Annotated in this window: 54 protein-coding genes, 1 tRNA gene and 1 riboswitch (1 of these 56 running past the window's edge); of the genes, 25 read left to right on the top strand and 30 right to left on the bottom strand. The window is 68.1% G+C overall.

The window, feature by feature from the left end; translation table 11 throughout:
* Positions 1-286 carry the 3' portion of an indolepyruvate ferredoxin oxidoreductase family protein gene (locus CFB43_RS01355; RefSeq protein WP_089493926.1) on the top strand. 3,305 nt of this gene lie to the left of the window's left edge, so 286 of the gene's 3,591 nt are visible here — the last part of the coding sequence; the start codon falls outside the window, past its left edge; it ends in the stop codon at positions 284-286.
* 148 nt (positions 287-434) lie between these two features.
* On the opposite strand, the gene CFB43_RS01350 is transcribed toward CFB43_RS01355, so the two are convergent.
* Positions 435-2,705: an NADP-dependent malic enzyme gene (locus CFB43_RS01350; RefSeq protein WP_089493925.1), complete on the bottom strand. Its 2,271-nt coding sequence runs from the start codon at positions 2,703-2,705 to the stop codon at positions 435-437.
* 460 nt (positions 2,706-3,165) lie between these two features.
* Here CFB43_RS01350 and CFB43_RS01345 point away from each other — a divergent pair, with 460 nt between their 5' ends.
* From CFB43_RS01345 to CFB43_RS01315, 7 genes are all read left to right on the top strand, one after another.
* A complete protein-coding gene (locus CFB43_RS01345; protein ID WP_011350651.1) occupies positions 3,166-3,852 on the top strand; it encodes an orotate phosphoribosyltransferase in 687 nt (228 codons plus the stop codon).
* Positions 3,853-4,107: 255 nt separating this feature from the next.
* Positions 4,108-4,701 (top strand): YbhB/YbcL family Raf kinase inhibitor-like protein, encoded by a 594-nt coding sequence (locus CFB43_RS01340; RefSeq protein WP_089493924.1) that lies wholly within the window; start codon positions 4,108-4,110, stop codon positions 4,699-4,701.
* 216 nt (positions 4,702-4,917) lie between these two features.
* Positions 4,918-5,490, top strand: a complete 573-nt coding sequence (locus CFB43_RS01335; RefSeq protein ID WP_039366855.1) for a flavodoxin family protein — start codon at positions 4,918-4,920, stop codon at positions 5,488-5,490.
* Positions 5,491-5,644: 154 nt separating this feature from the next.
* The gene (gene argC / locus CFB43_RS01330) at positions 5,645-6,595 is read left to right on the top strand and encodes an N-acetyl-gamma-glutamyl-phosphate reductase (RefSeq protein WP_089493923.1); all 951 of its coding nucleotides are present in this window, start codon (positions 5,645-5,647) and stop codon (positions 6,593-6,595) included.
* Positions 6,596-7,030: 435 nt separating this feature from the next.
* Positions 7,031-8,437 carry a DUF2957 domain-containing protein gene (locus CFB43_RS01325; protein WP_089493922.1) on the top strand — a complete coding sequence of 469 codons (1,407 nt, stop codon included), beginning with the start codon at positions 7,031-7,033 and terminating at the stop codon, positions 8,435-8,437.
* Positions 8,438-8,587: 150 nt separating this feature from the next.
* Complete coding sequence (locus tag CFB43_RS01320) at positions 8,588-9,838, top strand: DUF2957 domain-containing protein (RefSeq protein WP_089455422.1); 1,251 nt, start codon at positions 8,588-8,590, stop codon at positions 9,836-9,838.
* An 18-nt stretch (positions 9,839-9,856) separates the two neighbouring features.
* Complete coding sequence (locus CFB43_RS01315; RefSeq protein ID WP_089439010.1) at positions 9,857-10,690, top strand: OmpW/AlkL family protein; 834 nt, start codon at positions 9,857-9,859, stop codon at positions 10,688-10,690.
* A 184-nt stretch (positions 10,691-10,874) separates the two neighbouring features.
* On the opposite strand, the gene CFB43_RS01310 is transcribed toward CFB43_RS01315, so the two are convergent.
* Positions 10,875-11,804, bottom strand: a complete 930-nt coding sequence (locus tag CFB43_RS01310) for a LysR family transcriptional regulator (RefSeq protein ID WP_089493921.1) — start codon at positions 11,802-11,804, stop codon at positions 10,875-10,877.
* A gap of 97 nt (positions 11,805-11,901) precedes the next feature.
* On the opposite strand from CFB43_RS01310, the gene CFB43_RS01305 reads away from it, so the two are divergent.
* Entirely contained in the window at positions 11,902-13,197 is a 1,296-nt protein-coding gene (locus CFB43_RS01305; RefSeq protein ID WP_089493920.1) for an MFS transporter, read from the top strand.
* A gap of 87 nt (positions 13,198-13,284) precedes the next feature.
* Here the strand turns inward: CFB43_RS01305 and CFB43_RS01300 are convergent, their stop codons facing one another.
* Together CFB43_RS01300 and CFB43_RS01295 are read right to left on the bottom strand one after the other, a co-directional pair.
* The gene (locus CFB43_RS01300; RefSeq protein ID WP_089493919.1) at positions 13,285-13,926 is read right to left on the bottom strand and encodes a LysE family translocator; all 642 of its coding nucleotides are present in this window, start codon (positions 13,924-13,926) and stop codon (positions 13,285-13,287) included.
* A gap of 76 nt (positions 13,927-14,002) precedes the next feature.
* A complete protein-coding gene (locus tag CFB43_RS01295) occupies positions 14,003-14,959 on the bottom strand; it encodes an NAD(P)-dependent oxidoreductase (RefSeq protein WP_226208068.1) in 957 nt (318 codons plus the stop codon).
* A 9-nt stretch (positions 14,960-14,968) separates the two neighbouring features.
* Between CFB43_RS01295 and CFB43_RS01290 the strand changes: the two genes are divergently transcribed.
* Entirely contained in the window at positions 14,969-15,733 is a 765-nt protein-coding gene (locus CFB43_RS01290) for a Mut7-C RNAse domain-containing protein (protein ID WP_089493918.1), read from the top strand.
* An 82-nt stretch (positions 15,734-15,815) separates the two neighbouring features.
* Here CFB43_RS01290 and CFB43_RS01285 read toward each other — a convergent pair whose 3' ends face one another.
* Positions 15,816-16,049, bottom strand: coding sequence for a hypothetical protein (locus tag CFB43_RS01285; protein WP_089424267.1), 234 nt, complete (start codon positions 16,047-16,049; stop codon positions 15,816-15,818).
* 359 nt (positions 16,050-16,408) lie between these two features.
* On the opposite strand from CFB43_RS01285, the gene CFB43_RS01280 reads away from it, so the two are divergent.
* The 4 genes from CFB43_RS01280 to CFB43_RS01265 are packed head-to-tail and all read left to right on the top strand — an operon-like array spanning position 16,409 to position 20,671.
* Complete coding sequence (locus CFB43_RS01280) at positions 16,409-17,614, top strand: efflux RND transporter periplasmic adaptor subunit (RefSeq protein WP_089493917.1); 1,206 nt, start codon at positions 16,409-16,411, stop codon at positions 17,612-17,614.
* A gap of 7 nt (positions 17,615-17,621) precedes the next feature.
* On the top strand, positions 17,622-18,320 hold the full coding sequence (locus CFB43_RS01275; protein ID WP_089471978.1) for an ABC transporter ATP-binding protein: 699 nt from the start codon (positions 17,622-17,624) through the stop codon (positions 18,318-18,320).
* Between the two features lie 21 nt (positions 18,321-18,341).
* The gene (locus tag CFB43_RS01270; RefSeq protein ID WP_089493916.1) at positions 18,342-19,496 is read left to right on the top strand and encodes an ABC transporter permease; all 1,155 of its coding nucleotides are present in this window, start codon (positions 18,342-18,344) and stop codon (positions 19,494-19,496) included.
* Between the two features lie 8 nt (positions 19,497-19,504).
* Positions 19,505-20,671: an ABC transporter permease gene (locus tag CFB43_RS01265; RefSeq protein ID WP_089493915.1), complete on the top strand. Its 1,167-nt coding sequence runs from the start codon at positions 19,505-19,507 to the stop codon at positions 20,669-20,671.
* Positions 20,672-20,690: 19 nt separating this feature from the next.
* Here CFB43_RS01265 and CFB43_RS01260 read toward each other — a convergent pair whose 3' ends face one another.
* Both CFB43_RS01260 and CFB43_RS01255 read right to left on the bottom strand, forming a co-directional pair.
* Positions 20,691-22,022 carry a carotenoid oxygenase family protein gene (locus CFB43_RS01260; protein WP_089493914.1) on the bottom strand — a complete coding sequence of 444 codons (1,332 nt, stop codon included), beginning with the start codon at positions 22,020-22,022 and terminating at the stop codon, positions 20,691-20,693.
* 17 nt (positions 22,023-22,039) lie between these two features.
* A complete protein-coding gene (locus CFB43_RS01255) occupies positions 22,040-22,666 on the bottom strand; it encodes a DUF2239 family protein (protein ID WP_089493944.1) in 627 nt (208 codons plus the stop codon).
* A gap of 310 nt (positions 22,667-22,976) precedes the next feature.
* Between CFB43_RS01255 and CFB43_RS01250 the strand changes: the two genes are divergently transcribed.
* The 3 genes from CFB43_RS01250 to CFB43_RS01240 all read left to right on the top strand — a co-directional run bounded on the left by CFB43_RS01250 (position 22,977) and on the right by CFB43_RS01240 (position 26,216).
* Positions 22,977-24,317: an MFS transporter gene (locus CFB43_RS01250; RefSeq protein ID WP_089493913.1), complete on the top strand. Its 1,341-nt coding sequence runs from the start codon at positions 22,977-22,979 to the stop codon at positions 24,315-24,317.
* 62 nt (positions 24,318-24,379) lie between these two features.
* Complete coding sequence (locus tag CFB43_RS01245) at positions 24,380-25,777, top strand: enolase C-terminal domain-like protein (protein WP_089493912.1); 1,398 nt, start codon at positions 24,380-24,382, stop codon at positions 25,775-25,777.
* Between the two features lie 127 nt (positions 25,778-25,904).
* Positions 25,905-26,216 carry a hypothetical protein gene (locus tag CFB43_RS01240; protein WP_089493911.1) on the top strand — a complete coding sequence of 104 codons (312 nt, stop codon included), beginning with the start codon at positions 25,905-25,907 and terminating at the stop codon, positions 26,214-26,216.
* A gap of 116 nt (positions 26,217-26,332) precedes the next feature.
* Here CFB43_RS01240 and CFB43_RS01235 read toward each other — a convergent pair.
* The 5 genes from CFB43_RS01235 to CFB43_RS01215 form a co-directional block, all read right to left on the bottom strand.
* Positions 26,333-26,408, bottom strand: a tRNA-Ala gene (locus CFB43_RS01235).
* Between the two features lie 66 nt (positions 26,409-26,474).
* The gene (locus CFB43_RS01230; protein ID WP_089493910.1) at positions 26,475-26,837 is read right to left on the bottom strand and encodes a c-type cytochrome; all 363 of its coding nucleotides are present in this window, start codon (positions 26,835-26,837) and stop codon (positions 26,475-26,477) included.
* On the bottom strand, positions 26,834-27,631 hold the full coding sequence (locus tag CFB43_RS01225) for a BON domain-containing protein (protein ID WP_089493909.1): 798 nt from the start codon (positions 27,629-27,631) through the stop codon (positions 26,834-26,836). The genes CFB43_RS01230 and CFB43_RS01225 overlap by 4 nt, the downstream gene beginning before the upstream one ends.
* Before the next feature lie 17 nt (positions 27,632-27,648).
* Complete coding sequence (locus tag CFB43_RS01220; protein WP_069246887.1) at positions 27,649-28,233, bottom strand: SIS domain-containing protein; 585 nt, start codon at positions 28,231-28,233, stop codon at positions 27,649-27,651.
* A 126-nt stretch (positions 28,234-28,359) separates the two neighbouring features.
* Entirely contained in the window at positions 28,360-28,788 is a 429-nt protein-coding gene (locus CFB43_RS01215) for a YraN family protein (RefSeq protein WP_179254782.1), read from the bottom strand.
* 46 nt (positions 28,789-28,834) lie between these two features.
* On the opposite strand from CFB43_RS01215, the gene rsmI reads away from it, so the two are divergent.
* Positions 28,835-29,716, top strand: a complete 882-nt coding sequence (gene rsmI, locus CFB43_RS01210) for a 16S rRNA (cytidine(1402)-2'-O)-methyltransferase (protein WP_089493907.1) — start codon at positions 28,835-28,837, stop codon at positions 29,714-29,716.
* Between the two features lie 108 nt (positions 29,717-29,824).
* Here rsmI and CFB43_RS01205 read toward each other — a convergent pair whose 3' ends face one another.
* Complete coding sequence (locus CFB43_RS01205) at positions 29,825-30,433, bottom strand: septal ring lytic transglycosylase RlpA family protein (RefSeq protein WP_089493943.1); 609 nt, start codon at positions 30,431-30,433, stop codon at positions 29,825-29,827.
* Between the two features lie 657 nt (positions 30,434-31,090).
* On the opposite strand from CFB43_RS01205, the gene CFB43_RS01200 reads away from it, so the two are divergent.
* The 3 genes from CFB43_RS01200 to CFB43_RS01190 all read left to right on the top strand — a co-directional run bounded on the left by CFB43_RS01200 (position 31,091) and on the right by CFB43_RS01190 (position 32,941).
* A complete protein-coding gene (locus CFB43_RS01200) occupies positions 31,091-31,735 on the top strand; it encodes an MBL fold metallo-hydrolase (protein WP_043185095.1) in 645 nt (214 codons plus the stop codon).
* A complete protein-coding gene (locus tag CFB43_RS01195; protein ID WP_089471951.1) occupies positions 31,732-32,391 on the top strand; it encodes an exonuclease in 660 nt (219 codons plus the stop codon). The genes CFB43_RS01200 and CFB43_RS01195 overlap by 4 nt, the downstream gene beginning before the upstream one ends.
* Positions 32,392-32,470: 79 nt before the next feature.
* Complete coding sequence (locus CFB43_RS01190) at positions 32,471-32,941, top strand: Lrp/AsnC family transcriptional regulator (protein WP_011882933.1); 471 nt, start codon at positions 32,471-32,473, stop codon at positions 32,939-32,941.
* Between the two features lie 48 nt (positions 32,942-32,989).
* Here the strand turns inward: CFB43_RS01190 and CFB43_RS01185 are convergent, their stop codons facing one another.
* From CFB43_RS01185 to CFB43_RS01175, 3 genes are all read right to left on the bottom strand, one after another.
* Positions 32,990-34,147 carry a cation diffusion facilitator family transporter gene (locus tag CFB43_RS01185; protein WP_089493906.1) on the bottom strand — a complete coding sequence of 386 codons (1,158 nt, stop codon included), beginning with the start codon at positions 34,145-34,147 and terminating at the stop codon, positions 32,990-32,992.
* A gap of 241 nt (positions 34,148-34,388) precedes the next feature.
* Positions 34,389-34,682, bottom strand: a complete 294-nt coding sequence (locus CFB43_RS01180) for an H-NS histone family protein (protein ID WP_006491875.1) — start codon at positions 34,680-34,682, stop codon at positions 34,389-34,391.
* Positions 34,683-35,047: 365 nt separating this feature from the next.
* The gene (locus CFB43_RS01175; RefSeq protein WP_089493905.1) at positions 35,048-35,707 is read right to left on the bottom strand and encodes a HugZ family pyridoxamine 5'-phosphate oxidase; all 660 of its coding nucleotides are present in this window, start codon (positions 35,705-35,707) and stop codon (positions 35,048-35,050) included.
* Between the two features lie 249 nt (positions 35,708-35,956).
* Between CFB43_RS01175 and CFB43_RS01170 the strand changes: the two genes are divergently transcribed.
* Positions 35,957-37,174: an MFS transporter gene (locus CFB43_RS01170; RefSeq protein WP_179243600.1), complete on the top strand. Its 1,218-nt coding sequence runs from the start codon at positions 35,957-35,959 to the stop codon at positions 37,172-37,174.
* 88 nt (positions 37,175-37,262) lie between these two features.
* Here CFB43_RS01170 and CFB43_RS01165 read toward each other — a convergent pair whose 3' ends face one another.
* Together CFB43_RS01165 and CFB43_RS01160 are read right to left on the bottom strand one after the other, a co-directional pair.
* Complete coding sequence (locus tag CFB43_RS01165) at positions 37,263-38,405, bottom strand: branched-chain amino acid ABC transporter substrate-binding protein (RefSeq protein WP_039346789.1); 1,143 nt, start codon at positions 38,403-38,405, stop codon at positions 37,263-37,265.
* 416 nt (positions 38,406-38,821) lie between these two features.
* Positions 38,822-39,901 (bottom strand): NAD(P)H-dependent flavin oxidoreductase, encoded by a 1,080-nt coding sequence (locus CFB43_RS01160; protein WP_089493904.1) that lies wholly within the window; start codon positions 39,899-39,901, stop codon positions 38,822-38,824.
* A 223-nt stretch (positions 39,902-40,124) separates the two neighbouring features.
* On the opposite strand from CFB43_RS01160, the gene CFB43_RS01155 reads away from it, so the two are divergent.
* Positions 40,125-40,817, top strand: coding sequence for a dienelactone hydrolase family protein (locus CFB43_RS01155; protein ID WP_089493903.1), 693 nt, complete (start codon positions 40,125-40,127; stop codon positions 40,815-40,817).
* An 81-nt stretch (positions 40,818-40,898) separates the two neighbouring features.
* The gene (locus CFB43_RS01150; protein WP_089493942.1) at positions 40,899-42,377 is read left to right on the top strand and encodes an amidase; all 1,479 of its coding nucleotides are present in this window, start codon (positions 40,899-40,901) and stop codon (positions 42,375-42,377) included.
* Positions 42,378-42,464: 87 nt separating this feature from the next.
* On the opposite strand, the gene metF is transcribed toward CFB43_RS01150, so the two are convergent.
* The 9 genes from metF to CFB43_RS01105 all read right to left on the bottom strand — a co-directional run bounded on the left by metF (position 42,465) and on the right by CFB43_RS01105 (position 52,928).
* The gene (gene metF / locus CFB43_RS01145) at positions 42,465-43,295 is read right to left on the bottom strand and encodes a methylenetetrahydrofolate reductase [NAD(P)H] (protein WP_089493902.1); all 831 of its coding nucleotides are present in this window, start codon (positions 43,293-43,295) and stop codon (positions 42,465-42,467) included.
* A gap of 25 nt (positions 43,296-43,320) precedes the next feature.
* Positions 43,321-43,674 (bottom strand): phage holin family protein, encoded by a 354-nt coding sequence (locus CFB43_RS01140; RefSeq protein WP_006477367.1) that lies wholly within the window; start codon positions 43,672-43,674, stop codon positions 43,321-43,323.
* 162 nt (positions 43,675-43,836) lie between these two features.
* Complete coding sequence (ahcY, locus tag CFB43_RS01135; RefSeq protein WP_069246874.1) at positions 43,837-45,255, bottom strand: adenosylhomocysteinase; 1,419 nt, start codon at positions 45,253-45,255, stop codon at positions 43,837-43,839.
* A gap of 32 nt (positions 45,256-45,287) precedes the next feature.
* A riboswitch (S-adenosyl-L-homocysteine riboswitch) is annotated at positions 45,288-45,403 on the bottom strand.
* A 108-nt stretch (positions 45,404-45,511) separates the two neighbouring features.
* Complete coding sequence (locus CFB43_RS01130; protein WP_006484033.1) at positions 45,512-46,246, bottom strand: RNA polymerase sigma factor FliA; 735 nt, start codon at positions 46,244-46,246, stop codon at positions 45,512-45,514.
* 22 nt (positions 46,247-46,268) lie between these two features.
* On the bottom strand, positions 46,269-47,087 hold the full coding sequence (locus CFB43_RS01125) for a nucleotide-binding protein (protein WP_089493901.1): 819 nt from the start codon (positions 47,085-47,087) through the stop codon (positions 46,269-46,271).
* Positions 47,080-48,840: a flagellar biosynthesis protein FlhF gene (gene flhF, locus CFB43_RS01120; protein ID WP_089493900.1), complete on the bottom strand. Its 1,761-nt coding sequence runs from the start codon at positions 48,838-48,840 to the stop codon at positions 47,080-47,082. The genes CFB43_RS01125 and flhF overlap by 8 nt, the downstream gene beginning before the upstream one ends.
* A complete protein-coding gene (gene flhA, locus CFB43_RS01115) occupies positions 48,837-50,936 on the bottom strand; it encodes a flagellar biosynthesis protein FlhA (RefSeq protein ID WP_089493899.1) in 2,100 nt (699 codons plus the stop codon). The genes flhF and flhA overlap by 4 nt, the downstream gene beginning before the upstream one ends.
* Positions 50,937-51,015: 79 nt before the next feature.
* A complete protein-coding gene (gene flhB / locus CFB43_RS01110; protein WP_089493898.1) occupies positions 51,016-52,212 on the bottom strand; it encodes a flagellar biosynthesis protein FlhB in 1,197 nt (398 codons plus the stop codon).
* Between the two features lie 335 nt (positions 52,213-52,547).
* Positions 52,548-52,928: a DUF805 domain-containing protein gene (locus CFB43_RS01105; RefSeq protein WP_089438983.1), complete on the bottom strand. Its 381-nt coding sequence runs from the start codon at positions 52,926-52,928 to the stop codon at positions 52,548-52,550.
* 176 nt (positions 52,929-53,104) lie between these two features.
* Between CFB43_RS01105 and CFB43_RS01100 the strand changes: the two genes are divergently transcribed.
* The gene (locus CFB43_RS01100) at positions 53,105-53,713 is read left to right on the top strand and encodes a hypothetical protein (protein WP_144023029.1); all 609 of its coding nucleotides are present in this window, start codon (positions 53,105-53,107) and stop codon (positions 53,711-53,713) included.
* Positions 53,714-53,754: 41 nt separating this feature from the next.
* Here CFB43_RS01100 and CFB43_RS01095 read toward each other — a convergent pair whose 3' ends face one another.
* The 3 genes from CFB43_RS01095 to CFB43_RS01085 all read right to left on the bottom strand — a co-directional run bounded on the left by CFB43_RS01095 (position 53,755) and on the right by CFB43_RS01085 (position 56,184).
* The gene (locus CFB43_RS01095) at positions 53,755-54,252 is read right to left on the bottom strand and encodes a VOC family protein (RefSeq protein ID WP_089493896.1); all 498 of its coding nucleotides are present in this window, start codon (positions 54,250-54,252) and stop codon (positions 53,755-53,757) included.
* A 167-nt stretch (positions 54,253-54,419) separates the two neighbouring features.
* On the bottom strand, positions 54,420-55,664 hold the full coding sequence (locus CFB43_RS01090; protein ID WP_089493895.1) for a DUF3443 family protein: 1,245 nt from the start codon (positions 55,662-55,664) through the stop codon (positions 54,420-54,422).
* A 16-nt stretch (positions 55,665-55,680) separates the two neighbouring features.
* Positions 55,681-56,184 (bottom strand): DUF2844 domain-containing protein, encoded by a 504-nt coding sequence (locus CFB43_RS01085; protein ID WP_089424239.1) that lies wholly within the window; start codon positions 56,182-56,184, stop codon positions 55,681-55,683.
* Positions 56,185-56,190: the final 6 nt, after the last annotated feature.

The raw sequence follows: 56,190 nt of genomic DNA, 5'->3' as shown, positions 1-56,190 counted from the left end.
GAAGTTCCTGCGCGGCACTGGGCTCGACCCGTTCGGCCGTACCGACGAGCGTCGCACCGAGCGCGCGCTGATCGGCGAGTACGAAGCGCTGATCGGCGAGGTGCTCGCCAAGCTGAACGCGGCCAACCGCCCGCTCGCCCTCGAGCTCGCGGCGCTGCCGGACGGCATTCGCGGCTATGGCCACGTGAAGGAGAACAACCTGCGCGCGGTACGGGTGAAATGGGACACGCTGCTCGCGAAATGGCGCTCACCGGCCGGCGGCCAGTCGCACCAGCAGGTCGCGTAACGGCACGCGGCGGGCATTCGCGGCCGGATGCCCGCTGGTGAGCGGCTATCCGCTCACGTCGCTTCACGAAAAAAAACGCCACGGAACGCAGGTTCCGTGGCGTTTTTCATTGCGCCGCGCGTGAAGCGCGGCACACGCGGGCGTGACTTTACTTCGTGTTCACGTTCGCGGCGGCAACGGCCGTCATGTTGATGATCCGGCGCACGGTCGCGGCCGGCGTCAGGATGTGAGCCGGCTTCGCCGCGCCGAGCAGGAACGGGCCGACCGTCACGCCTTCGCCGCCGACCATCTTCAGCAGGTTGTACGCGATGTTCGCCGCTTCGACGTTCGGCATGATCAGCAGGTTCGCCTCGCCCGACAGCGTCGTGCCGGGGAAGGCCTGCTTGCGGATCAGTTCCGACAGCGCCGCGTCGCCGTGCATTTCGCCGTCGACTTCCAGGTTCGGCGCACGTTCGACGATCAGCTTGCGGGCTTCGCCCATCCGGCGCGACGACGCCGACGGCGCGCTGCCGAAGTTCGAGTTCGACAGCAGCGCAGCCTTCGGCACAATGCCGAAGCGCTCGATCTCGGCCGCGGCCTGGATCGTCATGTCGGCGAGCTGTTCGGCGCTCGGCAGCTCGTTCACGTACGTATCGCACACGAACAGGTTGCGGCCCGGCAGCATCAGCAGGTTCATCGCCGCGAAGTGCTCGGCGCCCTTCGCACGGCCCAGCACCTGCTCGATGAACTTCAGGTGGCTGTGGAACGTGTCGATCATCCCGCAGATCATCCCGTCCGCGTCGCCCAGATGCACGAGCATCGCGCCGATCAGCGTGTTGAACTTGCGCATCGCGGCCTTCGCGACTTCCGGCGTCACGCCGTCGCGCGCGCCGATCTCCTGATACGCCTGCCAGTAGCGGTGGTAGCGCGCATCGTCTTCCGGATCGACGATCTCGAAATCGGTGCCGGCCTTCAGCTTCGAGCCGATCTTCGCGAGGCGCATGTCGATGACCGACGGACGGCCGACGAGGATCGGCTTCGCGATCTTTTCCTGCAGCACGAACTGCGCGGCACGCAGCACGCGCTCGTCTTCGCCCTCGGCGAACACGATGCGGGCCTGCTTCTGCTTCGCGGTGGCGAACACCGGACGCATCACCATGCCGGTGCGGTAGACGGTCGCGCCGAGCTGCTCGCGGTACGCGTCCATGTCCTGGATCGGGCGGGTGGCGACGCCCGAATCCATCGCGGCTTGCGCGACGGCCGGCGCGATCTTGATGATCAGGCGCGGGTCGAACGGCTTCGGAATCAGGTAGTCCGGCCCGAATTCGAGCGAGTGGCCTTCATACGCCTTCGCGACTTCCTCGCTCTGGTCGGTTTCCTGCGCCAGCTCGGCGATCGCGCGCACGCACGCGAGCTTCATTTCTTCCGTGATCGTCGTCGCGCCGACGTCGAGCGCGCCGCGGAAGATGAACGGGAAGCACAGCACGTTGTTGACCTGGTTCGGGTAGTCCGAACGGCCCGTCGCGACGATCGCGTCCGGACGCACGGCCTTCGCGTCTTCCGGACGGATTTCCGGTTCCGGGTTCGCGAGCGCCAGGATCAGCGGGCGGTCGCCCATCGTCTTGACCATGTCCTGCTTCAGCACGCCCGCGCTCGAGCAGCCGAGGAACACGTCCGCGCCGACGATCGCGTCGGCGAGCGTGCGTGCGTCGGTGGTCGCCGCATAGCGCTGCTTCGACGGATCGAGGTTGCCGCGCCCTTCGTAGATCACGCCCTTCGAATCGGCGACGAGGATGTTCGACTTCGTCAGGCCGAGGTTCACCAGCAGGTCCAGACACGCGATCGCTGCCGCGCCCGCGCCCGAGCACACGAGCTTCACTTCGGACAGCTTCTTGCCGACGACCTTCAGGCCGTTCAGGATCGCGGCCGACGCGATGATCGCGGTGCCGTGCTGGTCATCGTGGAAGACGGGGATCTTCATGCGCTCGCGCAGCTTCTGCTCGATGTAGAAGCATTCCGGCGCCTTGATGTCCTCGAGGTTGATGCCGCCGAGCGTCGGCTCGAGCATCGCGATCGCCTCGACGAGCTTGTCGGGGTCGGACTCCGACAGTTCGATGTCGAACACGTCGATGCCCGCGAATTTCTTGAAGAGGCAGCCCTTGCCTTCCATCACCGGCTTCGCGGCGAGCGGGCCGATGTTGCCGAGGCCGAGCACGGCGGTGCCGTTCGTGATCACGCCGACGAGGTTGCCGCGCGACGTGTACTTCTGCGCGTCGAGCGGATCGGCGTGGATCGCTTCGCACGCTGCGGCGACGCCCGGCGAATACGCGAGCGACAGATCGAGCTGGTTCGACAGCGGCTTGGTCGGGGTGACCGAAATCTTGCCGGGTTTCGGGTTCAGGTGATAAGCGAGTGCGGCCTGCTTCAGTTGTTCGTCCATGATTGACCTGCGAGAGACATGCGAAATATTGACGGTTCAGTACGCAGCACCTTCGGCCGCGTCTGCTTGAATCGAGGGGGTGGTCGACTGCGAGACGGCACGCGACGCGCCGGGTCGGCACGCCATCGAACCTTGGCGGGTGGCAAGAGGAAAGTACAAAGTACTGAACGATTTCTAAGGGCCGCCTAGTGTACACCCCCTAAATGACGCATGTTGGTGCAGCGCCGCATCCTCCGCATCAGCGTGCGAGCGATCCGGCCCCGCTTGTTTCGCCGGTGGTGAGCCGCGCGGCGAACCCGCGCGAATTCCGCCGAAAACCCGCCTGAATCGGGTAAAATAGCGGGCTACGCGCGCAGCGATGCGATTGGCCCTCCGATCGCGCCCCGGCCCCCTGGGCAGGTTCCCCTTGCTGCGCCACCGGGCCCGCGCCCGCTCTTCGCTCATCACCCAAGGAATGCCCATGACAGGCTACGATCGTCAGTCGATCTCGGATACGACCGCCAAAATCCTGCTCGAAGTACAGGCAGTGCACTTCAACGCAGAAAAACCGTTCATCTTCACGTCCGGCTGGGCAAGCCCCGTCTATATCGACTGCCGCAAGCTGATTTCGTATCCGCGCGTGCGCCGCGCGCTGATGGAAATGGCTGAAACGACGATCACGCGCGATATCGGCTTCGAGCAGATCGACGCGGTGGCGGGCGGCGAAACGGCCGGCATCCCGTTCGCGGCCTGGATCGCCGACCGGATGATGGTGCCGATGCAGTACGTGCGCAAAAAGCCGAAGGGTTTCGGCCGCAACGCGCAGATCGAAGGCCATCTGGAAGAGGGCTCGCGCGTGCTGCTGGTGGAAGACCTGACGACCGACAGCCGCAGCAAGATCAACTTCGTCAACGCGCTGCGCACCGCCGGCGCGACGGTGAACCACTGCTTCGTGCTGTTCCACTACAACATCTTCAAGGAAAGCGTGTCGGTCCTGAAGGACATCGACGTCGACCTGCACGCGCTCGCCACGTGGTGGGACGTGCTGCGCGTCGCGAAGGCCTCGGGCTACTTCGAGACGAAGACGCTCGACGAAGTCGAGAAATTCCTGCACGCACCGGCCGAGTGGTCGGCTGCGCACGGCGGCGCAACGTCCCCGAAGGACTGACGCCGCGCCGGCCCGCCGGCCGGCGTCCTGGCTGAACGAGCCGCCCGCTTCATCGCGGGCGGCTTTTTTTCGTCCGTCGAATTTGCGTCCGCCGATTCGTGCGGGAAACGATCGCGACCTCGCGTCGCGGCGTGCATCGCTCATCGAACCCTAATGCTAGACTTGATCCATCGCTGCCATCAGCTGCGCAGGCAACGCACTACGCCAACAATGCCGGACGCATCGGTCCGGCCCACGTGACGGGAGAAGCGCCATATGCGTGTGGATCGCCGGATCACTCCGCCTGCGCCATCGGGTCGCCCGTCGCCGTTCCTCGCCGCCCTCCTTTACGCCGCCGCCCTCTCCGCCCTGCCCGCGCATGCGGAAGGCCCGTTCACCGTGACGAGCGACGACCTGACGCCGGGCGGGCGCGTCCGCGCCGCGAACGTGTTCGACCGCGGCGACTGCAAGGGCGGCAACCACTCGCCGCAGCTCGCCTGGCACAACCCGCCGGCCGGCACGCGCGGCTATGCGGTCACGGTCTTCGATCCCGATGCGCCGGGGCACGGCTGGTGGCACTGGGCGGTGGCGGGCATTCCGGCGACGGTCACGAGCCTGCCCGCCGACGCGAGCGCGTCCGGGTTCCTGCGGCGCATCGGCGCGAGCGAGGCGCGCAACGACTTCGGGATCGACGGCTACGGCGGCCCGTGCCCGCCGCCGGGCAAGCCGCACCGCTACGTGATCACCGTCTATGCGCTCAAGGGCGACGACCTGCGCGTCGCGCAGGGCCGCCCCGCGCCGATGTTCGAACACGAGATCGGCACGCTGGCGATCGGTACCGCGCAACTCACGGTCAACTACGGGCAGTAACGCGCATGGGGCGCCAGGCATCGCACGCCACCGCGATTGCCGGCCGCCGCGAAATGGTGTTCTCCGCGCTCACGCGTTCTCCCGTCATTTCGGCTTGCTAGACTCGTCGTCACCGGTCGCGGCGCCATGCCGCGGATCCGTCGCGCCGCCCACCGGCGACGCGTGACGCGGCGAGCCTGCGGTCCGCCGTTCCCGTTCCTTTCCGGAGAACGCTTCATGTCGAACATCGTCATCGTCTATCACAGCGGCTACGGTCACACGCAGAAACTGGCCGAGGCCGTGCACGCGGGCGCGCAGGACGCCGGCGCGACCGTGCGCCTGCTCGCCGTCGGCGACGTCGACGACGCGGGCTGGGCCGCGCTCGACGCGGCCGACGCGATCGTCTTCGGCGCGCCGACCTACATGGGCGGCCCGTCGGCGCAGTTCAAGCAGTTTGCCGACGCGACGTCGAAAGCGTGGTTCACGCAGAAATGGAAGGACAAGATCGCCGCGGGCTTCACGAACTCCGCGACGATGAACGGCGACAAGTTCTCGACGATTCAATATTTCGTCACGCTGTCGATGCAGCATGGGATGGTGTGGGTCGGCACGAGCCTGATGCCGGCCAACTCGAAGGCGGCCACGCGCAACGACATCAACTACCTGGGCGGCTCGACGGGCCTGCTCGCGCAGTCGCCGGCGGATTCGACGCCCGACGAAGGCCCGCTGCCGGGCGACCTCGAGACCGGCAAGGCATTCGGCCGGCGGGTTGCCGAAGCGACCGCCCGGTGGGTCGCCGGCCGCGGCTGAGCCTGCCCCGGCGCCCGCTCCGGCGGGCGACATAGGGACACAAGACGGCCCGCCGGCCGTCTTTTTTTCGCCCCGCGCGGTGCAGGCACGCCGGATGACGTCTTAAAATGGCGGATTCAGGGCGCGGGCCCCCGTTTCATTCAGTGAGAGCGAAATGAGCACCAAAGTTTTTGTCGACGGCCAGGAAGGCACGACCGGCCTCAAGATCTTCGAATACCTGTCGGCACGCAGCGACATCGAGATCCTGCGCATCGATGAAGCGAAGCGCAAGGACGTCGAAGAGCGCCGCCGCCTGATCAACGCGTCGGACGTCACGTTCCTGTGCCTGCCGGACGTTGCATCGCGCGAATCGGCGTCGCTCGTCGAGAACCCGAACACGACGCTGATCGACGCGAGCACCGCGTTCCGCACCAGCGCCGACTGGGCGTACGGCCTGCCGGAACTGACCCGCGCGCAGCGCGAGAAGATTCGCACGTCGAAGCGCATCGCCGTGCCGGGCTGCCACGCGTCGGCCTTCGTGCTCGCGATGCGTCCGCTCGTCGATGCGGGCATCGTCGCACCGACGTTCGCCGCGCACAGCTACTCGATCACCGGCTACAGCGGCGGCGGCAAGGCGATGATCGCCGACTATGAAAACGCCACGCCGGGCGGCAAGCTCGCGAGCCCGCGCCCGTACGCGCTCGGCCTCACGCACAAGCACCTGCCGGAAATGGCCGCGCACACGGGCCTCGCGAACCCGCCGATCTTCACGCCGATCGTCGGGCCGTTCCTGAAGGGTCTCGCGGTGACGACCTACTTCACGCCCGAGCAGCTCGCGAAACGCACGACGCCGCAGGACGTGCAGCGCGTGTTCGCCGAGTACTACGCGGACGAAGCATTCGTGCGCGTCGCCCCGTTCGATGCGGACGCGAACCTCGACGGCGGCTTCTTCGACGTGCAGGCGAACAACGACACGAACCGGGTCGACCTGTTCGTGTTCGGCAACGCGGAGCGCTTCGTCACGGTCGCGCGCCTCGACAACCTCGGCAAGGGCGCATCGGGCGCCGCGATCCAGTGCATGAACCTGAGCATCGGCGCGGCCGAGGACGCAGGTCTCAAACGCTGATTCAGCATCGCATGCAATGCAAAGCCGGCCACTGGCCGGCTTTTTATTTATCCCTGTCAGGCAATATATAAAAAATTCCGGATCGCGCATTTACAAATATTTACAAGCTTTCAATTGCGCGATTACCAGTGAATTAATCCCGCCCCTTCTTTATCCAGTCAATCCCGAATAGGGATAAACCGGATACCGCCGCTTTAAACGCTGCCGTTATACGCAGGAAGGCGCTGCGCCGGCCTGTCCGGCGTCGCACATCCCCCACTCCGGCCGCTTTCGGCAGCCCGTCTCGCGTTTTAATTCTTACCGAATGCCGTGTCGGACAAGGATTCAATGCACGATGCCCGTTTCAATCGCCTTTTTTAGACGGGTTCATCAATTGACAGCAAAAATCAAGGCGGCGACATTAGCTCGCACAATTAAACGATTGGAGACAGCGGCATGTCGCACACCTTATCGAAGGGGGTGGCAACGGCCTTTGCCATTGCCCCTTTCCTGGTTGCATGTGGTGGGGGGGACGGCGGCGCACCCGCGCCGATCAATGCGCCCCAATGTTCCGGATCCAGCTGCGGCACGCAAGGGCCGCCGCCGTCACAGCCCATCAACGGTGCGCTGTGCCCGGCCAACGCCGACATCGTGAAGAGCACGTACCTCGGCGGCGCCGGTAGCGGCGAGATCGTCAGCGTCAACATCGACGCGGTGGCGATGACCTACACGCTCAAGTGGCTCGAATCGCCGATTCCGCTCGCGACCGGCACGGTCACGCCGAGCCGCGTCGGCACGACGATCACCGGGGCGGTCATGCACCCGCCGACCGGCGTGCTGCCGACCGCCGAGCAGACGCGCTGCGCGTTCATCCTCACGCCGGGCTCGGGCAAGGCGCCGAACGGCGCGACCTATTCGACGGCCGCCGACTTCAACCAGGCGAACCCGCCGATGCTGCTGGTCGGCATGGGCGTCGCGGGCGGCGGCATTCCGGGCGCGACGATCCAGTACGACGGGCTGACGATCATCCCGGGCGTGCTCCAGAACATCGGCCAGGTGCCGAACCGACACTTCGACTTCTATCCGTTCCTCGGCTTCGCGAACACGACGACCGACCTCACGAAGCTGCCGGGCACGTACAACGCGCTGATCTATCACCTCGTGCCGTCGAGCAACTACGCGACGAAGGGTTCGAACTCGAGCGAGACGTTCGACGCGAACGGCGCGTGCACGTCGAGCGGCTCAGGCGGCTGCCAGACGACCGGCGACCCGTGGAAGGCGAGCGCGAACGGCGGCTACTTCGACAGCACGAAGGCCCCGCAGATACTGCCACAGACGCAACTGCCGACCGGCGCGACCGGCAAGTCGGCGACCGCGCACATGGTGATCGGCCAGCTCAATGGCGCGACGGTGCCGGTGATCGTACGCACGGGCAACGTGAACCTCGGCACGCCGCCGCTGCACCTCGATGCGCAGGTCGACGACGAATCGGGCATCGCGGTGCTCGGCGCGGCGACGGCGATCACGTCGGGCGCGATCGACGGCGGTTACGCGGGCGCGGACTCGAACTTCAAGTACACGGCGGCCCTGATCCGCGGCAGCAACGCGTCGTTCATCAACCCGAGCACGCAGGCCGAGGAAGACGGCTTCACGCTCGACTACGGCCAGGCGACGCCCGGCCTGCTGAACGCGACGACGATTCCGAAGAGCGGCTCGGCCGCTTCCGGCGTGGTGATCGCGACGGGCGGCCTGTATGCGGCGCTGATCCAGGGCACGGTGAACGGCGGCGTCACGCCGACGTCGGCGAATTCGACGACGTCGTCGACACCGTACTTCGGCGTGGGCGCGCAGATCAGCAAGTAGCGAACGAGGGCGCGGCGGCGGGCTGACCGCCGTCGCGTGACGCTGGGAAGGCACGAAGGCGCTCGGCACGGCGCAAGCAGGACGAGCACGACCAACAGAAGCGGCCGACAGGGAGCTGGCCGCCGCACAAGACAAATCTGGAGGAGCAACATGAAGCGCAACCTCATTCTGGCGGCGGCCTTTGCCGCCCCCCTTCTTTCCGCTTGCGGCGGCAGCGGCAGCGGCGGCGACAACCCGCCCCCGCTCGTCGAAGACCGGCTTTGCCCCGCCACGCTCGACTACAACACCGTGTTCACGGGCGGCGCGGGCAGCGGCGAGCTCGCGAAAGTCCAGCTCGACACGACCAAGATGACCTGGCAGGTCACCTACGTCGAATCGGCGGTCCCGCAAAAGACCGGCACCGTCACGCCGACCCGCGCCGGCACCGTCGACAGCGGCACGCTCACGCAGGAAACGCTGCTGCCGACCAACAAGCTGAACCAGTGCGCGTTCCGGCTGAACGGCGCGAGCCTCGATGCGTCGCGTCCGGCACGCATCTTCGTCGGCTTCGGCGTCGCGGGCGGCACGATCCCCGGCAAGGAAATCCAGTTCGACGGCGTGCTCGGCCAGGCCGCGGTGCCCGATACGAAGTTCCCGTACTACCCGTTCATCGGCTTCTCGTCGATCGAAACCGACATCACGAAGGTCGCGGGCACGTACAGCCACGTCGGCTTCGGCGAAGTGCCGTCGCAGAAGTTCGCGCCGGCGTCGATCGACGCGAAGGTGACGATCAATGCGGACGGCACGTGGACCAAGTGCGACACGACCGGCCAGTTCGCCGGCGGCGCGTGTGCGCAGCAGGGCACGAACTTCGTGCAGTCGGCCGACGGCAGCGGCGCGTTCCAGTCGAACAACTACGCGAGCCAGCTGAAGCCGACGCTGTCGGCGACGCCGCAGGGCAAGGGCTTCATGATCGTCGGCAAGCTGCGCAACCAGCTCGTGCCGATCCTCGTGCGCACGGGTGTCGCGAACCCGAACCCGACGCCCGACAGCAACGGCGTGCCGGGCCTCACCGCCGACGACGAATCGAGCATCTCGATCCTCGCGCCGCAGACGGCGATCGCGCTCGGCTCGCAGAACGGCGAGTACATCGGCGTCGACAGCCAGTTCGACTACCGGACCACCGCGCTGATCGACAAGCAGGCCACGCTGCTCGATCCGTTCAACGCGTCGCAGGCCTCGCTCGCGACCGCGCTCGATCTCGACTACACGCAGAAGGTGCCTGGCACGGTCACGACGATTCACACGGGCTCGGGCAGCACGTCGCCGACCGGCAAGTTCATCTTCACGGGTGGCGTGTTCGGTTTCCTCGACAACGCGGGATCGACGCCGTATTTCACGATCGGCGCATTCGTCCAGTAAGCGGAGGGAAGAGCCGTGATGAAGAAGACCCTTCTCTGCGCGGCGGCGAGCGCCGCCGCCGTGGCGCCGCTCGCGGCGCATGCGCAGAGCGCCGGCAGCAACGTCGTGACGCTGGGCTGGTTCCATATCATGCCGCAGCAGAGCAGCACGCCGATGACGACCAACGTCGCGCCGACGCCGATCAACACGCCGCTGCGGCTGCCGCCGTCGTTCACGTCGCCGGGCACCGGGCTGCACACGAGCGGCGCCGACACCGTGGGCCTGACGGTCAGCCACTTCCTGACCGACCATATCGCGGTCACGTCGGTGGCCGGCGTGCCGCCGGTGTTCAAGGTGTCGGGCCAGGGCACGATCAAGCCGCCGGGCCCGGCCGGCGCGCTCGGCACGCAGAACATCGGGCTGGCCTCGGTCAATCCGATCGTGAAGAGCGTGCGGCAGTGGAGCCCGGCGGCGATCCTGCAGTACTACTTCGGCGCGGCGAACGCGAAGTTCCGGCCGTTCCTCGGCCTCGGCGTGTCGTACAACTGGTTCAGCGACCTGCAGCTCAACACGAACTTCATCAAGCAGACGCAGGACAACCTCGGCGCGGTTCTCGCGGCGGGCGCGGGCAAGCCGGGTACGACATCGGTGGAGGCGAAGGCGTCGTCGTCATGGCAGCCGGTGTTCAACGCGGGCCTGCAGTACAACATGACGGAGCATTTCGGGCTGATCGCGTCGGTTACGTACATCCCGCTGAAGACGACGTCGACGGTGACGATCAAGGCGGCCGACGGCACGGTGCTCTCGGAGTCGAAATCGGACCTGAAGGCCGATCCGATCATCAGCTACGTCGGGATGACGTACAAGTTCTGAGCGCAGCGACCGACGACGAATGGAAGGCCGCGACAAAATCGCAGGCAAAAAAAAGCCCGCCTAAGAGGCGGGCTGAATCCATATCAGAGGAGACATGGAGGAGACAGGTGCAACTATAGCGAAACAGTTTCCGCAATGCAACATTTCCGTAGAGAAAATAAGGATTTTCCCTCGAACGTCGCCTCTAGACCGCCTTTACCGCACCTGATCCCACCCTGTTTACCCGGTCGAGCACTTCGCCCAGCGCATCGCGCAGCAGCGCGACGGGCCGCACCAGCCGGCCCGGCAGCGCGCCGTGCACGATCCACACGTTGATCCGCGTCTCCAGCCCCACGGTTTCCACCACCCTCAGCGCATCGCGATGCGCGCTGCGCGCCAGCGCGTTCGGCGCCGCGATGCCGATGCCCGCGCCGCGCGCGACGAGCGACAACTGCAGCTCCGAGCCGAACGCCTCGACCGCGACGTCGAACGGCAACCCGGCCGCGCCGAGCATGCGGCTCAGCGCCGAACGCATCCCGCAGCCGTCCTGGCTCAGCACCCACGGAAAACCCGACAGCGTGTCGATCGACAGCGGACCGTCCGGCAGCGGATAGTCGCGCGCGGCGACGAGCACCGTCGGCTGCGTGCCGATCAGCGTCGACGTGAACGTGTCGGGCAGTGCCGAACTGGCCGGCACCATCACGGCCGCGACGTCGAGCGTGCCCCGCTCGACGCCTTGCATCAGCGCCGGCGACCAGCCGGCCGTCACCCGCAGCGTGAGGCGCGGAAACGCGTCACGCAGCCGGTCGATCGGCTGCTCGAGCGCCAGCTCGGACAGGAACGGCGGCACGCCGATGCGCAGCTCGCCCGACGGCTCGCTGTCCGGCGCGCCCGCCGCCATCAGCTCGTCGACCGCGCCCAGCACGTTGCGCGCGAGCGCGTAGACGTCGCGCCCGGCGGCGGTCGGCTTCAGCGGCTTGCTTTGCCGCTCCAGCAGCGGCATGCCGAGCAGCGTTTCGAGGTTCTGCACGCGCCGTGTCAGGCCCGGCTGCGTCAGGTGGAGCTTCGCGGCCGCGGCGACCATCGACCCGCTGTCGACCACCGCGACGAATGCCTGGAGATCACGCGTATTCAAAACAAACTCGCATAATCATATTCGAGATATTTCAATTGTCGCATAAACATCGGACACCTACGATGGGGACTCCTTCGACCCATTCGCCAGGCTTCCGATGAACTGCCCTGCCAATCCTTGCCACGCCGCCGCGCGCCCGCCCGTCAGCGCGCCGGCCGGCACGCCGCCCGCGCTGAGCGCCGGCATGACGCTGTTCTTCGCCGCGACGGTCGGCGTGATCGTGATGGACCTGTTCGCCGCGCAGCCGCTGACGGGCCCGATCAGCGCCGACCTGCACCTGCCACCCGGCTTGTCCGGCCTCGTCGCGATGCTGCCGCAGCTCGGCTACGCGGCCGGGCTCGTGCTGCTCGTCCCGCTCGTCGACCTGCTCGAGAACCGCCGCCTGATCGTCACGACGCTGGCCGCGTGCGCGGCCGCGCTCGCGCTGCCGGCGTTCACGCGGTCGGGCACCGTATTCCTGCTGGCGACGCTCGTGGCCGGCGCCGCGTCGAGCGTGATCCAGATGCTCGTGCCGATGGCCGCGTCGATGGCGCCCGAGGCGCAGCGCGGTCGCGCGGTCGGCAACGTGATGAGCGGGCTGATGCTCGGCATCCTGCTGTCGCGGCCGCTCGCAAGCCTGATCGCGGGCTCGGCCGGCTGGCGCGGGTTCTACGTGCTGGCCGCGCTCGCGAATGCCGCGATCGCCATCGTGCTCGCGCTGCGCCTGCCGTCGCGCACGCCGTCGATCTCGGCCGGCTACCGCGCGCTGCTTGCGTCGATGGGGCGCCTGCTGGCCGACGAGCCGGTACTGCGCCGGCATGCGCTGTCGGCCGCGCTCGCGATGGCCGCGTTCAGCGCATTCTGGACCGCGGTCGGGCTGCGGCTCGCGCAGCCGCCGTTCGGCCTCGACCTGCACGGCATTGCGCTGTTCGCATTCGCCGGCGCGAGCGGCGCGATCGTCACGCCGCTCGCGGGCCGTGCCGGCGACCACGGCCATGGCCCGGCCGCGCAGCGGATCGCGCACGGCACGATGCTCGTGGCGCTCGTCGTGCTCGGGATCGCGGGTGCCGGCTGGTTCGGCTTCGACGCACACCTGCATCGCGGCCTCGCGCTCGCACTGCTGGCCGGCGGCGCGGCGCTGCTCGATGCGGGTGTCATCGTCGACCAGACGATCGGCCGCCGCGAGATCAACCTGCTGAACCCGGCCGCGCGCGGCCGCCTGAACGGTCTGTTCGTCGGGCTGTTCTTCATCGGCGGCGCGCTCGGCGCGGTGCTCGCTGGCACCGCGTGGGCCTGGGGCGGGTGGAGCGCGGTGTGCGGCGTGGGGTTTGCGTTCGCCGGCGCGGCCGCCGTCTTCGGGCTCACGGCCGGACGCGGGGCCGGCGCGGCCGCATGGACGCGCCCGCGTGCTTAAGCAAGCGCGTGACGGAGGCCCGAAAAGCAGAACGCCCCGCCCTCTTGAGAGGGACGGGGCGTTCGGTACGCCGGTGTCAGTGCGAAATCAGTGACGAACCAGCGCCATCATCGCGCCGAAGCCGACGAACAGCCCGCCCGTCAGCCGGTTGAAGATCTTCGCCACGCTCTGGCTCTTCAGCGTCGCGCCGATGCGCGTGCCGAACGACGCGTAGACGAGATACCAGCTCACCTCGATCACCGCGAACGTGACGACGAGAATGCCGAACTGCGGCAGGGTCGGCTCGGCCGCGTTGATGAACTGCGGCAGCAGCGCAGCCGCGAACAGGATCGCCTTCGGGTTGCTGCCCGCGACCAGAAAGCCGTTGCGGAACAGCGTCCCGCGCGATGCCGGCGCGGCCTGGCGCGGCACGGTGTCGACGTCGGCGGCCGGCTGCTCGTCGTCGACGCGTGCGCGCCACGCCTTCACGCCGAGGTAGATCAGGTAGGCCGCGCCCGCGAAGCGCAACGTGTTGAACATCGCCGGCCACGCTTCGAGCACCGCGCCGAGGCCCGCCGCCGACACCGACAGCATCAGCACCAGCGCGCTGAGGCAGCCGGCCATCGTCCACGTCGAACGCCGCAGCCCGTGCCGCGCGCCATGCGTCATCACCAGCAGCATGTTCGGGCCCGGAATCGCCGACACGACGAACACCGTCGCCACGAAAAGCCACCACGTATGCAAGTTCATGCCCGCCTCTGCATCGATGTAAGGGAAAACGAAACGTCGATTATGCCGGTGCGCCGGACTTCTGTCGCGCGACGGCTCAGCGGCCCGCGCGGCGCAGCGCGACTTCGCCGAGCACCGCGAAATCCTGCTCGCCGCCGCCGTGCGCGAGCGCGTCGAGCAGGTTGTCGCGCACGACGCTCGCGACCGGCAGCGGCACCGACACGGCGTCGCCCGCTTCCAGCGCGAGGCGAACGTCCTTCAGCCCGAGGCGCGCCTTGAAGCGCGCGGGCTCGTAGCGCCGCTCGGCGATCATCGAGCCGTAGCCTTCGTAGACGGGGCCCGGAAACACGCTGCCGGTGATCACGTCGAGGAAGTCGCGCATTGCGACGCCGTGCGCGCCGAGCAAGGCAGAGGCTTCGCCGAGCGTCTCGATCGCCGACGCGAGCGTGAAGTTCGCGGCGATCTTCGCAACGTTCGCATGCTGCGGCAGCGACCCGAACCGCCAGGTCTTCTGGCCGATTGCGTCGAACAGCGGCTGCACGCGGTCGATCGCCTCGGCCGGGCCGCCCGCCATGATCGTCAGGCGCGCGGCGGCCGCGACGTCGGGCCGCCCCATCACCGGCGCGGCGACGTAATGGATGCCGCGCGACGCATGCGCGTGCGCGAGCGATTCGGCCAGCGCGACCGACACCGTCGCCATGTTCACGTGGATCAGGCCGCGCGGCGCCTGGGCGAGCAGCGCGTCGTCGAAGATCGCGCGCGCCGCGGCGTCGTCGGCCAGCATCGAGAACACCGCGTCGCCGCGAAACGCGTCGGCCGGCGTGTCGACGATCTGCGCGCCGACGGCCGCGAGCGGCTCGGCGCGCTCGCGCGACCGGTTCCAGACCCGCACCGTGTGCCCGGCCTTCAGCAGGTTCGTCGCAATTGCCTGCCCCATTTCACCCAGCCCGATAAATCCGAGATCCATTTCCCGCTCCTTCGCTCCGTGAAGCGGGGAGTTAAACACAGATGCGTGGCGGCTGCAGGGCACACGGCCGGCCGAGCGCGGTGCCATACTGCCCGCATGGTGACCGCGACCTTCCGCTTCCACGACGAACTGAACGCCTTTCTCCCGCGCGCCCAGCGCGACCGCGCGTTCGGGCACGCATGCGCGCGCGACGCGACGGTGAAGCACGCGATCGAGGCGCTCGGCGTCCCGCACACCGAAATCGGCCGGCTGTGCGTGAACGATGCGCCGGCCGCGCTCGACCGGCCGCTCGACGACGGCGACCGGGTCGAAGCCTTTCCGGAGCGCGCACGGACGGCTGCCGTGAACGGGGCCGCCGCGCCGCCACCAGCGCAATGGCGCTTCGTCGCCGACGCGCATCTCGGCGGCCTCGCGCAACTGCTGCGCCTCGCGGGCTTCGACACCTGCTATGACAACCACTACCGCGACGACGCGCTGGCGGCGCTCGCCGCACGAGAGGGCCGGATCGTGCTGACCCGCGACCGCGAGCTGCTCAAGCGGCGCGCGGTCGAGCGCGGCTGCTACCTGCACGCGCTGCAGCCGGCCGACCAGTTGCGCGAACTGTTCGCGCGGCTCGATCTCGCGCCGCACATGCGGCCGTTCCGGCTGTGCCTGCGCTGCAATGCGCCGCTGCATCCGCTCGACGCGGCCGCTGCCGCGCCGCGCGTGCCGGCCGGCGTCCGGCAGCGGCACCGGCGCTTCGCCGCGTGCGACGTGTGCCGGCGCGTGTTCTGGGAAGGCTCGCACTGGCGGCGCATGCGCACGGTGGTCGACGCGATGCGCGCGCCGCCACCGCCGCCCGCCGATGAACACGAGGCCTGAAAAAAACAAAACCCCGCATGCGTGAACATGCGGGGTCTCGCGACTGGCGGCCGGCGGTGCCGGCCGCCGCGCAACGCGCTTCTTAGTTCTGCGCGCCTGCGTCGTTCGTGCCGGCGGCCGATGCGGCTTCGGCCTTCGCCTTGCCCTTGGCCGAACCGTGGCGCTTCAGCTGGTGCTTCGGCTTGCTGTGATCCTTCTTGGCCGGTGCCGGAGCGGCTGCCGACGTGTCGGCTGCCGGCGCGGACGCCTGTGCGAATGCCGAAACCGATGCGAGTGCGAATGCTGCGGCGATGATCGAAGCGAGCGTCTTCTTCATTGTTCTTCCTTTAGCGGAGAAAAAATCAAACGTACCGGTCAGTAAAGATGCGAGGCATTCGCATCGGAGCCCCAGGCCGCGAGGCCGGCTTGCGCCGTGCCGTCGGGACAAAACCTGACGCACTGGTTCCATAACGCACCGTGTTCGCGGCAAGTTGACACGTTGCTTGCGCCCCTCGGGTTTCCCCGGGGGAGCACGCGTATCCCGGGCCGGCGCCCCGTCCGGCGGCCGCCGCGGCGGCGCTGCAAACCGGCTCGCGCACCGTCGGGGCGACGCTTATACTGGCGTCCATCCGTCCCTTTCCCCGGAAACCGGATCGCGGCCGGTCGCCAGACCGCCGCCGTCTCGAGGCGCTCAAATTGCCCGATCACAACCTGGACAAACTGAAGATCGACCGGCGTCCGCCCGCACCGGCGCCACGCCGTCGCCGGTGGCTCCGCTATGCGGTGGCCGCCGCGCTCGTCATCGGCGCGCTTGCCGCCGGCCTCGCACTCACCGGCCGGCCGGCTGTCGAAACCACCGCCGTCACGTCCGCCTACCCGTACCAGAACGACACGCAGCTCAATGCGACCGGCTACGTCGTGCCGCAGCGCAAGGCCGCGGTCGCGTCGAAGGGCCAGGGGCGCGTCGAATGGCTCGGCGTGCTCGAAGGCACGCGTGTGAAGCAGGACGAGATCATCGCGCGGCTCGAAAGCAACGACGTGCGGGCATCGCTCGCGCAGGCGCGCGCGCAGGTGCAGGTGTCCCGCGCGAACCTCGGCGTCGCGCAGGCGGAACTGAAGGATGCGGAGATCGCGTTGCGCCGCACGTCGGCGCTCGCGCCGCGCGGCGCCGTGCCGGCCGCGCAGCTCGACACCGACACGGCCCGCGTGAACAAGGCGCGCGCGACGCTCAACAGCGACCAGGCCGCGATCGCGTCCGCCGAGGCCAACGCGCAGGCCGCGCAGGTCGCGGTCGACCAGACGGTGATCCGCGCGCCGTTCGACGGCATCGTGCTCGCGAAGCACGCGAACGTCGGCGACAACATCACGCCGTTCTCGTCCGCATCGGACAGCAAGGGCGCGGTCGTGACGATCGCCGACATGGACACGCTCGAGGTCGAGGCCGACGTCGCCGAATCGAACATCGCGAAGATCCGCGCCGAGCAGCCGTGCGAGATCCAGCTCGACGCGCTGCCCGACATGCGCTTCGCGGGCCGCGTGTCGCGCATCGTGCCGACCGTCGACCGTTCGAAGGCCACCGTGCTCGTGAAGGTGCGCTTCGTCGACCGCGACGACCGCGTACTGCCCGACATGAGCGCGAAGATCGCGTTCCTGTCGAAGCCCGTGTCGGCGCAGGACCGGCGGCCCGTGACGGCCGTGCAGGCCAGCGCGGTTGTCGAGCGCGACGGGCGGCCGGTCGTGTTCGTCGTGAAGGACGATGTGGTGCGCGCCGTGCCCGTGACGCGGGGCATGCGGATCGGCGAACTCGTCGCGCTCACCGGCGTGAATCCCGGCGACACGGTCGTGCTCGCGCCGGGTGCGAAGCTGAAGGACGGCGCGAAAGTGACCGTCGCGAAGAAGTAGCGCACGCGTGAACGACGCTCCGCCGCCCCTCGTCGAGATCAGCCACGTCGCGAAGTCGTACCGGCGCGGCAACCAGATCGTGCCCGTGCTGACCGACATCACGCTCGATATCCGCGAAGGCGACTTCGTCGCGCTGATGGGGCCGTCCGGCTCCGGCAAGAGCACGCTGCTGAACCTGGTGGCCGGCATCGACCGGCCCGACAGCGGCGAGCTGCGCGTGGGCGGGCTCGACATCTCGCTGCTCGCGGAGGCGCAACTGGCCGAATGGCGCGCGGCGAACGTCGGCTTCATCTTCCAGTTCTACAACCTGATGCCGGTGCTCACCGCGTTCGAGAACGTCGAGCTGCCGCTGATGCTCACCCACCTGTCGCGCCGCGAGCGGCGCGAGCGCGTCGAACTCGTGCTCGACATGGTGAACCTTGGCGACCGGACGAGCCATTACCCGTCCGAGCTGTCGGGCGGCCAGCAGCAGCGCGTCGCGATCGCGCGCGCGCTGATCACCGATCCGGTGCTGATCGTCGCCGACGAGCCGACCGGCGACCTCGACCGCACGTCGGCCACCGACGTGCTCGCGATGCTGCAGCGGATGAACGCCGAGCTCGGCAAGACGATCATCATGGTGACCCACGACGCGCACGCGGCCGGCGCCGCGCGCTCGCTCGTGCATCTGGAAAAAGGGGAGCTGATCGATGGGCACGCCGGCTGACCGGCTCCGGGAGCGCGCGCAATGTACGTGCTGAAGCTGATCGCGCGCAATGCGATGCGGCACCGGCTGCGCACGCTGCTGACCGTGCTCGGGCTCACCATCGCCGTGCTCGCGTTCGGGCTGCTGCACACCGTGGTCGACGCGTGGTACGCGGGCGCGGCCGCCGCCTCCAGCGGGCGGCTCGTCACGCGCAACGCGATCTCGCTCGTGTTTCCGCTGCCCGTGAGCGACGAGAACCGGATCCGCGGCGTCGAAGGCGTGACGGCCGTGGTCCGCTCGAACTGGTTCGGCGGCATCTATCGTGACCCGAAGAACTTCTTCGCGAGCTTCGCGGTATCGGACAACTATCTCGACCTGTACCCGGAATTCATCATCCCGGCGCAGCAGCGCGCCGACTACGATCGCGACCGCCGCGGCTGTCTTGTCGGCCGCCAGCTCGCGACGCAGTTCGGCTTCAAGATCGGCGACGTGATCCCGCTGAAGGGCACGATCTACCCGGGCACGTGGGATTTCGTCGTGCGCGGCATCCTGGACGGCCGTGACGACTCGACGATCACGCGGCAACTGGTGTTCCACTGGGAATACCTGAACGAAACGGTGCGCCAGCGCACGCCGAAGCAGGCCGATCAGGTCGGCGTGTTCGTGCTCGGCGTCGCGAATCCCGACGACGGCGCGTCGATCGCGCGCCACGTCGACGCGGTGTTCAAGAACTCGCTCGCCGAGACGCTCACCGAAACCGAGCAGGCGTTCCAGCTCGGCTTCGTCGCGATGTCGAACCAGATCATCGCGGCGATCCGCCTTGTGTCGTACGTGGTGATCCTGATCATCATGGCCGTGATGGCCAACGCGATGGCGATGAGCGCGCGCGAACGCACGGCCGAATACGCGACGCTGAAGGCGCTCGGCTTCGGCCCCGGCTTCCTCGCGCTGATCGTGTTCGGCGAATCGGTCGTGATCGCGGTGGCCGGCGGCGGGCTCGGGATCCTCGCGACGCCGCCCGCCGCGAGTCTCTTCAAGCAGGCGGCCGGCGGCATCTTCCCGGTGTTCAAGGTGTCGACCGAGACGGTCGTGCTGCAGGCCGCGTGCTCGGTCGCGGTCGGCTTCGCGGCGGCGATCGTGCCGGCGTGGCAGGCGGCGCGCGTGCGCGTCGTCGAAGGCCTCAGGGCAATCGGTTAGGCGGGCACATGGCGATCCCGCTCAACTACATCGCGCGCAACCTGTGGACCCGGCGGCTCACCACCGCGCTGACCGCCGGCGGGATGGCGCTCGTGATCTTCGTGTTTGCGACCGTGCAGATGCTCGACGCGGGGCTCACGAAGACGCTCGTGTCGACCGGCGAACCCGACAACGTGGTGGTGATCCGCAAGGGCGCCGAAACCGAGATCCAGAGCTCGATCGACCACCAGCAGGCCAATGCGCTAGAGATGCATCCGGCCGTCGCGCTCGGCCCCGACGGCCGGCCGCTCGTGTCGAAGGAAGCAGTCGTGCTGATCTCGCTGGTGAAGATCTCGACCGGCAAGCCGTCGAACGTCGTGATCCGCGGCGTGTCGCCGACGGGCCTCGCGCTGCGTCCGCACGTGAAGCTCACCGCCGGTCGCATGTTCGCGCCCGGCTCGTCGGACATCATCGTCGGCAGCGCGATCGCGAAAGGCTTCAGCGGCACGCAGCTCGGCGACAGCCTGCATTTCGCGCAGCGCGACTGGACCATCGTCGGCATCTTCGATGCGGGCGGCAGCGGCTTCGATTCGGAGATCTGGGGCGACGTCGACCAGCTGATGCAGTCGTTCCGCCGTACCAGCTATTCGTCGATGGTGCTGCGCATCCCGAGTGCCGACGGCTTCGCGCGCTTCAAGGCCGACATCGACGTCGACCCGCGCCTCACCGACGAGGCGAAACGCGAACAGACCTTCTACGGCGACCAGTCGAAGGCGCTGTCGACGTTCATCAACATCCTCGGCATCACGCTGTCGACGATCTTCTCGATCGCCGCGATGATCGGCGCGATGATCACGATGTATGCGTCGGTCGCGAACCGCGTCGCCGAGATCGGCACGCTGCGCGCGCTCGGCTTCAAGCGCACCAACGTGCTCGCCGCGTTCCTGCTGGAAGCGCTGCTGCTCGGCTTCGTCGGCGGTGTGGCGGGGCTCGCGTGCGCGTCGCTGATGCAGTTCGCGTCGTTCTCGACGACCAACTTTCAAACCTTCGCCGACCTGTCGTTCCGCTTCGTGCTGACGCCCGCGATCGTCGTGAAGACGCTGCTGTTCTCGCTCGTGATGGGGCTCGTCGGCGGGTTCCTGCCGGCGATGCGGGCCGCGCGGCTGAAGATCGTCGACGCGCTGCGCGCGCAGTGACGCGCGCCGGCGCTCACGTTCAACGTTCGCGCGGTACCCACGCACCGTGGAACCCGGCCGGCACGCGGCGCGGCAGGTGCACGGCGGCAACCGGCCCCGCATCGATCGCGCGCGCATCGAGGATCACGACGTCGCTCGTATCGGTCGCCGCGCGGTAGACCATCACCAGCAGCCAGCCGTCGTCCTCGTTCGCGCCGCCCGGGCGCGGCACGAACACCGGCTCGCTGTTCTGGTCGCCGGGCGGCACCGCGTAGTGTGTCGTCGTGCCGCTCGCGTGGTCGAAGCGCATCACGCCGCGCATTTCCACCGGGTTCGGCTGCTCCACCGCATACAGGTAGCGGTAGCGGCGCCCCGTCCGGCTTTCGTTGATGCGCGGCATCTCGATGCCGCCGTCGGCGAGCGGCCCTTCGTCGATCAGCCCGTTCGCCGTATCGATCACGTAGCGCCACAGCTCGCCGACCGGGTTGTCGGCGAAGCGGCCCGTGCCCGCGTCGAGCCGCAGGTACGACGGATAGCGCACCGCATCGAGCACGATGCACGACGCGTCGCAGTCGTATGCGTTCACGACGTGCAAGATGAAGCATGGCTCGACGTCGAACCAGCGCACCGCGCCGCCGTGGCGCGGGAGCACGCCGATGCGCGCGGGCCGGTCGTCGTGCCAGCGCAGCGGCATCCGGTGGCCCTGCTTCAGCAGCGAGAAGTCGTAGCCGACGTTCAGGTCGAGCAGCAGGCTGCGGGTTTCGGTGATCGCGAGGTCGTGCATCATCGAAGGCGCGTGCAGCGCGATCTCGAGATCGACGCGCTGCACGCCCTGCGCGTCGGCGACGCCGTAGCGCAGCCACGGTGCGCGCCAGTCCGCGCGGAACGCGATCAGCTCGCCGGTCACCGGATCGACCTTCGGATGCGCGGCCATCCCGCCGCCGAGGCCCGCGTGCCGCGCCGGCACGCCGAGCGAATCGAGCGTGGCCGTGATAGCGAACGGCGCGCCGCCCTCTGACAGCGCGAGCAATTCGCCGGCATGCTGCAGCACGTTCACGTTCGGATTGGTGTCGGGCAGTTGCGATGCTTCTTCAGGCGCATGCACGGCCGCCCAGCGCTGCGTACGCGCCCAGCGGTTCCGGTAGCCGGTCGCGCGGCCGCCTTCGAACGCGATCGCGTGCAGCATCGCGGCTTCCGGCCACCACGACAGCACGTCGTTTCCTTCGAAACGGCCGCCCGGCGGATTCGGGCCGTTGCGCAGCAACGTGCCGGCGAGTTCGTGCGGGATCGCGCCCGTCACGCGCAGGTCGACGAGATCGACCTCGTCGGCAACCGGCGCGATCGCGCCGCGATTCAGATCGAATGCGGTCATGGCGTCCGATGCTCCTGTCAGCAGTCTTCGGTGGACGGCGGCAGTTCGCCGCGTGCCAGCGCGAGCGCATGGTCGCGCACGTCGTCCGGCCAGCCGGCGATCAGCTCGGCGAGCCGCGCCAGGTCGTTCGCATACAGCGCGCGCGCGGCCTCCTCGAAACCGGGCAGGTCGCCTGCCATCGCCGACATGAAGTGGTAGGCGCGCGCCTGCGCGTCGCGTCGCCGGTCGGCTTCCGCGTGCGTGCGCCGTGCGTCCTCGACAAGCTTGCGCAACGCGACCGACGCGCCGCCGGGCTGCGTGGCCAGCCATTCCCAGTGACGCGGCAGCAGCGTGACCTCGCGCGACACGACGCCGAGCTTCGGCCGGCCGCGGCCGCGCTGTTCTCCCGCGCCGGCCGGCTCGCCGGAGCCGGCCGATGCATCGCCCGACGGCGGCGCATAGCGCGCGCGGATCTCGTCCGCCGTGCCGCGCAAGTCGAGGTCGATCGAGCGCCCCGTCGCATCGTCGAAGATCAGGATCGTGGTGGACATCGCGTCGCCGGCAGCCTGGCGGACCGCGAGCGCGACGGTCACGAGCGGGCCCGACGCGAGCCGCCGGTGGCCGTCGAACGCCGTGTAGGAAGGAAGCAGTGTGGTGGTGCTCATCGTGGTCACTCGCAGGCTGGAATCGGAATAGCGCTATTTTTATCCGGGTATAAACCAGATGTCAATATCACCCGGGTAAAAATATTCCGGCAGCCCTGGCACGGCCCTGGGCCAGCTGACCGATCGATTCAATTGCTGAATCGATCAAGTCAGCAATTGGCATGAAGGCGCAAATTTCGACATGACAGAATGGCCCGGACGCCCTGCCCACCGGCAGCGGCGTCCGGCCTCCGGCCAGCACCCACACGAATGGCGCGCACCGACGCGCCTGCCGCACGACGGCACCTTCCGCCCTTCGGAGGAGACAGTCATGAATCCGCTTCACGCGCTGCCGGCGTCCGCGTCGGCAACGGCCCGGCGCACGCGCGTGCGCTGGCTGGTGCTGGCCGTCCTGTTCGCGGTCACGACGATCAACTACGCGGATCGCGCGGCGATCGCGATCGCCGGCCCGAGCCTCGCCCGCGCGCTGCACCTGAGCCATGTGCAGATGGGCTTCATCTTCTCCGCGTTCGGCTGGTCGTACGTGGTCGCGCAACTGCCTGGCGGCTGGCTGCTCGACCGCTACGGGTCGCGCATCGTCTATGCGTTCAGCATCTTCTTCTGGTCGCTGTTCACGCTGCTGCAGGGCGGAATCGGCTTCTTCGGCGGCGCGGCCGCGTTCGCGCTGCTGTTCGGGCTGCGCTTCCTGGTCGGCGCGGCCGAGGCGCCGTCGTTCCCGGCCAACAGCCGGATCGTGTCCGCGTGGTTCCCGGCCGCCGAACGCGGTACCGCGTCGGCGATCTTCAATGCCGCGCAGTACGCGGCGACCGTCGTGTTCGCGCCGCTGATGGGCTGGCTCGTGCACGCATTCGGCTGGCAGTCGGTGTTCGCGGTGATGGGCGTGCTCGGCTTCGCGTTCGTCCTGGTGTGGAACCGCACGATGTACGACCCGAAGGACCACCCGACCATCAATCGCGCGGAACTCGACTACCTCGCCGAAGGCGGCGCGCTCGTCAACATCGACCAGGCGACGGGCGGACGCGACGGCGGCCCGTCGATGCGCCACGTGAAGGCGCTGCTGAAGAGCCGGATGCTGATCGGCGTGTACGTCGCGCAGTACTGCATCAACGCGCTCACCTATTTCTTCATCACCTGGTTTCCCGTCTACCTCGTGCAGGCGCGCGGGATGTCGATCCTCAACGCGGGGCTCGTCGCGTCGATCCCGGCCGTGTGCGGGTTCCTCGGCGGGATTCTCGGCGGCGTCGTGTCCGACGGGCTGCTCAAGCAGGGCCGCTCGCTGTCGGTCGCGCGCAAGGTGCCGATCGTGGTCGGCATGTTGCTGTCGATGTCGATGATCGTCTGCAACTACACCGATTCGCACGTGCTCGTCGTGCTGTTCATGGCGCTGTCGTTCTTCGGCAAGGGGCTCGGCGCGCTCGGCTGGGCCGTCAACGCCGATACCGCGCCGCGCCAGATCGCGGGCTTGAGCGGCGCGCTGCTCAACACGTGCGGCAACCTCTCCAGCATCACGACGCCGATCGCGATCGGCTACATCGTCGACCGCAGCGGCTCGTTCAACGGCGCGCTCGTCTATGTCGTCGCGCACGCGCTCGTCGCCGTGATCTGCTACCTGTTCGTCGTCGGCGAGATCCGCCGCGTCGAGCTTCAATGAACGGCACGGGCCGCACCGGCGCAGCCGGCGGCCCGTGCCCCACCGGAACCAGGAGCGAACCGATGTCCGAATCCCGCCGTGCCGGCACCCCGCACGTCACGCGCATGCAGGTGATTCCCGTCGCCGGCCGAGACAGCATGCTGCTCAACCTGTGCGGCGCGCACGCGCCGTACTTCACGCGCAACCTCGTGATCCTCGACGACAGCAGCGGACACACGGGCGTCGGCGAAGTGCCGGGCGGCGAAGGCATCCGCCACGTGCTCGAGCGCATGACGGATCTCGTGGTCGGCCAGTCGATCGGACGCTACCAGGCGACGCTCAACGCGGTGCGCGCGGCGCTGTCCGGCGCGGGCCCGGGTGCGGGCCGCACGATCCGGCACGAGGTGACGTCGGCCGGCGAAGCCGCGGTGCTGCGCCAGCCGCACGAGATCAACCTGCGGCTCGACAACGTGATCACCGCGATCGAGGCCGCGCTGCTCGACCTGCTCGGCCAGCATCTCGACGTGCCCGTCGCCGCACTGCTCGGTGAAGGGCAGCAGCGCGATGCGGTGCCGATGCTCGCGTACCTGTTCTATCTCGGTGATCACGGCCGCACCGACCTGCCGTATCGCGACGAGGCGCAGGCGTCGGACGCCTGGTTCCGGCTGCGCAACGAGGAAGCGCTCACGCCGGCCGCGATCGCGCGGCAGGCCGAGGCCGCGGTCGAGCGCTACGGCTTCGCCGATTTCAAGCTGAAGGGCGGCGTGATGGCCGGCGCCGACGAGATGGAAGCGATCGCCGCGATCAAGGCGCGCTTCCCCGACGCCCGCGCGACGCTTGACCCGAACGGCGCGTGGTCGCTCGACGAGGCCGTCGCGCTATGCCGCGGACAAGGCCACCTGCTCGCGTATGCGGAAGATCCGTGCGGGCCGGAAGGCGGCTATTCGGGCCGCGAGGTGATGGCCGAATTCCGCCGCGCGACGGGCATTCCGACCGCGACCAACATGATCGCGACCGACTGGCGGCAGATGGATCATGCGGTGCGGCTGCAGGCAGTCGACATCCCGCTCGCCGACCCGCATTTCTGGACGATGCAGGGCTCGGTGCGGCTCGCGCAGCTGTGCCGCGACTGGGGGCTCACGTGGGGCTCGCATTCGAACAACCACTTCGACGTGTCGCTCGCGATGTTCACGCATGCGGCGGCGGCCGCGCCCGGCACGATCACCGCGATCGACACGCACTGGATCTGGCAGGAAGGCGATGCACGGCTTACATGCGAGCCGCTGAAGATCGTCGGCGGCCAAGTGGCCGTGCCGGAGCGGCCGGGGCTCGGGATCGAGCTCGACATGGCGCAGGTCGAGGCCGCGCATGCGCTTTATCGGCAAGTCGGCGGCACGGCGCGCGACGACGCGGTCGCGATGCGCTATCTCGTGCCGGGATGGACGTACGATCCGAAGCGGCCTAGTTTCGGGCGGGGGTGAAGGTGAAGGCGGGCGACGGCGGGTTGGTTGCCAAACGTGGAAAACGCCCGCATCCTGCCGGCTGCCTGAATCGGCCTTCACGGCGAACGGTTCGGCGGCCCGTCCACCCGAATAAGAACCGCCCGTCATGACGTCTTCCAATCCGACACCGCGACAGCTCATCGTCTACATCCTGTATTCGGTGCTGGGCCTGCCCGCGAGCATGACCGCCGCTGGCTATGTCGCGCCGCTTATCACGCGGAACGTGTCGAACTTCGAAGGCGGCGCCGGCTACGCAACGTTGTGGTGGCTCATCCTGCTGACCTGCGCGTTCTACGCGCTGTCGTTCGTCGTTTTCGCGCTGCTGCGGAAGAGAACGGTGATTCTCGCGGTCGTCACGATGGCGCTCGCCGCGTTGGCGGTGCCGACGTTCAGGCTCGCGCACGAACTGCTGACCTGACCGGCCACCGGCCGCCCCACCCCGCCACGTCGAGTGCGGCGCCTGGGTCCGGCGTGCCATCGCAGACCCGCAAAAACAAAAAGGCCCGATCTTGCGATCGGGCCTTCGAATTCCGTTGGTGGAGCGGAGGAGGATCGAACTCCCGACCTTCGCATTGCGAACGCGACGCTCTCCCAGCTGAGCTACCGCCCCAACAGTCAACCATCATACACACGCATTTCCGCGCTTGGCAATAGGGGATGAAGCGCCCCTGAAACCTTACTTTGACGGCGCGCCAGCCAGCACCCATTCGACCACCGAACGCACGTCGGCGTCGCTCATGCGCGGGTGCGCGGGCATCGGAATCGCACCCCAGACGCCCGAGCCGCCCTCCTTCACCTTCTTCGACAGCTTGGCCACAGCCTGCGGATCGGACTTGTAGCGGGCGGCGATATCCTTGAACGACGGGCCGACGAGCTTGCGGTCCACCGCGTGGCAGCCCATGCAGGCGTTGCCGCGCGCGACCTTCAGGCCGTCACCGACATCCGCATGCGCGCCGCCCAGCGTACCCACCACGAGCGCCGCAGCCGCGGCGCCCTGCACCATCCATTGTTTCATCTGCTTCATCTGCCTGTTCTTCATTGCGCCGGCGCCTTCGGGTTGCCCGGGTGCACGTTCGACGAATTCGAGATCGGTGCGGGCGGCTGCAGCGGCGCGGACTGCACCGACGCGTCGGGCACGGCGCCCACCGTCGCGGTATCCGCGGGCGCGGCGGCCTGCGCACCGGACGCGCCGCTCGCGGGCGATGCGTTCTGCAGCGCCTGCGCGTCCTGCGGCTTCACGTACTGGAACACCTTCACGACCTTCTCGACGCCCGGCACCTGGCTGGCGGCTTCCGCGCCGCGATTGCCCTCGTCGACCGTCACGAGCCCCATCAGGTAAAGGTTGCCGCGTTCGCTGACGACCTTGTAGTAGTTCGACGAGATGCCCTTCGTCGCGATCAGCTCGGACTTCACGCGCCCTTCGAGGTACGAGTCGTTCGCGCGCGACGACAGCGACGACGCCGGCTCGACCGACAGCTCGTTGACGATGCCGTTCACGTTGTTGATACCGCGCACGATTTCCTCGGCGCGCTGCTTCGATGCAACGTTCGGCACTTCGCCCGTCAGCAGCACGCGCCGGTTGAACACAGTCACGTTCACGTGCGACTGGTCGGGCAGCCCGTTGTTGATCTGCGTGAGCGACTTGACCTGGATCTCGCGATCTTCCGTCTGCGCGCCGAGCGTACGGCGATCGGTCGCGATCAGCGCGCCGCCGCCGGCCGCTGCGCCCACGACCCCGAGCACACAACCTTGCAGCGACACGGCGAGGCCCGCCGTCAGCGCAGCGAGCAGCGTGGTTCTGACGAGCGTCTGTTTGACGCGGCTTTGATTCATCGACGGCTCTCCTTCGTTCAATCCTCACCCAGCAGCATCGCGTCGATGCCGTCGCACAGGCAGTGGATGGTCAGCAGATGGACTTCGTGGATGCGCGCCGCGCGAACGGCGGGCACGCTGATCGGAATATCGGTATCGGACAGCGCGGCGGCAACCGCATGGCCGTCGCCGCCCGTCAGCGCGACGACGGTCATCTCGCGCTCGTGCGCTTCGTCGATCGCCGCCAGCACGCGCGGCGACGCGCCGGCCGGATCGAGCACCAGCAGGATGTCGCCGGTCTGGCCGAGCACGCGCACCTGCTGAGCGAACAGCTGATCGGCGGACACCGCGCCCGCGAGGCCGCCCTGCGACGCGTCGGTGGCCAGCGCGATCGCGGGCAGGCCCGGGCGCTCGCGCTCGAAGCCGCCGACGAGCGACACGGCGAGGTAGTGCGCGGCGGCGGCCGACGGGCCGTCACCGCACGCGACGATCTTGTTGCCGTTCGCCAGCGCGGCGAACATCGCATCGACCGCGGCTGCGATCGGCAGCGACAGCGCGTCGGCCGCTTCGGCGTGAAGCGCGGCGCTGTCGCGGAAATGTTGCTGAATACGTTCGACTGACATCGATTCCTGGTGAACTGGGCGCGTGGCACGCATCGCGCGACATCGTGGGTGCGGCGAGTTTACCGTACTCCGGCACCCTCTCCAGGGGTCCGGCAAGAACTCTTTACATCTCGTCACAGCTCGCCGCTACGCATCGTCGGCACGAAATGCGTCGCGCAGCCACGCGAGCCGGCCGGCCTCGAACGCGACGACGTCGAAGCGGCACGCGGCGCCGGCGCCGTGCCGCGCCCAGAACTGGAGCGCGGCCGCCACCAGGCGACGCCGCTTGCGCCAGCCGACGCTCGCGGCCGCGCCGCCGTGCCGGGCGCTGCGCCGCGCGCGCACCTCGACGAACACGAGCATGCCGTCGGGCTCGCGCATCACGAGATCGAGCTCACCGCCGCGCATCGTCACGTTCGCCGCAACGAACCCGAGGCCGCGGCGTTCGAGAAACTGCCGCGCGCGCAGCTCGAACGCCGCGCCGACCGGTTTGGATCGCGCCGCATCCGAAAAGTTGTCGCCGGCGCGCACCAAACCGCACCCGTCGCCCGGCCGGGCCGGCGCCGCGTGGCACAATGCCGTCCTTGTTCCGCTTGCGCCGCGATTGCGCGCATTGCCTGCCATGACTGCCCTCCTCGAACTCGCGCACACGCAGCACTACCCGGACGCTGCCCTCTACGTGGTCGCCACGCCGATCGGCAACACCGCCGACATCACGCTGCGCGCGCTGCACGTGCTCGGCCTCGCCGACCGCATCGCGGCCGAAGACACCCGCAACACGGGCCAGCTGCTCGCCCGCTACGGGATCTCGAAACCGCTCGTCGCCGTGCACGAGCACAACGAACGCGAAGCCGCGCAACGCGTGATCGAACTGCTGCGCGGCGGCGAGCGCGTGGCCTACGTATCGGACGCCGGCACGCCCGGCATCTCGGACCCCGGCGCGCGGCTCGTCGACGCGGTGCGCGCCGCCGGCTTCGCGGTGATCCCGCTGCCGGGCGCGAGCGCGGCGGTGACCGCGCTGAGCGTGGCCGGCGACTGGGCCGGCGCGTTCACGTTCGCGGGCTTCCTGCCGCCTAAGACGAAGCAGCGCGCGACCGCGCTGCAGGCGCTGGTATCGCACCCGTATGCGCTGGTGTTCTACGAAGCCCCGCACCGGATTGCCGAAACCGTCGCCGCACTCGCCGACGCATTCGGCCCCGCGCGCCGGCTGCTGATCGCGCGCGAGCTCACCAAGCTACACGAGCAGTTGTTCCAGGGCACCCTGGCCGAAGGACAGACCTGGCTCGCCGGCGATGCGAACCGGCAGCGCGGCGAGTTCGTGCTGGTGGTCGAAGGCGCCCCGGCGAAGAGCGGCGAAGCCGACGACACCGCGCACGACGCGCTGCTCAAGCTGCTGCTGGAAGAGGTGCCGGTGAAGAGCGCGGCCAAGCTCGCGGCCGCGCTGACGGGCGCGTCGCGCAACACGCTGTATGCGCGTGCGCTGGTGCTGAAGGACGAAAGCTGACGCGCGAGGCGGCCGGCACCGGGAAGCCGGCACCGGCATCGCGCCGCGCAGGAAAGACAAAGGGCTGCCCTCGGGCAGCCCTTTTGCATGAGCGGTCGAGCCGCTGCGTTACTTCGCCGAGACCGACGCGAACATTTCGTCGCGAGCCTCGCGCGCTTCCTGCGGCGACAGCCCTTCGATCTTCACGCGGCCCGTGCCGGCGTGCACGAGGCCGATCATCTTGGCGGCCGCATACGACAGGTCGAGCACGCGGCCGCGCTTGAACGGCCCGCGATCGTTGACTTTCACGACGACCCACTTGCCGGTCGACGAATTCGTCACCTTGATGTACGACGACAGCGGCAGCGTGCGGTGTGCGGCGGTGAGTGCGTTCATGTTGAAGCGCTCGCCGTTCGCGGTGCGGCGGCCGTGGAAATCCCGCCCGTACCACGATGCGCGGCCCGTCTGGCGGAAATCCGACACATCCTTGCCGTCGATCGGCTCGGCGTCCGCCAGCGACGACTTCTTCGCGTCCTTGCTGTCGGCAGCCGGCATCGATGCCAGCGCTGAATCAAAATTCAACTGCTTGTCGCTATCCGCCTTCGCGGCAGCGGCCGTCTTGTCGACCGCTTTCTTCTGGTTCGCGCTGCTGGTGGTCTGGCTGGGTGGCACCGCGCAGCCCGTCAGCGCAAAAAACAATGCAATGGTCCCGAATCGACTCGGAAAACGTAAATTCATCGACGTGTCGCCTTCTGGTTCGGGCCGCTGCTTCATCACGCCGATTCACGGCGCAGATATGCGGCCCGGACGGCAAATGCGTGCACGCCCCGCTCGGATGCGAGCAGGCGGCTAGCATGGGCGCGGCTTTCGTCTAGGCCGCAACCGTCCTGATTAGCTTTCACGTCTGGCACAACCTGTCCCCAACAGCCTGACCAGACCCCACATGCCGCCATCGAACATGGCTTCACGTTCGCGCGCGTCGAAACGACCGACTCACAGGAACGGCGGCACAGGCCCCATCCGGCGGCGCGGCAGCAGGGCCGCAGGCGGGCGCGCAGCACCCGGCCGGACAAGACGTGAGCACCGAATATTCAGTGCTGGATACACCGCCGGACTCCCCGGCGGCTGATGCTTGACGGTGCCTCCGACGCCCCTTTTTTAACGGGGCCGAAACACCAGCGAATTGCGTGAAATTCACGTGCAATGGGGCGCATTATACATAAACCAAAAGGTTGTCTCGGAAAGCGCCCGTCGGGGACCATTGATTCTCACTATGGCGGTAACAATCGACATGCTCCGGGAATGCCCGGAGGCGTGCACCGCGACGCGCATCGCGCGACCGGCAGGCGGCACGCGCGACCGGTACAATCGCTCCTTTTAGCCGCCGGTGCCTCCATGAAAGTCACGCTCATTCCGGTCACGCCGTTCCAGCAGAACTGCTCGCTGCTCGTCTGCGAAAAAACGGGCCGCGCCGCCGTCGTCGATCCGGGCGGCGATCTCGACCGGATCGAACAGGAAGTCGCGCGGCAGAACGTGCAGGTCGAGAAGGTGCTGCTCACGCACGGGCACATCGATCACTGCGCGGGCGCGAAGACGCTCGCGACGCATTACGGCGTGCCGATCGAGGGGCCGCAGGAAGAAGAGCGCTTCTGGATCGAGAAGCTGCCGATGCAGAGCGAACGCTTCGGCTTTCCTGCCGCCGAAACCTTCGAGCCGGATCACTGGCTGAACGACGGCGACACCGTGCAGTTCGGCGACGAGACGCTCGAGGTCTATCACTGCCCGGGCCACACGCCCGGCCACGTCGTGTTCTTCAGCCGCGCGCATCGCGTCGCGATCGTCGGCGACGTGCTGTTCGCGGGCTCGATCGGCCGTACCGATTTCCCGCGCGGCAATCACGAGGATCTCGTCCGGTCGATCAAGGAGAAGCTGTGGCCGCTCGGCGACGACGTGACGTTCGTGCCGGGCCACGGCCCGGTGTCGACGTTCGGCGACGAGCGCCGCACCAACCCGTTCGTGTCCGACAAGGTATTCGGATGAACCAGACCGCCATCCCGGAAATCTACGTCAGCACCGATGTCGAGGCCGACGGCCCGATTCCCGGCCCGCACTCGATGCTGAGCTTCGCGTCTGCCGCCTATACCGAGGACAAGCAGCTGATCGCGACGTTCTCGGCCAATCTCGACACGCTGCCGGGCGCGCAGGCGCACCCGGTGCAGGAAGCGTGGTGGAAGACCGAGCCCGAAGCATGGGCCGCGTGCCGAAAGGACCTGCAGGCGCCCGAAGCGGCGCTGCTCGCGTACGTCGACTGGGTCGAGGCGTTGCCCGGCAAGCCGGTGTTCGTCGCGATGCCGGCGGGCTTCGATTTCACGTTCATGTTCTGGTACATGATGCGCTTCGCGGGCCGCTGCCCGTTCTCGTGGTCGGCGCTCGACATCAAGACGCTCGCGTTCGCGATGACGGGCCTGCCGTACCGCAAGGCGATCAAGCCGCGCTTTCCGAAGCACTGGTTCGACGACCATCCGCACACGCACGTCGCGCTCGACGACGCGATCGAGCAAGGCGCGCTGTTCTGCAACATGCTGGCCGACCTGCGCCGCCAGCAGGCCGCGCTCGCGGGCCTCGCGGTGTCGGACACCGATCGGTCGGAAAGCGCAGGCGCGGGACAAAATCCCACGGATCCGCGAGCAAATTAGCGAATCTCGCTCAACAACGCGACGCCAGATTGCCTTTCCTTTCCCGGCCCTCTAACATTCAGCGTGTTGTAGTTGCCGCATGGAGGCGCAGGTGACGCTCGATTCCTTTTCGCAAAAAATCCTTCGCCTGTTGCAGCTCGACGCGCGCCGCTCGGTCCAGGAAATCTCGGACCAGGTCGGCCTGTCGAGCACGCCGTGCTGGCGCCGCATCAAGGACATGGAACAGTCGGGCGTGATCCAGCGCTACACGGCGCTGCTCGATCGCGAGAAGCTCGGCCTGCACGTCTGCGCGCTCGCGCACGTGCACCTGACCCGCCACAACGAAGGCGGCGTCGAGCAATTCGAGCGCGAGATCTCGACCTGCCCGGAAGTCACCGAGTGCTACAGCACGACCGGCGAAGCCGATTACATCCTCAAGATCGTCGCGCCGGACATCAAGGCCTACGACGTGTTCCTGCACGAACGCATCTTCAAGATCCCCGCCGTGTCGCAGGTACGCACGAGCGTCGTGCTGCGCGAGATCAAGTTCGACACGCAACTGCCGCTGTAACGCGCCGGCACGCGCTGGCGGCCGTCCATCCCGCGCGCCCGCGGCGGGTCACGCCTGCGCGGGCATCGTGCGCGTGAAGCCGATCCGGCGCGCGCCGAACTCGCGCTTCAGCGCGTCGGCGCCGAGCCGGCCAGCCAGCGCCGCATCCGTCTCGTGCGGATCGCAGGTAAGCGTCACGTCGATCTCGAGCCCCGTACTCAGGTAATGCAGGTTGATGGCCGCCGCATGCAGCCCGCGCTGCGCGAGCGCGGCCTCGAGCCGTGCCACGATCTCGCCGCGCGGCGGCAGCGCGAGCGCCGGACGGCGCGCCGCGTCGTTCTCGGGATCGACGTGGATCAGCGCATCGAGCACGCGAGGGTCGTTCAGCACGCGCGCACGCGCGGTCTCGGCGATGTAGTGCCCTTCGGAGACGGAGATTTTCGGATCGACGAGGATGTGCGCGTCGACGAGCGCGGCGTCGCCCATCTTGCGCGTGCGCAGGTCGTGCACGTCGCGCACGCCCGGGGTCGCCGCGAGCAGCGCGCGGATCTCGGCCGTATCGGTCGTATCGAGCGCGCGGTCGGAGAGATCCTGCAACGCGTCATAGCCGAACGTCCAGCCCATGCGCGCCACCATGAAACCGACGATCGCCGCCGCGATCGGGTCGAGCAGCCGCACGCCGGCCAGGCTGCCGACGATGCCGATCGCGACGACGAGCGACGACGCGGCATCCGAACGCGCATGCCATGCGTTCGCGACGAGCATCGCCGAACGGACGCGCCGCGCTTCGCGCAGCATGTAGCGAAACAGCGCCTCTTTCGACACGAGCACCGTCAGCGCGACGATCAGCGCGGAAAAATGTACCGCCGGAATGTTTTCGAGATTAACGAGGCGGTCGCCGGCCCGCCACAGCATGCCGACGCCAACCGCAATCAGGATCGCGCCGAGAAACAGCGAGGCGACGGTCTCGTAGCGGCTGTGGCCGTAATTGTGGTCGGCATCCGGCGATGCGCCGCTATGCCGATTCGCAACCAGCACGACAAAATCCGAGATCAAATCGGAAATCGAATGCACCCCGTCAGCAATCAATGCCTGCGAATGGGCAATCACGCCGACGACGATCTGAAATGTCGCAAGCACGACATTCAGCACAATACTGACGAACGTGCTCTTGCGTGCAACCGCGTGCTTATCTGCGCTCTGCGCGTCGCCGGAAAACGTGGACATGAAATATGAGATATCGGTGAGCGATACCCGATTCTATCAAGGGCGCCCCGTGAACCTCGCCAATACCCACAAATTTCTTATTTAAATCAACCGCTTATGCGAACGGGTCGTATTTTCATTCACGCCCCATCATTACATTTTCATGACAACGCCATGTGCGCGGCGACCGCTGAAAACAAAAAAGCCGCGCTCCTTAACGGACACGCGGCTCTTTTGAAGAGCAGGCTATTTAAACGGGCGTTTAAATCGCAAACTGTTCGCGGTTCTTGCCGGCGATCCAGCGCGGCGGCTTGCCGCGGCCCGACCACGTCGCGCCCGTTTCCGGATCGCGGTATTTCGCGGCAACGCCTGCGCGCGGACGACCAACCTTACCTGCCTTCGCGCGGCTGAGACCGAGTTCGGCGAGCGAAAAGCCGTAGTCGGCAATTTTCTGCTTCACGTCATTCAGCACTTCAGCGTATTCACGCGACTTTGCTTCTTCGATTTGCTTCTCCAGCTTCTCCCGCTGGGCCAGCAGGTCCTTGTAAGAAGACATAGTTTCCCTTTCTATCTGACCAATGGCGCCGGTCTGCAGCCAGCTCACCATTCATGAAATATATGTGCCTCGGATTTTCGAAGGCAGAGATTAGCACAAAAAAGATTTGATAGAAGCGAGATTCATGAAAATCCCGAGATCAATTGGAATTCACACGTGTCATTTTGACCGGCCGCGGCCTTTTCTCAAATTTTTACGTTCCTACACAGAGATTAGGACATTAGCGATTGGCTATTAGGTCTATCAACATACGCAATTACCCTGCATTTGAAAAATAGAAGCTTTCATCGGACGACAGTTTTACGAAAATCGGATGGCGCGCCTCGCTAAACGGGCTCGGCGCGGACCCGCCGGTATCCGCGACGTCACGTCACATCCCGCGCGCACGCAATCAGCCGCTCGCGCCATTCGCCCGCATCGGCCAATGGCGTATCAAACGGCGTACGCACGCGGCGGCCGGCATGTCGCCAGTCGGTGCCGTGGCGATCGACGCCGAGCAATTCGAGCCCGTCGCGGCGCGCCGCGCCGGCATCGTACGCGTCCCATAACGCCTGCTCCTCGTCGAACGCGAGCGGCGGCAGCGTATCGAGATGCGTGCCGTCGACCCAGCCCATGCGCCCGAACCCGCCGATATAGCGCAGCCGCTCGACATCGAGTGCCCAGAACGTGAAATCGCCCAGCGCGAGATAGCGCGCGGCATCCGGCTCATAACGACAGTAGCGCGCGGTGACGTGCGGATCGTCGCCGAGCGGCACGAACCGGCCGAGCAGCGTCGCGCGCTCGGCGTTCAACACGTCGCCGTCGGGCGCATCGACGACGAGGAAGCCCGCGCGCGGATCGGCGGCCAGATTGCGCGTGTGCTCCGCGAGGCCGCTCACGAGGATCACGGGACGATGGCTTGCATCGGGTGCAAACGGGACGACCGTCGGATACGGGAAACCCTGCGGATCGCGCGCATGGGTGGCGAGCGTGCCGAGCGCGCAGCGGTGCAGCAGATGCACGGCGAGAGCGGGATCGATGTTCAAGAGGACTCCTGCGGTCGAAGGGTGGCGCGCCGGGCACGCCATTCGCTCCGATGTTACCCGCGGGCGCGGCGCGCCGTGCACCGGTCGAACGGCCAAGGCAGTCGATGCGGCCGAACGCGGGTCACCGGGACATCGCCGGATCATCGGCCGAACGGCCAACGCCCGGCACGATCGTAAGCGGTTCGATAGAATCGGACGGATCCGACGGGCGCCGCACGCGTCCGTGCATTTCCTTTGATGAGCGTCATCGTGTCCGAATCCTCCTCCCCCGAATCGTCGTCCCCGTTCGCCGCGCCGCCCGACGCGCATCGCGTGCTGTCGCTGCCGGCCCGCCAGCGGGCCCGCGCGGCATCGATGGCGCTGTTCTTCGTCGCCGGCATGATGTTCGCGTCGTGGGGCGTGCACGTGCCGACCGTGCGCGACAAGTTCGCGCTGAGCCCCGGGCTGCTGTCGATCGCGCTGTTCGCGGTCGCCGTCGGCTCGATCGCCGCGATGCTGACCATCGCGCGCTGGATCGCGCGCGTCGGCTCGCGCACCGCGTGCCTCGCGGGCGGGCTCGTGATGTCGGCCTGCGCGGCGCTGATCCTCGTCGTGCCCGACTACCCGATGCTGCTGGCGGTGCTCGCGCTGTTCGGCTTCTCGATGGCGACACTCGACGTCGCGATGAACGCCGAGGCCAGCGCGGTCGAAATCGCGATCGGCAGGCCGATCATGTCGTCGCTGCACGGCATGTTCAGCATCGGCGGGATGGCCGGCGCGGCCGCCGGCGGCGCGCTACTGTCGGCCGGCATGGCGCCGGCCGTGCATCTCGCGCTCGCGGCGGCGACCAGCGCGACGGTGCTCGTGGTCGCCAGCCCGGCCGTGCTCCCGCATGTGCCGCATCACGAACACGCGCACGGCGGCGGCAACCGCTGGCGCTCGCCGGCGTTGTGGATGCTCGGCGGCATCGCGCTCGTCGCGCTGATCGCCGAAGGCGCGATGTACGACTGGGCGACGGTCTACATGCGCGACGTCGTCGTGGCGAGCCCCGCGCTCGCCAGCGCCGCCTATGCCGCGTTCTCGGGCGGGATGGCCATCGCGCGCTTCGCGGGCGACGCCGTGCGCGCCCGCTTCGGCGCGCCGCAACTCGTGTTCGCGAGCGCGTCGCTCGCCTGCGCGGGGATGATCGGCGCGCTGCTGCTGCCGTATTCGGCCACGGTGCTGACCGGCTTCACGCTGATGGGCCTCGGCCTCGCGAACATGATGCCGGTGCTGTTCGCGGCCGCCGCGCGCGTGAAAGGCATCCATGCAGCCGAAGGGCTCGCGCACGTGGCCGGGCTCGCGTATTTCGGCATGCTGTTCGGTCCGGTCGTGATCGGCGCCGTCGCGCAGGCGTCGAACCTGACGATCGGCCTGTCCGTCGTCGCGCTGTGCGCGGCACTCGTCGCGGCCGTCGCGCCGAAGGTGCTCGCGCGGCTGAAGATCTGACGGGGCGCGGCGCGCGCCGGCCCAAAAAGAAAGCGCGCATGCGTTGCCGCATGCGCGCTTTCACCCCTTCTGTTGACCGCTTGTATCGTTACATCTTCACTTCGTCGAGCAGCGACTTCTTGCCGCCCTTGTAGTTGTACAGCGAGATCACGCCGTGCTGCAGGTCGCCCTTCGAGTCGAAGGTCGTCGTGCCGATCACGCCCGAGTAGTTCGTCGCCGGCATCGCGGCGAGGATCTTCGCCGGATCCGCCGAGTTCGCGCGCTTCATCGCATCGACGATGATGTACACGGCGTCATACGTGAACGGTGCGTAGATCTGGATCGGCTGGCCGAAGCGCTTCTCGTACTTCGCCTTGAACGCCGCGCCGCCCGACATCTTCTCGAGCGAAGCACCGGCTTCCGAGCACACCACGTTGTCGGTCGCGTCGCCGGCCAGGTCGGCCAGCTTTTCCGTGCACACGCCGTCGCCCGCGAAGATCTTCGCGCGCAGGCCGAGCTGCTTCGCCTGCTTCGCGAACGGGCCGCCGGTGGCGTCCATGCCGCCGTACATGATCGCGTCCGGATTCTCGCCCTTGATCTTGGTCAGAATCGCGCGGAAGTCGACCGCCTTGTCGTTCGTCGCGTCATGCGACACCACCTTCAGGCCGAGCGCCTTGGCCTTCTTCTCGAACTCGTTCGCGAGACCCTGGCCGTATGCGGTCGAATCGTCGACCACGGCCACGCTCTTGATGCCCTTCGAGTGCGCGTAGTTCGCGAGTGCCGGGCCCTGCTGCGCATCGGTGGCCACCACGCGGTACGTGGTCTTGAAGCCCTGCTGCGTGTAGGCCGGGTTGGTCGCCGACGGCGAGATCTGCACGATGCCCGCATCGCTGTAGATCTTCGAGGCCGGGATCGACGTGCCCGAGTTCAGGTGGCCGACCACCGCGACGACCTTGTCGTCGACGAGCTTCTGCGCAACCTGCGTGGCCTGCCGCGGGTCGGCCGCGTCATCCTGCGGGTCGAGTTGCAGCGTGATTTTCTGGCCGCCGACCGTGAGACCCTTGGCGTTGATCTCTTCAACCGCGAGACGTGCGCCGTTTTCGTTGTCCTTGCCCAGGTGTGCAATGCCGCCCGTCAAGGGCGCGACGTGGCCGATCTTGACGACTTGATCGGCCGCTGCGTTGCCCGCAGCTGCAGCGCACAGCATCGCGGCCGCGGTGATCGGCAACAGCTTTTGCATCTTGATATTCATGTAAGTCTCCAGTTTCGGTCCCAATAAACGCCATCGCCCGGTGCCCCGCTGCCATCCCTGTGTTTGCAATCACTGGACGATTCGCCGGTTGCATCGTTCATGCACTTGGCCTCAAGCACGTGAAAACCGCCGCTTTTAGCAGCCGCCCGTCCGTACTTGCGCGCAAGTGTAGGTGATCAAATTAATTTGTGGGACTTTTTTGGGGTAGTGGTAACACTACCGATATGCACGCTTTGGAACGACTCCTCGAATATCGCCGCGAGCCGCGCCGGATAAGGGTTTCCGCTAATTCCAGGCGACTTGATGAAAGGTCGTTTTAAAACATTCCGGGGGCATTTCGATTCGGTATTTTGTGCCCGTGATCATTGAATGAAACGCGCGTGACAACGCGCGTTTCGTCGTCCGATATGAACGATTCAGGCGGCCGCCGCACGCCATTCGGCATCGAGCGCCGCGACGAGCTGCGACGTCGTCGGCGCATCGCCGCGCCGCCGCGCAAGCGGCGCGCCCTGCCCGGCCCACAGCGACAGATAGTCGCCGTCGTTCGCGCGCGCGGCGGCCTGGCGCAGCGGCTGCGTCAGCGCGTTCTGCACCGGGTACGGCGCGGCGTCGGCCACGCGTTCGCCGAGCCGGGCCATCAGCGTGTTGCGCAGCCCGCGCGCGTGGCGGCCGGTGATGGCGCGCGTGACCTGCGTCGACGTGTCGGCGCTCGCGAGCAGGCGCGCCTTCCAGTCCGCCGCGATCGCGCTTTCCGTGCAGGTGAGGAACGCGGTGCCGAGCTGTGCGCCCTGCGCGCCGAGCGCAAGCGCGGCCGCGATCCCGCGGCCGTCCATGATGCCGCCCGCGGCGAGCACGGGCAGGCCGGTCGCGTCGACCAGTTGCGGCACGAGCGCGAGCGTGCCGATCAGTGCATCGTCGGCGGAACCGATGAACGTGCCGCGATGGCCGCCCGCCTCGGCGCCCTGCGCGGACAGCGCGTCGGCGCCGGCCGCCTGCCAGGCGAGACCCTCGGCCACGTGCGTCGCCGTGCCGATCACGTAGGTGCCGGCCGCCTTCAGGCGCGCGACGTCGGCTGCATCGAGCACGCCGAACGTGAAGCTCGCAACGGGCACGCGCAGCGCCACGAGTGCGTCGAGCTGCGCGCGGAAGTCGGGCGCGTAGCGCGCGGGCGCGGTGCCCGGCGGCAACCCGAGCGCTGCATGCAGCGGGTCGATCGCGGCGAGCGCGCGGGCGACGGTCGCCGCGTCGGGCGTCGCGTCCGGCAGCACGAACAGGTTGATCGCGAACGGGCGATCGGTCGCCGCGCGGATGGCGTCGACTTCGGTCGCGAGGCGCTCGGGCGCGAACGCGGCGGCACCGAGACTGCCGAGCGCGCCGGCATTCGACGCGGCGGCGACCATCGCGGTCGTGGTCGCGCCGACCATCGGCGCCTGCACGAGCGGCAGGCGCAGGCCGAAGCGTTCGGAAAAGGGCGTGGAAAACAGACGGGCGGACATGGTGAATCCTTCGATGACGGTGCGCGAAAGCGCTTTGTAAAGGCCGGCACATCGACTCTATCGAAGCGGCGCAGCGCCGAAAAATGAATTATCGAGATCGAAACGATCGCTGCGCGAGAAGCGGGCGCGTGCGCTGCAGCGTCACACGATCGATGGCACACTAGGCCGCCCTCTTCCCCCTAGGGGCGCGCATCGCGCACCCCGTTCGCCAGGAGTTCAGAACGTGACTGCCCAATGGATCGACATCCCCGCCGGTAACGACACTTTCGGCGGCTATCTCGCGCTGCCCAAGCGCGGCAAAGGCCCTGCCGTCATCATCATCCAGGAGATCTTCGGCGTGAACGCGCACATCCGCGCGGTCGCCGACCAGTACGCGTCCGACGGCTTCGTCGCGCTCGCGCCGGACGTGTTCTGGCGCACGCAGCCGCGCGTCGAGCTGACCTACGAAGGCGCGGATCGCGACAAGGGCATCGAGCTGATGAAAAAGACCGACGTGGGCCTCGCGGTCGCGGACATCGGCGCGGCCGCCGATGCGTTGCGCGCGCGCCCGGAAGTGGCCGGCAAGATCGCCGCGATCGGCTACTGCTTCGGCGGCCAGCTCGCGTACCGCGCGGCCGCGACCGGCAAGATCGACGCGGCCGTGGCCTACTACGGCGGCGGCATCCAGAACGCGCTCGATCTGGCCGGCCAGATCAAGCAGCCGATCCTGTTCCACTACGCGGGACACGACCACGCGATCCCGCCCGAGGCCGTCGACCAGGTGAAGGCCGCCTTCGCCGGCCACGGCCACGCGTCGTTCCACGACTATCCGGGCGCGGAGCACGGCTTCAACTGCACGGATCGCGCGTCGTACAACCAGCGCGCGTCGGCGCTCGCGCACGGCCGCACGCTGACCTTCCTCGCCGAGCACCTCTAAAAACGGCCGGCCGCGGGCCCCGCGCACCGGGCCCGCGTTATGCTGCTGTCATCGCCACGAGCCACCACGGGGATGACAGCGATGCACTCGGACTATCTCGCGCATGACGCGATCGGCCTCGCCACACTGGTACGCGAACGCAAGGCGAGCCCGCGCGAACTGCTCGACGCCGCGATCGGCCAGGCCGAAGCGGTCAACGGCGCGATCAACGCGATCGTGCTGCAGGACTACGAAGCCGCACGCCAGCGCGCGGCCGCCCCACCCGACGGCGGCGCCGACGCGCCGTTCGCCGGCGTTCCCTATCTCGTGAAGGATCTCGGCGCGGCGGTCGCCGGGCTGCCGCTGTCGATGGGCAGCCGGCACTACCGGTATTTCGTGCCCGCCGACGATTCGCCGGTGATCGCGCGCAGCCGCGCGGCCGGTCTCAACGTGTTCGGCAAGACCAACACGTCGGAGATCGGCCAGATGCCGTACACCGAACCCGAGCTGTTCGGCGCGTGCCGCAATCCGTGGAATCTCGATCACACGCCTGGCGGCTCGAGCGGCGGTGCGGCGGCGGCCGTCGCGGCCGGCATCGTGCCGCTCGCGCATGCGTCCGACGGCGGCGGCTCGATCCGCATTCCGGCGTCGTGCTGCGGGCTGTTCGGCCTGAAGCCGAGCCGCAACCCGGTACTCGTCGACCTGCCGTCGAACGGCGAGCTGGTCGTCCAGCATGCGGTCACGCGCAGCGTGCGCGACAGCGCGCTGCTGCTCGACGTGACGACCGGCCAGACCTTGCCACCGGGCGCGCCCGGCACGTTCCTCGGCGAGCTCGACACGCCGCCCGGCCCGCTGCGGATCGGCCTCGTGCTCGACCCGATGCTCGCGCCGGCACTGGCCGACGACACGCGCGCGGCGCTCGACGACGCGGCCGCACTGCTCGAATCGCTCGGCCACCATGTCGAGCCGGCGACGCTGCAGGTCAACTACGCGCGCGCCGCCGAAACCTTCCTCACGCTATGGGCGACGATCGCCGAGGAGATGGTGCTCGGCGCGCGTGCGCTGACCGGCCGCTCGCCGAAGCGCGGCGAATTCGAGGCCGCGACGTGGGCGATGGCCGTGGTCGGCCGGCGCCTTGCGCGCACGCGCCTGCCGGACGTGCTCGAATGGCAGCGCCAGCTCACCGTGCAGGTGGCCGGCCTCGTGTCGCGCTACGACGCGATCCTGTGCGCGTCGCTCGCGGGCCCGCCGGTGAAGATCGGCGAATTGCAGCCGACGCCGTTCGAAGCGGCGCAGATGAAGGTGCTCGCCGCGCTGCCGGTGAAGCCGCTGCTGAAGGAGATGCTCGCGAAGTCGTCGGAAAAGGCGTTCACGTGGGCCGGCTGCACCGAACTGTTCAACCTGACCGGCCAGCCGGCGATGTCGGTGCCGCTCTACTGGAACGCGCGCGGGCTGCCGATCGGCGTGCAGTTCGCCGCGCGTCACGCCGACGACGGACTGCTGCTCCGGCTCGCCCGGCAGCTCGAACAGGCGCGGCCGTGGTTCGAGCGTCGACCGCCGCTGATGCAGGCGCAGCGCTGACGCACGCGGCCGCGCGCCGCAAGCCACGAAAAAAGCCCCGCCGGCACAACCGGCGGGGCTTTGACGCATGCAATCGCGTAAGCGCGCTTACATGACGAGCCGTTCACAGATCGTCCGCGTCGCGGCCGCCGTGTTCAGCGTATAGAAATGCAGCCCGGGCACGCCCGCGTCGACCAGACGCTGGCACAGGCTCGTGACGACGTCCGCGCCGAACGCGCGGATCGACTCGCGATCGTCGCCGAAGCTCTCGAGCCGGCGCGCGACCCAGCGCGGCACTTCCGCGCCGCACATCTCGGAGAAGCGCATCAGCTGCGAGAAGTTCGTGATCGGCATGATGCCCGGCACGATCGGCACCTCCACGCCCAGCTTGCGCGCATCGTCGACGAAGCGGAAATACGCGTCGGCGTTGAAGAAGTACTGCGTGATCGCGGAATTCGCGCCGGCTTTCACCTTGCGCGCGAAATTCTCGAGATCGGCCTTCGGCGAGCGCGATTGCGGGTGGTACTCCGGATAGCCGGCCACCTCGATGTGGAACCAGTCGCCGTGCTCGGCACGGATGAAGCTGACGAGTTCCGACGCATAGCGCAGCTCGCCGACTTCGCCCATCCCCGACGGCAGGTCGCCACGCAGCGCGACGATGTGGCGGATGCCGTACGAGCGGTACTGGTCGAGGATCGCGCGCAGGCTGTCGCGCGACGAGCCGATGCACGACAGGTGCGGCGCGGCCTCGAGGCCGTCCTTCTGCATGTCGAGCACCGTATCGAGCGTGCCCTGCTGCGTCGAGCCGCCGGCGCCGAACGTGCAGGACACGAATTTCGGCTTCAGCGGCAGCAGCTGCGCACGCGTGGCGCGCAGCTTCTCGACGCCTTCCGCCGTTTTCGGCGGGAAGAATTCAAACGAGAGTTCGATCGTTTTCATGATTCTGATGGAGCGGGCCCATGCGTCAGCCGATGTCGCGCTGACCGAAGATCAGGGCGGACAGCAGCCACGACACGATGCTGTACAGGATCGAACCGAAGAATGCGGACCAGAAGCCCGACACCTCGAAGCCCTTCAGCAGCGACGACGCGAACCAGAAGCACAACGCGTTCACGACGAGGATGAACACCCCGAGCGTGACGATCGTGACGGGCAGCGTCAGCAGGATCAGCACCGGACGGATCACCGTGTTGATCAGGCCGAGCACGACCGCGATGATCAGCGCCGTGCCGAAGCTCTTGATGTGGATCGACGGCACGAGGTAGGTGATGATCAGCAGCGCGAGCGCGTTGATGACCCAGGTGAGGATGACGCTCATGGAGTGCTCCGGTTCGGTTGTCGATCGGTACGATCAGTGGCCGCCGCCGGCTGCCGCGGGTGCCCGAAGGCGCGCCGCGGCAGCCGGCGATCCCGCGCCGTGCCGCCGTACCGGGTGCGCGCGGGTGACGCGCGCCCGGCACCGCGGCAGCGGCGCATCGGATCAGTAGCGGTAGTGGTTCGGCTTGAACGGGCCGTCCTTCTGCACGCCGATGTACGAAGCCTGCTCGTCCGACAGCACGGACAGGTTCGCGCCGATGCGCGCCAGGTGCAGGCGCGCAACCTTTTCATCGAGGTGCTTCGGCAGCACGTACACCTTGTTCTCGTACTCGTTGCCGCGCACGAACAGCTCGATCTGCGCGAGCGTCTGGTTCGCGAACGAGTTCGACATCACGAACGACGGGTGGCCGGTCGCGCAGCCGAGGTTCACGAGGCGGCCTTCCGCCAGCAGGATCACGCGCTTGCCGTCCGGGAAGATGATGTGGTCGACCTGCGGCTTGATGTTTTCCCACTGGTACTGGCGGGTCGACGCGACGTCGATTTCCGAGTCGAAGTGGCCGATGTTGCAGACGATCGCGTTGTGGCGCATCGCCTTCATGTGATCGTGGTTGATCACGTGGTAGTTGCCGGTGGCCGTCACGAAGATGTCGGCCTTGTCGGCCGCGTATTCCATCGTCACGACGCGGTAGCCTTCCATCGCCGCCTGCAGTGCGCAGATCGGGTCGATTTCGGTGACCCACACGGTCGCGCCCAGGCCGCGCAGCGATTGCGCGCAGCCCTTGCCCACGTCGCCGTAGCCCGCGACGACCGCGACCTTGCCCGCGATCATCACGTCGGTCGCGCGCTTGATGCCGTCGACCAGCGATTCACGGCAGCCGTACAGGTTGTCGAACTTCGACTTCGTGACCGAATCGTTCACGTTGAACGCCGGGAACGGCAGGCGGCCGTCCTTTTCCATCTGGTACAGGCGGTGCACGCCGGTCGTGGTTTCCTCGGTCACGCCCTTGATGTGCGCGAGGCGCGTCGAGTACCAGGTCGGGTCCGCGTCGAGGTGCTGCGCGATCGACTTGTACAGTGCGACTTCTTCCTCGTTGGTCGGCTTCGCGATCACCGAACGGTCCTTCTCGGCCTTCGCGCCGAGGATCAGCAGCAGCGTTGCGTCGCCGCCGTCGTCCAGGATCATGTTCGCGAATTCGCCGTTCGGCCATTCGAAGATGCGGTGCGAGAACTCCCAGTATTCGTCGAGCGATTCGCCCTTGAACGCGAACACCGGCGTGCCGGCTTCAACGATCGCGGCCGCGGCGTGGTCTTGCGTCGAGAAAATGTTGCACGAGGCCCAGCGGACGTCCGCGCCGAGCGCCTTCAGCGTCTCGATCAGCACACCCGTCTGAATCGTCATGTGCAGCGAACCGGCGATGCGCGCGCCCTTCAGCGGCTGCTGCGCCTTGTATTCGTCACGGATCTGCACGAGGCCCGGCATTTCGGTCTCGGCGATGTTCAGTTCCTTGCGGCCCCAGCCGGCCAGCGCCATGTCGGCGACGACGTAATCGTTGGAAGCTTTGGAATCGATAATGGCGTTCATCACGCCCTCCTTTCTAAAAAGTTTCTAGATTGGTGACGTGAGCGCCGTTCAGGAAGCGGGGCCGACGCGGTTGTGCCGCACGACTGCTTGGTGAAGCCTTCCGAGCCTGGCGGACGCAGGGTGGTCCGTCGCAACGCTCCTCGGAAAGCGGAGAGGATTGTAGCAAATCGGCGCGCAGAATGCGCAAGCATGCGCACACACGATGCGCACCCGGCACACGCGCGCGGCGTCGGCGCGCGCGGCCGTCAGTAAAGGGTCAGGACTCCGCGCCGACCCACGCCTGTTCGCGCAGCCGGGCACGCAGGCGCGCGACGGCCTGGCTGTGCAGCTGGCACACGCGCGATTCGCTCACTTCGAGCACCGCGCCGATCTCGCGCAGATTCAGACCCCGTTCGTAGTACAGCGACATCAGCAGCTTCTCGCGCTCCGGCAGCCGCTCGATCGCCTCGACGAGCGCTTCGCGCAGGTGCTCGTCGAGCAGCGCCGACAGCGGATCGGCGTGATCGACGCGATAGCGGTCGAGGAACGGCTCGTCGTCGGCTGCACGGTCGAAATCCTCGTAGTAGATCAGCTGGCTGCCGTGCAGATCCTGCAGCATCCCCTGGTATTCGTCGAGCGGCATGTTCAGGTGCTGCGCGATCTCGGTCTCGCTCGCCGAGCGGCCGAGATGCTGCTCGACCTGGTGCACCGCGTGCTCGACCTCGCGCGACGTCTTGCGCAGGCTGCGCGGCAGCCAGTCGTTGCTGCGCAGCTCGTCGAGCATCGCACCGCGGATACGCTGCGTCGCGTAGGTCTCGAACTGCGCGCCCTGGTCTTCCTTGTAGCGGCCGGCCGCGTCCATCAGGCCGATCATGCCGGCCTGGATCAGGTCGTCGAGGTCGACGCTCGCCGGCATCTTCGCGACGAGCTGCAGCCCGAGGCGTCGCACGAGCGGCGCATATTGCGCGAGCACGTCGGCCTGGGACATCTTTCCTTGAGCGTTGTACATCATGGCTCTCTCCTTCCGGTGGCGCTCACGCGGCGTGTGCCGCGCCCGCCTCATACGACGGCTTGCCGCCCGCGTGCACGGCGCGGCCCGCACCCGAACGCGGACGCATCGGCCAGTACAGCAGGTCGGCGGCAATCTGCCGGTAGTCACGCGCGGCGGCCGACGACGGGAACGCGTCGACCGCGGCACGCGTCAGCTCGCGCGCATGCTCGACGAGCGGATCGGCGCTCACGCAGCCCGCGTCGGCGATCGACACCGTCAGGTAGCGGCTCGCGACGCCCGCGAGGTTGTCGAACGCCGTCTTCGCGTCCGCGTGGCTGCCGACGTGATTGGTCAGCACGCGGAACTGCGCGAACGCATGCGCGAAATGCAGCCGCTTCATGTACGCATACGCCTCGGTGATCGCCTGCGCGGCGACCCGCGTGACGACCAGCACGTCGTGCGCTTCGCGGGCGAGCGCCGAGAACGAGCCGTCGGCGCCGAGCTGCGCGTCGACGAGGACGATGTCGGCCGGGCCGTCGATGAAATCGCTCAGCTGCGCGTCGGTGTAGCCGGTGCGCGCGAGCCGCGCCGCGGCGCACAGGCCGAAGCCGGCCGCGACCCGCGTGCGCTCGCCGTCGCGCAGCCACGCGCCCGCCAGCGTCGCGCTGGCCGAATGCACGTCGGCACGCTCGTCGACCACGAGCACATCCTTGCCGAGCGACGCGAGCGCCGCCGCCAGGTTCACGACGGTGGACGTGCAGCCGACCCCCGCCGGCCCGCCCGCCACCGCGACGATGCGTGACGCGCGCCCGGCCAGCAGGCGCCGCAGCCCTTCGGCCTGGTCGATGATTCGTTTATCCAAATCGCACCTCGTGAAGCTCGGCGGTGGAACGTGCGGTCAGTGCGGAAAGCAGCGTCGGCATGTCCTCGTCTTGCGGCACGAAGGGCGAGCCGTCACGCGGTACACAGAACGCGCTCTTCAGCAGGAATTTGGTCGACGCGACGTACAGGTTCTCCGGCACCTTCTGGCCGGTCGACACGTAATGGATCGGCAGCTTGTAGCGGATCACCGTGTCGAGCACGCCGCCGAGGTGGGTCGCCTCGTCGAGCTTCGTGAGGATGCAGCCGGCCAGGTCCGGATGCTCGCCCGCGCTGCGGTACGCCTGCACGACTTCGTTGAGCGTGTCGCCGTGGCTGGTCGCGTTGAGCAGCAGCAGGCGCTGCACCGGCGCGTTCGCCCCGTGCAGCATCGCGATCTGGTCGGACACCGCGCGGTCGCGCTGGCTCATGCCGATCGTGTCGATCAGCACGATGTGCTTGTTGCGCAGCTCGGACAGCGCGAGCGCGAGGTCGCCCGCATCCTTCACCGCGTGCACGGGCACGCCGAGGATCTTGCCGAAGATGCGCAGCTGCTCGTGGCCGCCGATCCGGTAGCTGTCGGTGGTCAGCAGCGCGACCTTGCTCGCGCCGAAGCGCATCACGCAACGCGCGGCCAGCTTCGCGGTGGTGGTCGTCTTGCCGACGCCCGTCGGCCCCATCAGCGCGAACACGCCGCCGCGCTCCATCAGCGCATCTTCGCTGTCGAGCACCGGCAGGTTCGACGCGAGCACCGACTGCGCCCATTCGGCGGCCTGTTCGAAGGTCTGCGCGCCGTCGCCGGCCGGCATGTTGTCGACCAGCATCCGCACGAGCTGCGCGGAGAAGCCGGCCGCGAACAGGTGCTTCGTCAGCGCGCCATGCACGGCGCTGCGACGCTGGCGGTCGTGCCACATCAGACTGTCGAACTGCTCTGCCATCATCCCGCGCAGTTCGCCGAGCTCCTGCATCACCGTATCGTTGACGATCCGCTCGATGCGCGACTTCACGGCGTCGGCCACCGCGGCGGCTGCGTCGGCGGACAGGCGCGTGCGCTCGGCCGCCTTCGCGGCATGCGCCGCGCTCGTGTTCGCGTCGGGCGCGCGGGTGGCGGCGGCCGGCATCCGGCGTTCGGCGTCGCGCACGATGTCGCGCGCCCAGTTGGGCGGCGTCGCGCTCGCGGCGGCCTGCGGCGCAGGCGCGCTCGCTGGCGGCGCGGCGGGCGCCGCCTGCGCACGCGCCATCAGCGCGTCGCGCTGCTGCGTCAGGCGCTTCGCGTGCTCGACGAGCCACGGCGCGGGTTCGGACGCGGCGGCCGGTGCGGCGGCGGTCGGCGCGGGGGCGGCGGAAGACGGCACTGCCGCGGCCGGCGCTTCGTCATCGAGCGCCGAAGGTTGCGGCATCGCCTCGTCCGCGTCGGCGCTTGCACCGAACACCGACGAGAACACGTCCGGCAGCCCGCCTTCGCCTGCCGCATACGGATTGACCGTCGGGCGGGCCAGCGGCGCGCCCGGGCGCGACACGATGCCCGGCACGGCGGCAGCCGGCACCGATTCCGGCGGGCGCGACGCGGCGATGCGCGGGCGTGCCGCGGCCGGCGGCGCCACGGCGGCCAGGTCCGAATCTGCCAGGGCGACGATTTCCACGCTGCCGTCATCGAGCGTGCGGTTCGACAGCACGACCGCGTCGGCGCCGAGCGCCTCGCGCACGAGACGAAGTGCGTCGCGGCTCGTTGCGCCGGTGAATTTGCGAATGTTCAAGCGGAACCCCCGATGACGTTAACGACTTTGATCGTGCGTGTGTCCGGCACTTCGGCATACGACAGCACTTTCAATTGCGGCAGGCTGCGGCGCAGGAAACGCGCGAGCATCGCGCGCAGCGCGTGCTGCACCAGCAGCACGGGCGGCAGCCCGAGATTCTGTTGACGCAGCATCGCCTGTTGCGTGCCGGTCAGAAGGTTGTGCGCGAGGCCGGGTTCGAGGCCCGGGTTCGCGCCGGTGGCGAGCGCCTGCGACAGCACGCGCTCCAGATTCGAGTCGAGGCCCATCACCTGCATCTCGCCGGCGCCCGGATACCACTGCTGCGTGATCGCGCGGCCGAGCGACAGCCGCACGGCGGCCGTGATCTCGAACGCATCGCCGCGGCCCGCGTGTTCGGACACGGCTTCGAGAATCGTGCGCATGTCGCGGATCGGCACGCCTTCCTCGAGCAGGTTCTGCAGCACCTTCTGCAGCGTCGTCAGCGAGATCGTCTTCGGCACGAGGTCCTCGACGAGCGACGGCGCATCCTTGCCGGTGCGCTCGATGAGCGACTGCACTTCCTGGCGGCCGAGCAGCTCGGCCGCGTGCTGGACGACCAGATGGTTCAGGTGCGTCGCGACGACCGTGCTCGCGTCGACCACCGTGTAGCCGTACACCTGCGCCTGTTCGCGCATCGCGACGTCGATCCACACGGCCGGCAGGCCGAACGCGGGATCCTGCGTGACGGCGCCCGGCAGCGCGGCCGTCACCTGGCCGGGGTTGATCGCGAGCCACTGGCCCGGGAACACTTCGCCGACCCCGATCTCGACGCCCTTCAGCGCGATCCGGTACGCGTTCGGCCGCAGCTCGAGGTTGTCGCGGATATGGATCACCGGCGGCAGGAAGCCGATTTCCTGCGCGAATTTCTTGCGGATGCTCTTGATGCGCTTGAGCAGTTCGCCGTCGCTGTTCTTGTCGACGAGCGGGATCAGCCGGTAACCGACTTCCAGCCCGAGCGGGTCGATCAGCTGCACGTCGTCCCAGGTCGCCTCGTGGCTGTCCGACGGCAGCACCGCGGGCGGCGCGATGTCGGTCAGGTCGCCGGCCGCCTTGCGGGCCGCCGCGCGCTTGGTCAGCGTGCGGGCCAGCCAGATCGCGCCGCCGCCGAGTGCGAGGAACGCGAAGTGCGGCATCCCGGGGATCAGCCCCATCAGCACGATGATCGCGCCGGTGATGTTCAGCACGCGCGGGTTCGTGAACAGCTGGCCGGTGATCTGCGTGCCGATGTCCTCGTCGGTCGCGACGCGCGACACGATCACGCCGGCCGCGGTCGAGATCACCAGCGACGGGATCTGCGCGACGAGGCCGTCGCCGATCGTCAGCAGCGTGTAGTTCGTGCCGGCGGCCGCGAACGTCATGTCGTGCTGGACCATCCCGACGATCAGCCCGCCGATCACGTTGATCGCCATGATGATCAGGCCGGCGATCGCGTCGCCGCGCACGAACTTCGACGCGCCGTCCATCGACCCGTAGAACTCGGCTTCCTGCGACACGGCCAGGCGGCGCTTGCGCGCCTGCTCTTCGTTGATGAGGCCCGCGTTCAGGTCGGCATCGATCGCCATCTGCTTGCCGGGCATCGCGTCGAGCGTGAAGCGCGCGGACACTTCGGCGATCCGCCCCGCGCCCTTTGTGATCACCATGAAGTTGATGATCATCAGGATCACGAACACGACGATGCCGACCGCGAAGTTGCCGCCGACCAGGAAGTGGCCGAACGCCTCGATCACCTGGCCGGCCGCGTCCGGGCCCGTGTGGCCTTCGAGCAGCACGACGCGCGTCGACGCGACGTTCAGCGACAGGCGCAGGAGCGTGGAGAACAGCAGCACGCTCGGGAACGCCGCGAAGTCGAGCGGCTTCATCGTGTACATGCTGACGAGCAGCACCATCACGGACAGCGCGATGTTGAACGTGAACAGCAGATCCAGCAGCATCGGCGGCAGCGGCAGGATCATCATCCCCAAAATCATGCAGATGAGGATCGGGCCCGCGAGCGCGCGCAGGTTCGTGCCCGCGAACGGGTTCGGGCGCTTCGCGAACAGGCCGGTCGGGGTGCTCATGCTGCCTCCCGCCGGGCCGCCCCAAGGGAGGCAGCCACCCCCTCGGGGGGCAGCGAACGAAAGTGAGCGTGGGGGCTAATCATGCAGTGCCTCCGTTACCGAGCGTGTCTTCCTGTTCTTCGCGCTCGTCTTCGGCGGACACCGACGCGCCCTTGTCGAGGTCGGCCGGCACCTCCAGATCGACCGGCATCGCCGGGAACGCGCCGCCTTCCGAACGGAAGCGCTTGAGCTGGTAGACCCACGCGAGCACTTCGGCGACGGCCGAGTACAGCGAGCCGGGAATCTCGCGTTCGAGTTCGACGTTGTGATACAGCGCACGCGCGAGCGGCGGCGCTTCGAGCAGCGGCACGTTGTGTTCGGCCGCGAGTTCGCGGATGCGCGCGGCGACGAGGTTCACGCCCTTCGCGACGACCTTCGGCGCGCGCATCTCGCCGTCCGTGTATTGCAGCGCGACGGCGAAGTGCGTCGGGTTCGTCACGACCACGTCGGCCTTCGGCACGGCCGCCATCATCCGGCGGCGCGCGATCGCACGCTGCTGCTGGCGGATCCGCCCCTTCACGTGCGGATCGCCTTCGTTCTCGCGATGCTCGCGCTTCACTTCTTCCTTCGTCATGCGCAACTTCTTGTTGTACTGCCAGATTTGGTAAGGCACATCGAGTGCGGCGACCACCAGCATCCCGGCGACCGTCGTGCCGCAGCACACGGCGATCAGGTGCAGCGCATCGGGCAGCGCCACGCGCAGCGGCTGCGTCGCGAGGGCGAGCAGCTCGTCCTTGCTGCGCCAGATCGCGATGCCGCCGATGCCGCCGACGACCAGCGTCTTCGCGAACGACATCCCGAGCTGGATCGGCCCCTGGATCGAGAAGATCCGGCCGAGGCCCGAGATCGGGTTCAGGCGGTCGAACTTCAGCTCGAACGTCTTCGACGAGATCAGCCAGCCGCCGAGCGCCATCGGCGCGAGCAGCGCGGCGACGCCGGTGAGCGCGAGGATCGGCAGCAGCGCGGCGAAGCCCTCGAGGCTCGCGCTGCCGGCCGCCGACAGCATCCGGCTCGTGTCGAACGCGGTCGCGCGATCGAACGTGAACGCACCGCGCAGCATCGCCTGCAGATGCCCGCCCGACGGGCCCGCGAGCAGCCACGCGCCATAGAACCCGGCCGCGAGCAGCGCGAACGAAGCCAGCTCGCGCGAACGCGCGACCTGCCCCTCCTCACGCGCCTTCTCGCGGCGCCTGGGAGTGGCGGCTTCGGTCTTGTCGAGATCGCTCTCGTCTGCCACGGGGCCTCCAGTCGGGTACGGCGGAATGCCGCTTTCCAGTGACACCGATTATTCATGGAGGCGTCAAACGCCGATCGGTCGAGCAAAGCCGGGAAAGGGGGGTATTTCGGGGAATCGGGCGAGCCGGTGCGAACGGCGCTGGACGGGGGACGGAACGGTGTGCGGCGCGGCGGAAAAACGTGCCGGCGGGGGCGATGGCGGGTGTCGGCTCCGGGCGGAGCGGCGACGGCGTGAAGCGGGGAAAAACGCGGAAACGGTGAAGCAGTAAAGCGGTGCAGCGGGGGCGACGCGAAATCGGGCCCCGACGCGGCGTCGCGCGTCGGGGCAGGCGTCGGTCAGGCCGCCACGATCGGGTCCGCGCCGAAGCGGTTCGGACCTTCGGTGCCGCGCGAGCACGTCCATACCAGCAGCAGGATGCCGCCGACGACCGGAATCAGGCCGAGCAGCAGGAACCAGCCCGAGCGGCCCGTATCGTGCAGGCGGCGAACGCTGACCGCGATGCCCGGAATGATCAGCGCCAGCGAAATCAGGGCGAGCACGCCGAGCAGCAGCAGCGTGATCAGGCCGCCGTCGCGGCCGGCCACGCCGATGATCTGCGCGGCGATCGACAGCACCGTGGTCAGCAGCACGAAATACCAGTATTCGGCACGACGCGCACGGCCTTCGAATGTTGCGTATTTATTGAGTACGGCACGAACGGCTTCGGAAAAATTCATTTTATTACCCTCATGTTTTATATAGACGACCCCGGAAACAACGCCGGCATTATATGTTTGAATGTCGGCGGACTCCATCTCTTTTCACATGCCGGGTAGTGCGCGCACGGGCCGTCTCGCCGGCCCGTGCGGTGCGGGAATGGCTGCAATAGCGGAATCCGGCGCCATCGGCTTGCATGCCGCGTCATTTTAATAATCTTGAAGACCTGACAGAAACGACAGCCCCGGATAATCCAGCATTTGATTACGTCCGAATGAAATCGAGTGCGATCGATAATCGGCAACGAGTGTGCCGCATTCGATTAACCGGCCGGCATTACGCGGGCGTGCAAAGCGCGCTACGCTTCGCCATGATTCGCCGATTCCGGTCGAACCGCACCATGCTCCGTCATCCGCTCGTTCCGTTGCTGTCGCTTGCCTGCGCGCTGGCCGCCGGCTGCGCGGGCACGCCGGCCCGCCCGCCCGGCGCGCAGGCGCCTGACGCGCCGCATCCCGGCACGATCGCCCTGCGCCACGCGTGGAACGGATCGACGCAAACCCTGCACGCGCAGGATTTTCCCGCGAGCTTCACCTTCCGCTGCGTCGACACGCGCGGCGAGCCGGCGGAACGCGCCCGCGCGGCCTGGTGCGTGCCGGTCGTCGAGATCGAATCGGTGCCGGTCGATGCCGCCGGGCGCCCGGTCGCGCCGGCCGACGCCGTCCGGATCGAAAGCACCGCGTACGGGCCCGGCCACCGCTTCCTCGATCACACGCGCCTGATGCGCGACGGCCGGCCGCCGGCCTAGCGCCGGTTCGCCGGTTCACGCCTGCAACGGGTTCCCGCCGCCTAGCCCGCCGCCGCCCGCTGCAGCGCGTCGAGGTCGAGCTTCTTCATCGTCATCACCTGCGCCATCACGCGCTCCGCGCGCGCCGGATCGCCCGTCATCAGCTCGCTCATCTGCGCCGGCACGACCTGCCACGACACGCCGAAGCGGTCGCGCAGCCAGCCGCACTGCTGCGCACGCTCGTCGCCGCCTTCCGACAGGCGCGCCCAGTAGCGGTCGATTTCGTCCTGGTCCCGGCAGTTGACGACGAACGACACGGCCGGCGTGATCTGGAACACGGGGCCGCCGTTCAGCGCGACGAAGGCTTGCCCGTCGAGCTCGAACGCGACGGTCATCACCGCGCCCTCCGCGCTGCCGGACGCATGCGCGCCGGCCTTGCCGTAGCGCGCGACGTGCACGATGCGCGCGTTGTCGAACACCGATACGTAGAAACCGGCGGCCGCCTCTGCTTCGCGGTCGAACCACAGGAACGGCGTGATGCGTTGTATGCGCGGGTTCATGGCGCTGCCTCCTCGATGTCGTGCCGGCATGGGTGCCGGTATTACATCGTAGGCGCTGTGCCCGCGCGCGGCGGCGCACCGGTCGGACCCGTCGTGCCGCGCACGGCCGTCGAATAAAAAAGGGGGCGATCGCTCGCCCCCTGGGTCCTGCGTGTCGCCGTGCCGCGTCAGAACGCGACGAAAGGCGCCGCGCCGCCGCTCGCGGTCTTGTCCATCCCGAAGTAGATCGTCCGGTTGTAGAAGTGCGGCATGCCGATATCGAGCCAGCTGGACGAACCGAACGGGCCGGCGATGTCGTCGAACGCGAACGTCGACGGGTTCGAGAACAGCGAATCCGCGTTCACGACGGGCATCGTCACCGTGCCGCTCACGCCGTTCTGGCCGGTCAGCGTCGCCGAATTGCTGATCGTCGTCGACGGGCAGTAGAACTGCGTGTTCTTCGAGCAGGCCGGCAACTTGCCCGACGTATCGTTGAAGAAGTACGCATTCGAACCCGTATCGAAGAACGCGGTCACGTTGCGCCCCTGGAACGTCGCGCTGACGTCGCCCGTCGTGGTCGACGTCATCACCGTCTTCCCGGTCAGGTCGGGCAGGCCGAACGTCAGCGTCCCGGTTGCGCTGGCCTGCCCGCTGTCCGAAATTTGCGGCATGCTCACGCTCACCCCGCTGCTGTCGGCGAAGCGATGCACCGGGTTGGCCACCTGCTGCGCCACCGGCACGAGTGCGACCGTGCAGTTCGCGTTGTTGCCGTTCGGGCACGCGTAATAGTTGTTGTTCGTCGACGTCGACGTCGCGCAGGTCGTGCCGCAGTCGACCGGCGCCGGCCCGATGCCGAGGATCCCGTTCGCGCCGAGCGCGCTCGCCGAGTTGGCCGACGCGCCGCCGTTCGTGCACGAGCTCGGCACGTTGGTCGTGCCGAGGTCGCCGATGATCTGCACGGGCAGCGAACTCGCCTGCTCGGAGCCGATCGACAGGTCGACCGTGCGCACCGACCCCCACGTATAGCTCGACACGAACTTGCCGCACTCGGCGACCGGCGCGCCGCCGCTCGTCACCTGCGGGAGGCTGCCGAGCACGCCCGACACGGCGCTGCCGACGAGCCGCAGCCCGTAGGACGCGGTATCGACGAGCACGTTGTTGACCACCTGGCAGTTCGACGTGCCCGGCGCGCAGACCTTCAGGCTGATGGTCGGGATGTTGATCACGTTCGCGACGCCGGCGCTCACGGTGATGACGGCCGTGTTCCCGGAATTGCCGTCCGAGCCGCCGTTACCGTTGTTGCCGCCGTTGCCGTTGCTGCCCGAGCTGCTGCCGCCGCCGTCTCCGCCGCCGCAAGCCGTCACGAGGACGGCCGTCGCCGCCGCGAGGCCCAGCACGCCGAGCCAGCGCTTGAATGTACGAGGAATTCTCAAGATCGCTCTCCCGCTGTCACTGGATGTCGGTGCCGGTCAGGCCGGCTGGCAGTGCCGCCGGCAGCCACGCCTGGCCCGAGAAGGCGCCCATGTGGCCGCCGGTCCGGATCACGAGGCCGCTGGTGTCGACGGACACGGGCGCGCGCCAGCCGCGCGCCTGGTGCGCCGCCTGGACGCCTGCGGTGTACTGCGGGAAATAGCTGCCGAGCAGCGACGCGAGATCCGGCATCGTCGGCCCTTGCCATGCGAGGCCGAACACGCTGCCGGCGGCCGACGTGTATTCGTGGATGACGGTGCCCGATCCGAGCGTGATCTCGCGGACGGTATAGGCGGCCGTGCTCGTCTGCATGCCGTCTGCCGAACGCATCGCGCGCTGCAAGGCGCGCACGGTCGCGGCCCGATCGTCCGCCGGCGGCGACATCGGCGCGCCGCCCAGTTCCGCGTATGCGTGGACGCTCCACAGCACACCCATTGCAGCCGTCGCGTGCGCGACGGCCCAGCCCAAGCGTTTCAGCTTCACGTTCCC

The organism is Burkholderia sp. AU15512, assembly GCF_002223325.1.
Classification (GTDB): Bacteria; Pseudomonadota; Gammaproteobacteria; order Burkholderiales; family Burkholderiaceae; genus Burkholderia.
Note: the sequence above shows the minus strand (reverse complement) of the source record. Positions and strands in the feature narration are given on the sequence as shown.

What these genes read in the sequence shown, in the direction of transcription:
- CFB43_RS01350 (WP_089493925.1), bottom strand. Translation starts at nt 2,705, where the DNA reads ATGGACGAACAACTGAAGCAGGCCGCACTCGCTTATCACCTGAACCCG.
- CFB43_RS01345 (WP_011350651.1), top strand. Translation starts at nt 3,166, where the DNA reads ATGACAGGCTACGATCGTCAGTCGATCTCGGATACGACCGCCAAAATC.
- CFB43_RS01340 (WP_089493924.1), top strand. Translation starts at nt 4,108, where the DNA reads ATGCGTGTGGATCGCCGGATCACTCCGCCTGCGCCATCGGGTCGCCCG.
- CFB43_RS01335 (WP_039366855.1), top strand. Translation starts at nt 4,918, where the DNA reads ATGTCGAACATCGTCATCGTCTATCACAGCGGCTACGGTCACACGCAG.
- argC (WP_089493923.1), top strand. Translation starts at nt 5,645, where the DNA reads ATGAGCACCAAAGTTTTTGTCGACGGCCAGGAAGGCACGACCGGCCTC.
- CFB43_RS01325 (WP_089493922.1), top strand. Translation starts at nt 7,031, where the DNA reads ATGTCGCACACCTTATCGAAGGGGGTGGCAACGGCCTTTGCCATTGCC.
- CFB43_RS01320 (WP_089455422.1), top strand. Translation starts at nt 8,588, where the DNA reads ATGAAGCGCAACCTCATTCTGGCGGCGGCCTTTGCCGCCCCCCTTCTT.
- CFB43_RS01315 (WP_089439010.1), top strand. Translation starts at nt 9,857, where the DNA reads ATGAAGAAGACCCTTCTCTGCGCGGCGGCGAGCGCCGCCGCCGTGGCG.
- CFB43_RS01305 (WP_089493920.1), top strand. Translation starts at nt 11,902, where the DNA reads ATGAACTGCCCTGCCAATCCTTGCCACGCCGCCGCGCGCCCGCCCGTC.
- CFB43_RS01300 (WP_089493919.1), bottom strand. Translation starts at nt 13,926, where the DNA reads ATGAACTTGCATACGTGGTGGCTTTTCGTGGCGACGGTGTTCGTCGTG.
- CFB43_RS01295 (WP_226208068.1), bottom strand. Translation starts at nt 14,959, where the DNA reads ATGGCACCGCGCTCGGCCGGCCGTGTGCCCTGCAGCCGCCACGCATCT.
- CFB43_RS01290 (WP_089493918.1), top strand. Translation starts at nt 14,969, where the DNA reads ATGGTGACCGCGACCTTCCGCTTCCACGACGAACTGAACGCCTTTCTC.
- CFB43_RS01285 (WP_089424267.1), bottom strand. Translation starts at nt 16,049, where the DNA reads ATGAAGAAGACGCTCGCTTCGATCATCGCCGCAGCATTCGCACTCGCA.
- CFB43_RS01270 (WP_089493916.1), top strand. Translation starts at nt 18,342, where the DNA reads ATGTACGTGCTGAAGCTGATCGCGCGCAATGCGATGCGGCACCGGCTG.
- CFB43_RS01265 (WP_089493915.1), top strand. Translation starts at nt 19,505, where the DNA reads ATGGCGATCCCGCTCAACTACATCGCGCGCAACCTGTGGACCCGGCGG.
- CFB43_RS01260 (WP_089493914.1), bottom strand. Translation starts at nt 22,022, where the DNA reads ATGACCGCATTCGATCTGAATCGCGGCGCGATCGCGCCGGTTGCCGAC.
- CFB43_RS01255 (WP_089493944.1), bottom strand. Translation starts at nt 22,666, where the DNA reads ATGAGCACCACCACACTGCTTCCTTCCTACACGGCGTTCGACGGCCAC.
- CFB43_RS01250 (WP_089493913.1), top strand. Translation starts at nt 22,977, where the DNA reads ATGAATCCGCTTCACGCGCTGCCGGCGTCCGCGTCGGCAACGGCCCGG.
- CFB43_RS01245 (WP_089493912.1), top strand. Translation starts at nt 24,380, where the DNA reads ATGTCCGAATCCCGCCGTGCCGGCACCCCGCACGTCACGCGCATGCAG.
- CFB43_RS01240 (WP_089493911.1), top strand. Translation starts at nt 25,905, where the DNA reads ATGACGTCTTCCAATCCGACACCGCGACAGCTCATCGTCTACATCCTG.
- CFB43_RS01230 (WP_089493910.1), bottom strand. Translation starts at nt 26,837, where the DNA reads ATGAAGAACAGGCAGATGAAGCAGATGAAACAATGGATGGTGCAGGGC.
- CFB43_RS01225 (WP_089493909.1), bottom strand. Translation starts at nt 27,631, where the DNA reads ATGAATCAAAGCCGCGTCAAACAGACGCTCGTCAGAACCACGCTGCTC.
- CFB43_RS01220 (WP_069246887.1), bottom strand. Translation starts at nt 28,233, where the DNA reads ATGTCAGTCGAACGTATTCAGCAACATTTCCGCGACAGCGCCGCGCTT.
- rsmI (WP_089493907.1), top strand. Translation starts at nt 28,835, where the DNA reads ATGACTGCCCTCCTCGAACTCGCGCACACGCAGCACTACCCGGACGCT.
- CFB43_RS01205 (WP_089493943.1), bottom strand. Translation starts at nt 30,433, where the DNA reads ATGAATTTACGTTTTCCGAGTCGATTCGGGACCATTGCATTGTTTTTT.
- CFB43_RS01200 (WP_043185095.1), top strand. Translation starts at nt 31,091, where the DNA reads ATGAAAGTCACGCTCATTCCGGTCACGCCGTTCCAGCAGAACTGCTCG.
- CFB43_RS01195 (WP_089471951.1), top strand. Translation starts at nt 31,732, where the DNA reads ATGAACCAGACCGCCATCCCGGAAATCTACGTCAGCACCGATGTCGAG.
- CFB43_RS01190 (WP_011882933.1), top strand. Translation starts at nt 32,471, where the DNA reads ATGGAGGCGCAGGTGACGCTCGATTCCTTTTCGCAAAAAATCCTTCGC.
- CFB43_RS01185 (WP_089493906.1), bottom strand. Translation starts at nt 34,147, where the DNA reads ATGTCCACGTTTTCCGGCGACGCGCAGAGCGCAGATAAGCACGCGGTT.
- CFB43_RS01180 (WP_006491875.1), bottom strand. Translation starts at nt 34,682, where the DNA reads ATGTCTTCTTACAAGGACCTGCTGGCCCAGCGGGAGAAGCTGGAGAAG.
- CFB43_RS01165 (WP_039346789.1), bottom strand. Translation starts at nt 38,405, where the DNA reads ATGAATATCAAGATGCAAAAGCTGTTGCCGATCACCGCGGCCGCGATG.
- CFB43_RS01160 (WP_089493904.1), bottom strand. Translation starts at nt 39,901, where the DNA reads ATGTCCGCCCGTCTGTTTTCCACGCCCTTTTCCGAACGCTTCGGCCTG.
- CFB43_RS01150 (WP_089493942.1), top strand. Translation starts at nt 40,899, where the DNA reads ATGCACTCGGACTATCTCGCGCATGACGCGATCGGCCTCGCCACACTG.
- metF (WP_089493902.1), bottom strand. Translation starts at nt 43,295, where the DNA reads ATGAAAACGATCGAACTCTCGTTTGAATTCTTCCCGCCGAAAACGGCG.
- CFB43_RS01140 (WP_006477367.1), bottom strand. Translation starts at nt 43,674, where the DNA reads ATGAGCGTCATCCTCACCTGGGTCATCAACGCGCTCGCGCTGCTGATC.
- ahcY (WP_069246874.1), bottom strand. Translation starts at nt 45,255, where the DNA reads ATGAACGCCATTATCGATTCCAAAGCTTCCAACGATTACGTCGTCGCC.
- CFB43_RS01130 (WP_006484033.1), bottom strand. Translation starts at nt 46,246, where the DNA reads ATGATGTACAACGCTCAAGGAAAGATGTCCCAGGCCGACGTGCTCGCG.
- flhA (WP_089493899.1), bottom strand. Translation starts at nt 50,936, where the DNA reads ATGAGCACCCCGACCGGCCTGTTCGCGAAGCGCCCGAACCCGTTCGCG.
- CFB43_RS01105 (WP_089438983.1), bottom strand. Translation starts at nt 52,928, where the DNA reads ATGAATTTTTCCGAAGCCGTTCGTGCCGTACTCAATAAATACGCAACA.
- CFB43_RS01100 (WP_144023029.1), top strand. Translation starts at nt 53,105, where the DNA reads ATGCCGCGTCATTTTAATAATCTTGAAGACCTGACAGAAACGACAGCC.
- CFB43_RS01095 (WP_089493896.1), bottom strand. Translation starts at nt 54,252, where the DNA reads ATGAACCCGCGCATACAACGCATCACGCCGTTCCTGTGGTTCGACCGC.